The sequence below is a fragment of the Bradyrhizobium sp. 14AA genome, from assembly GCF_054185205.1.
Genome location: NZ_JAVAYM010000001.1, coordinates 1,013,697 through 1,071,367, shown reverse-complemented (window position 1 = coordinate 1,071,367; position 57,671 = coordinate 1,013,697). Strand labels below are relative to the sequence as shown.

Annotated in this window: 45 protein-coding genes, 2 tRNA genes and 2 pseudogenes (2 of these 49 cut by a window edge); 10 read left to right on the top strand and 39 right to left on the bottom strand. The window is 63.2% G+C overall.

Annotated elements, in window-relative coordinates; all coding sequences use genetic code 11:
• On the bottom strand, window positions 1-1,947 hold part of the coding region annotated (locus RAD15_RS05080; protein WP_458174949.1) for a class I SAM-dependent methyltransferase (this coding region is incomplete at its 3' end). 401 nt of the annotated region lie to the left of the window's left edge; 1,947 of 2,348 annotated nt are visible.
• Window positions 1,948-2,058: 111 nt separating this feature from the next.
• On the opposite strand from RAD15_RS05080, the gene RAD15_RS05075 reads away from it, so the two are divergent.
• The 3 genes from RAD15_RS05075 to RAD15_RS05065 all read left to right on the top strand — a co-directional run bounded on the left by RAD15_RS05075 (window position 2,059) and on the right by RAD15_RS05065 (window position 5,231).
• Entirely contained in the window at window positions 2,059-3,249 is a 1,191-nt protein-coding gene (locus RAD15_RS05075; protein WP_458174947.1) for a glycosyltransferase, read from the top strand.
• Between the two features lie 22 nt (window positions 3,250-3,271).
• Window positions 3,272-4,483, top strand: coding sequence for a glycosyltransferase (locus tag RAD15_RS05070; RefSeq protein ID WP_458174945.1), 1,212 nt, complete (start codon window positions 3,272-3,274; stop codon window positions 4,481-4,483).
• Window positions 4,484-4,835: 352 nt separating this feature from the next.
• The gene (locus tag RAD15_RS05065) at window positions 4,836-5,231 is read left to right on the top strand and encodes a hypothetical protein (RefSeq protein WP_458174943.1); all 396 of its coding nucleotides are present in this window, start codon (window positions 4,836-4,838) and stop codon (window positions 5,229-5,231) included.
• Window positions 5,232-5,233: 2 nt separating this feature from the next.
• Here RAD15_RS05065 and RAD15_RS05060 read toward each other — a convergent pair whose 3' ends face one another.
• The gene (locus RAD15_RS05060) at window positions 5,234-5,836 is read right to left on the bottom strand and encodes a LamG-like jellyroll fold domain-containing protein (protein ID WP_458174941.1); all 603 of its coding nucleotides are present in this window, start codon (window positions 5,834-5,836) and stop codon (window positions 5,234-5,236) included.
• Window positions 5,837-6,088: 252 nt separating this feature from the next.
• The gene (locus RAD15_RS05055; RefSeq protein WP_458174939.1) at window positions 6,089-6,316 is read right to left on the bottom strand and encodes a hypothetical protein; all 228 of its coding nucleotides are present in this window, start codon (window positions 6,314-6,316) and stop codon (window positions 6,089-6,091) included.
• 143 nt (window positions 6,317-6,459) lie between these two features.
• Between RAD15_RS05055 and RAD15_RS05050 the strand changes: the two genes are divergently transcribed.
• Window positions 6,460-6,945 carry a DUF3024 domain-containing protein gene (locus RAD15_RS05050; RefSeq protein ID WP_458174937.1) on the top strand — a complete coding sequence of 162 codons (486 nt, stop codon included), beginning with the start codon at window positions 6,460-6,462 and terminating at the stop codon, window positions 6,943-6,945.
• 90 nt (window positions 6,946-7,035) lie between these two features.
• Here the strand turns inward: RAD15_RS05050 and RAD15_RS05045 are convergent, their stop codons facing one another.
• Window positions 7,036-8,643: a recombinase family protein gene (locus tag RAD15_RS05045; RefSeq protein WP_458174935.1), complete on the bottom strand. Its 1,608-nt coding sequence runs from the start codon at window positions 8,641-8,643 to the stop codon at window positions 7,036-7,038.
• A 220-nt stretch (window positions 8,644-8,863) separates the two neighbouring features.
• Here RAD15_RS05045 and RAD15_RS05040 point away from each other — a divergent pair.
• A pseudogene (locus RAD15_RS05040) lies at window positions 8,864-9,492 on the top strand (transposase); the annotation flags it as partial.
• Between the two features lie 148 nt (window positions 9,493-9,640).
• Here the strand turns inward: RAD15_RS05040 and RAD15_RS05035 are convergent.
• The 7 genes from RAD15_RS05035 to RAD15_RS05005 form a co-directional block, all read right to left on the bottom strand.
• On the bottom strand, window positions 9,641-10,462 hold the full coding sequence (locus tag RAD15_RS05035) for a DUF3102 domain-containing protein (protein ID WP_458174933.1): 822 nt from the start codon (window positions 10,460-10,462) through the stop codon (window positions 9,641-9,643).
• On the bottom strand, window positions 10,459-10,707 hold the full coding sequence (locus RAD15_RS05030; RefSeq protein WP_458174931.1) for a hypothetical protein: 249 nt from the start codon (window positions 10,705-10,707) through the stop codon (window positions 10,459-10,461). The genes RAD15_RS05035 and RAD15_RS05030 overlap by 4 nt, the downstream gene beginning before the upstream one ends.
• Window positions 10,704-10,964 (bottom strand): hypothetical protein, encoded by a 261-nt coding sequence (locus RAD15_RS05025; RefSeq protein WP_458174929.1) that lies wholly within the window; start codon window positions 10,962-10,964, stop codon window positions 10,704-10,706. The genes RAD15_RS05030 and RAD15_RS05025 overlap by 4 nt, the downstream gene beginning before the upstream one ends.
• A gap of 532 nt (window positions 10,965-11,496) precedes the next feature.
• On the bottom strand, window positions 11,497-11,892 hold the full coding sequence (locus RAD15_RS05020) for a hypothetical protein (protein WP_458174927.1): 396 nt from the start codon (window positions 11,890-11,892) through the stop codon (window positions 11,497-11,499).
• Window positions 11,882-12,241: a hypothetical protein gene (locus tag RAD15_RS05015; RefSeq protein ID WP_458174925.1), complete on the bottom strand. Its 360-nt coding sequence runs from the start codon at window positions 12,239-12,241 to the stop codon at window positions 11,882-11,884. The genes RAD15_RS05020 and RAD15_RS05015 overlap by 11 nt, the downstream gene beginning before the upstream one ends.
• 561 nt (window positions 12,242-12,802) lie before the next feature.
• Window positions 12,803-13,522: a hypothetical protein gene (locus RAD15_RS05010; RefSeq protein WP_458174923.1), complete on the bottom strand. Its 720-nt coding sequence runs from the start codon at window positions 13,520-13,522 to the stop codon at window positions 12,803-12,805.
• A 319-nt stretch (window positions 13,523-13,841) separates the two neighbouring features.
• Complete coding sequence (locus RAD15_RS05005) at window positions 13,842-14,150, bottom strand: hypothetical protein (RefSeq protein WP_458174921.1); 309 nt, start codon at window positions 14,148-14,150, stop codon at window positions 13,842-13,844.
• A gap of 312 nt (window positions 14,151-14,462) precedes the next feature.
• On the opposite strand from RAD15_RS05005, the gene RAD15_RS05000 reads away from it, so the two are divergent.
• Complete coding sequence (locus RAD15_RS05000; RefSeq protein ID WP_458174919.1) at window positions 14,463-14,723, top strand: hypothetical protein; 261 nt, start codon at window positions 14,463-14,465, stop codon at window positions 14,721-14,723.
• On the opposite strand, the gene RAD15_RS04995 is transcribed toward RAD15_RS05000, so the two are convergent.
• The 12 genes and pseudogenes from RAD15_RS04995 to RAD15_RS04940 all read right to left on the bottom strand — a co-directional run bounded on the left by RAD15_RS04995 (window position 14,710) and on the right by RAD15_RS04940 (window position 29,183).
• A complete protein-coding gene (locus tag RAD15_RS04995; protein WP_458175045.1) occupies window positions 14,710-15,984 on the bottom strand; it encodes a tyrosine-type recombinase/integrase in 1,275 nt (424 codons plus the stop codon). The two genes, RAD15_RS05000 and RAD15_RS04995, sit on opposite strands and share 14 nt — an antisense overlap.
• A 219-nt stretch (window positions 15,985-16,203) precedes the next feature.
• Window positions 16,204-16,278: transfer RNA gene (locus RAD15_RS04990), tRNA-Asn, on the bottom strand.
• Window positions 16,279-16,412: 134 nt separating this feature from the next.
• Complete coding sequence (locus tag RAD15_RS04985; RefSeq protein WP_458174917.1) at window positions 16,413-16,781, bottom strand: hypothetical protein; 369 nt, start codon at window positions 16,779-16,781, stop codon at window positions 16,413-16,415.
• Window positions 16,782-16,994: 213 nt separating this feature from the next.
• Window positions 16,995-18,695, bottom strand: coding sequence for a flotillin family protein (locus RAD15_RS04980; RefSeq protein ID WP_458174915.1), 1,701 nt, complete (start codon window positions 18,693-18,695; stop codon window positions 16,995-16,997).
• Window positions 18,696-18,714: 19 nt separating this feature from the next.
• Window positions 18,715-19,377, bottom strand: a complete 663-nt coding sequence (locus RAD15_RS04975) for an OB-fold-containig protein (RefSeq protein WP_458174913.1) — start codon at window positions 19,375-19,377, stop codon at window positions 18,715-18,717.
• 10 nt (window positions 19,378-19,387) lie between these two features.
• Window positions 19,388-20,549, bottom strand: a pseudogene (locus RAD15_RS04970) (PspA/IM30 family protein).
• 1,241 nt (window positions 20,550-21,790) lie between these two features.
• Window positions 21,791-22,174, bottom strand: a complete 384-nt coding sequence (locus RAD15_RS04965; RefSeq protein ID WP_458174911.1) for a RidA family protein — start codon at window positions 22,172-22,174, stop codon at window positions 21,791-21,793.
• A 14-nt stretch (window positions 22,175-22,188) separates the two neighbouring features.
• The gene (locus tag RAD15_RS04960) at window positions 22,189-24,519 is read right to left on the bottom strand and encodes an acetamidase/formamidase family protein (protein ID WP_458175043.1); all 2,331 of its coding nucleotides are present in this window, start codon (window positions 24,517-24,519) and stop codon (window positions 22,189-22,191) included.
• Between the two features lie 134 nt (window positions 24,520-24,653).
• Window positions 24,654-25,895, bottom strand: coding sequence for an acetamidase/formamidase family protein (locus tag RAD15_RS04955; protein ID WP_458174909.1), 1,242 nt, complete (start codon window positions 25,893-25,895; stop codon window positions 24,654-24,656).
• A gap of 49 nt (window positions 25,896-25,944) precedes the next feature.
• The gene (locus tag RAD15_RS04950) at window positions 25,945-27,567 is read right to left on the bottom strand and encodes an amino acid ABC transporter permease/ATP-binding protein (protein WP_458174907.1); all 1,623 of its coding nucleotides are present in this window, start codon (window positions 27,565-27,567) and stop codon (window positions 25,945-25,947) included.
• On the bottom strand, window positions 27,567-28,487 hold the full coding sequence (locus RAD15_RS04945) for an ABC transporter substrate-binding protein (RefSeq protein ID WP_458174905.1): 921 nt from the start codon (window positions 28,485-28,487) through the stop codon (window positions 27,567-27,569). The genes RAD15_RS04950 and RAD15_RS04945 overlap by 1 nt, the downstream gene beginning before the upstream one ends.
• A 432-nt stretch (window positions 28,488-28,919) precedes the next feature.
• Window positions 28,920-29,183, bottom strand: coding sequence for a hypothetical protein (locus RAD15_RS04940; RefSeq protein WP_458174903.1), 264 nt, complete (start codon window positions 29,181-29,183; stop codon window positions 28,920-28,922).
• A gap of 263 nt (window positions 29,184-29,446) precedes the next feature.
• Here RAD15_RS04940 and RAD15_RS04935 point away from each other — a divergent pair, with 263 nt between their 5' ends.
• Window positions 29,447-29,641: a hypothetical protein gene (locus RAD15_RS04935; RefSeq protein ID WP_458174901.1), complete on the top strand. Its 195-nt coding sequence runs from the start codon at window positions 29,447-29,449 to the stop codon at window positions 29,639-29,641.
• 87 nt (window positions 29,642-29,728) lie between these two features.
• On the opposite strand, the gene RAD15_RS04930 is transcribed toward RAD15_RS04935, so the two are convergent.
• The 7 genes from RAD15_RS04930 to RAD15_RS04900 all read right to left on the bottom strand — a co-directional run bounded on the left by RAD15_RS04930 (window position 29,729) and on the right by RAD15_RS04900 (window position 40,175).
• Entirely contained in the window at window positions 29,729-29,875 is a 147-nt protein-coding gene (locus tag RAD15_RS04930; RefSeq protein WP_212025596.1) for a hypothetical protein, read from the bottom strand.
• A 201-nt stretch (window positions 29,876-30,076) separates the two neighbouring features.
• Window positions 30,077-30,150 (bottom strand) — tRNA-Cys (locus RAD15_RS04925).
• A gap of 94 nt (window positions 30,151-30,244) precedes the next feature.
• Window positions 30,245-30,985 carry a tRNA-uridine aminocarboxypropyltransferase gene (locus RAD15_RS04920; protein WP_458174898.1) on the bottom strand — a complete coding sequence of 247 codons (741 nt, stop codon included), beginning with the start codon at window positions 30,983-30,985 and terminating at the stop codon, window positions 30,245-30,247.
• Between the two features lie 37 nt (window positions 30,986-31,022).
• Window positions 31,023-34,130: an efflux RND transporter permease subunit gene (locus tag RAD15_RS04915; protein WP_458174896.1), complete on the bottom strand. Its 3,108-nt coding sequence runs from the start codon at window positions 34,128-34,130 to the stop codon at window positions 31,023-31,025.
• A complete protein-coding gene (locus tag RAD15_RS04910) occupies window positions 34,130-37,279 on the bottom strand; it encodes an efflux RND transporter permease subunit (RefSeq protein WP_458174894.1) in 3,150 nt (1,049 codons plus the stop codon). Before RAD15_RS04910 ends, RAD15_RS04915 begins: the two co-directional genes overlap by 1 nt.
• 36 nt (window positions 37,280-37,315) lie before the next feature.
• Window positions 37,316-38,701, bottom strand: coding sequence for an efflux RND transporter periplasmic adaptor subunit (locus RAD15_RS04905; protein ID WP_458174892.1), 1,386 nt, complete (start codon window positions 38,699-38,701; stop codon window positions 37,316-37,318).
• Window positions 38,691-40,175, bottom strand: coding sequence for an efflux transporter outer membrane subunit (locus RAD15_RS04900; RefSeq protein WP_458174890.1), 1,485 nt, complete (start codon window positions 40,173-40,175; stop codon window positions 38,691-38,693). Before RAD15_RS04900 ends, RAD15_RS04905 begins: the two co-directional genes overlap by 11 nt.
• Window positions 40,176-40,896: 721 nt before the next feature.
• Between RAD15_RS04900 and RAD15_RS04895 the strand changes: the two genes are divergently transcribed.
• Window positions 40,897-41,931 carry a cysteine synthase A gene (locus RAD15_RS04895; RefSeq protein ID WP_458174888.1) on the top strand — a complete coding sequence of 345 codons (1,035 nt, stop codon included), beginning with the start codon at window positions 40,897-40,899 and terminating at the stop codon, window positions 41,929-41,931.
• A 61-nt stretch (window positions 41,932-41,992) separates the two neighbouring features.
• Here RAD15_RS04895 and RAD15_RS04890 read toward each other — a convergent pair whose 3' ends face one another.
• From RAD15_RS04890 to RAD15_RS04860, 7 genes are all read right to left on the bottom strand, one after another.
• Window positions 41,993-44,230 (bottom strand): O-linked N-acetylglucosamine transferase, SPINDLY family protein, encoded by a 2,238-nt coding sequence (locus tag RAD15_RS04890; protein ID WP_458174886.1) that lies wholly within the window; start codon window positions 44,228-44,230, stop codon window positions 41,993-41,995.
• A gap of 134 nt (window positions 44,231-44,364) precedes the next feature.
• A complete protein-coding gene (locus tag RAD15_RS04885) occupies window positions 44,365-46,548 on the bottom strand; it encodes a tetratricopeptide repeat protein (RefSeq protein ID WP_458174884.1) in 2,184 nt (727 codons plus the stop codon).
• Window positions 46,549-46,792: 244 nt separating this feature from the next.
• The gene (locus RAD15_RS04880; RefSeq protein ID WP_458174882.1) at window positions 46,793-49,033 is read right to left on the bottom strand and encodes an O-linked N-acetylglucosamine transferase, SPINDLY family protein; all 2,241 of its coding nucleotides are present in this window, start codon (window positions 49,031-49,033) and stop codon (window positions 46,793-46,795) included.
• A gap of 100 nt (window positions 49,034-49,133) precedes the next feature.
• The gene (locus tag RAD15_RS04875) at window positions 49,134-49,871 is read right to left on the bottom strand and encodes an amino acid ABC transporter ATP-binding protein (protein WP_458174880.1); all 738 of its coding nucleotides are present in this window, start codon (window positions 49,869-49,871) and stop codon (window positions 49,134-49,136) included.
• Between the two features lie 11 nt (window positions 49,872-49,882).
• Window positions 49,883-51,403, bottom strand: coding sequence for an amino acid ABC transporter permease (locus tag RAD15_RS04870; protein ID WP_458174878.1), 1,521 nt, complete (start codon window positions 51,401-51,403; stop codon window positions 49,883-49,885).
• Entirely contained in the window at window positions 51,400-52,605 is a 1,206-nt protein-coding gene (locus RAD15_RS04865) for an amino acid ABC transporter permease (protein ID WP_458174876.1), read from the bottom strand. Before RAD15_RS04865 ends, RAD15_RS04870 begins: the two co-directional genes overlap by 4 nt.
• A gap of 25 nt (window positions 52,606-52,630) precedes the next feature.
• Window positions 52,631-53,647, bottom strand: a complete 1,017-nt coding sequence (locus RAD15_RS04860; RefSeq protein WP_458174874.1) for an amino acid ABC transporter substrate-binding protein — start codon at window positions 53,645-53,647, stop codon at window positions 52,631-52,633.
• 397 nt (window positions 53,648-54,044) lie between these two features.
• On the opposite strand from RAD15_RS04860, the gene metC reads away from it, so the two are divergent.
• Together metC and RAD15_RS04850 are read left to right on the top strand one after the other, a co-directional pair.
• Window positions 54,045-55,229: a cystathionine beta-lyase gene (metC, locus tag RAD15_RS04855; RefSeq protein ID WP_458174872.1), complete on the top strand. Its 1,185-nt coding sequence runs from the start codon at window positions 54,045-54,047 to the stop codon at window positions 55,227-55,229.
• Window positions 55,230-55,361: 132 nt separating this feature from the next.
• Entirely contained in the window at window positions 55,362-57,053 is a 1,692-nt protein-coding gene (locus tag RAD15_RS04850) for a Na/Pi cotransporter family protein (protein WP_458174870.1), read from the top strand.
• Here the strand turns inward: RAD15_RS04850 and RAD15_RS04845 are convergent.
• Both RAD15_RS04845 and RAD15_RS04840 read right to left on the bottom strand, forming a co-directional pair.
• Window positions 57,024-57,464 (bottom strand): DUF3592 domain-containing protein, encoded by a 441-nt coding sequence (locus RAD15_RS04845; RefSeq protein ID WP_458174868.1) that lies wholly within the window; start codon window positions 57,462-57,464, stop codon window positions 57,024-57,026. The two genes, RAD15_RS04850 and RAD15_RS04845, sit on opposite strands and share 30 nt — an antisense overlap.
• 32 nt (window positions 57,465-57,496) lie before the next feature.
• Window positions 57,497-57,671, bottom strand: the 3' portion of a protein-coding gene (locus tag RAD15_RS04840) for a lipid-A-disaccharide synthase N-terminal domain-containing protein (RefSeq protein WP_458174866.1). 164 nt of this gene lie beyond the right edge of the window; the window shows 175 of its 339 coding nt (coding positions 165-339); its start codon lies off the right edge, out of view; it ends in the stop codon at window positions 57,497-57,499.

The following is a 57,671-nucleotide window of genomic DNA, read 5'->3' as shown; positions in this document are numbered from 1 at the left end:
CGCTGTCCGCACGGACGCCGCTTCGGCGATCACGACATAGCGTCGGCCATTGTGGCGCGGGTCCTGGCCATCCGAGCTCGAGAACAGCAGATCGCGGGCCCAATGCGAGAAACGGCCGGCTCCGAGGCGGGCCACGTCAGCATGAGCAGAATGTGCCGGTCCCAGTTCCCTGCCATCCTCAAACAGTCTCAGCATCGACCTGTCGGAGCACTCCTCGTCGTCTCCCGGCGCGAAACGGGGAGACAGTTGGAGCCGGAAGGAATTTAGTTCGACGTGTTTCGCGTCGTTGGCGGGAAGCTCAATCGTTTCGTAGAAGCGCTTGCCCGACATTCGCATCGCAGAAGCTGAAGATCGGGCGACGTGATCCGGTGTCGCTATCCGACGCTCAAAATCCGATAGCACACGCGGCGGAACGATCGTGTCGCCGGCTCGGCGAGCAACCGCGATGAGATTGGGCGCACCGGGTTGCGCGTAGCTTTGCGACGAGCCGAGAATCGCTTCAAGTTCGGTGGAGCGCCGATGCTGAGCGCCGGCAAGATCCACCTCATAGAAGACGATCACCTCAAAGCCGTGCTTGCGCAGCAGCGCATCAAGTCCCGACGACGACAAGCGGCGCATGTGCTGCCAGCGATGAAAGAGCACGCCTCCAAACGGAGAGTAGATTATCGCGCGATCGAGGTCCTCGGAATTGGGGACCGACAGGATGACCCGCCCTCCCGGCTTCAGGGCTGCGGCCAGAGAGGCGAAGAACCCTGCCAACCGCTCCTCAAGCACATGCTCGATCACCTCACAGGCGATTACCGCATCGAAGCTGCCCTGATGGGTGTGATCCAACCGATCTATATGGCCGACAAAGGCCGGGAAATGCGCGAGTTTCGCTTCGATTTTTCGAGCGCGCTCTTCCGCGGGTTCCAGGGTGGCAACTGCGTAGTTCGATGTGGCCAGGATCTCGGCCATATTACCATCACCAGCTCCGACATCGAGGTGATGCCCGCCAGGTACGAGCCAAGGCTCAATCCCGCGCAGGAGTGCCTGCCCCAAAACCTTGCCAAAACTCAAATCGTCAAGAGGCGTACCGGCGATTCGCGACCAGAAGTTCGCTACGCTTGAATCATCCCACCGCCAATTGTCCATTGCCGGCCCGGGTACAGCGGCCCGACCGCGTCGCGCTTCGAGCCATTCATTCACCTTAATGAGAACAGCCTTGTTCGAATGAGGAATGGATGGGGATTGTGCGATCCCGAACAGGGTTGTGCCAGCGCCGACATGGATATAAGCGGCGTTAGCAAAGTCAGGATCAACTGCCGCGCGATCGGCCAGCACGCGTTCGTCGAGTTCCATCTCGAACTTCGCAACCAGCTTAAGATCTGCGCTGGCAAGGAAATCACCGAGCGATGCCTGCGTAAACGATCGGATGCGCTGACCACAATGAAAGATGATGCCTGTCTTCGGACACGGGACCTCGTTTTGCTCGAGCCGCTCATCGTTTGGCACCGCAACCACGATGTGACCGCCGGGGATGACGACCAGACGCAGCATCTCCAGAAATGGCTGGACTTCCTCCTCGAGAAGACATTCGGCGAGGCCAACGGAGACGACGATATCAAACGTTGCTTCGGCAACGGCCGGAATCGAGCCTAACCACTCCTGCGGGAGCCTGGGTTCGGCGGTAGGTATCAACCAATCGCCAATGTCAGCTCGCGCAACCGAATATCCGGCTTTCAACAGCGCTTCCGCAAGACCGGGATCGCGATCGCCAACTAGGAAAACCCGCGCTCCTGTCGGGAAGCGGCGAGCCAGCAGTTCGGCGATAAGACCAGCCGCCCGAGAAGGCCAGCGACAAGCTTCCAAGTCACGGGCGTAACAGGCTTTCCAGAACGTCTCGACGCTTTCAGCTGTCCAAACCGATCTGTCAGCCTCCCAAAATTTCGAATTCACACGATCCATGGTTGCAATTCACCCCACCGCCAGTTATTCCATTATACTTTGAGGGGCAAGAGCAACTCCACGCTTCAGCGAGGAACTAAGGGGGCTCCAGTCGCCAGGCTGGAGGGTTCAGTGCAAGTTGTACATGCCATTACTGGCCTTGGCTTTGGTGGAGCCGAAGCCAGTCTTTGTTCATTTATTGAGGAAAGCCAGAGCAAGAACGAGAAGCTCCGGCATACGGTCATATCAGTTCTGTCAGAGGGGCCACTTAGGCCGAGGCTGGAAAAGGCGGGAGCGACGGTTATCGAACTTTCCGGCGCTCGAGGGGCCGCCGGGTTTCTTGCGCTGCACCGGCTCGGCTCAACGATAGCTCAGGCTGATCCCGATATCGTTCATGCCTGGATGTACCACGCGAACGTCGCCGCAGCGATCTTGCGACGCCTGAATTACTTCAAATGCCCGCTCATCTGGTCGGTTCGACAATCCATCGACGACCTGGCTCTCGACCGTCGGTTGACCCGAGCGATTATCAAGCTCGGGGCGCGGATCTCAAGCTACCCCGATTTCACCCTCTATAATTCGCTTGCCTCCGCAATGACCCACAAATCCCTCGGGTATTCGTCCGAACGATACGCGATTATCCATAACGGTGTGAACTGCGATCGCTTCAGACCTCGACCTGACGCGCGAGCCGTACTTCGCGCAAAACTCGGTTTGGCGTCCGACGCTTTTCTCATTGGTCGCATCGCCCGCTATGCGCCGATGAAGGATTTCGAAACCCTTATTTCAGCGTTCGGTAAGGTGCGGGACTCGCTGCCGCAGGCACGGCTTCTCCTCGTTGGAGACGAGATCGAAGGCAACAGTGAACTTCTGTCACTTTGCAGTCACGTGGGCGTCCTCGATTATGTTTCCTTTATGGGCCCTCGAGTCGACATTGAGATGGTCTATCCAGCCTTCGATGTCATGGTGTCGTCATCTCGCTCCAACGAAGGCTTCCCCAATGTTGTTGCCGAGGCTCTGGCCAGCGGCAACCTCGTCACCGCCAGTGCATCGGGTGACGAAGCGTTGATACAGGGTGCGCACGAAGTCGTTGCGCCCCAAGACAGCACGGCCCTGAGTGCAGCCATCATCAGGCTCGGACGACTTGATTCGCCTGAAAGATCGTTGCGCGCCAGCAAAGGGCGCAAGTTCGTTCTGGATAATTTTTCACTCCAGCAATGCTACGAAAGACATCGCGACCTGTATTTCCGCCTTACCACGAAGCGTCATGCCGATGATGGTCGCAAGCCCGAGCCACAGATCCGCTCGACTGTATCACCATAGAAAATTGAGTGGGATTTGGACCGTGAAACCGAGAGCGCGTCTCGACGAATCTCTGTCAGGTCAGACCAAGCGCATCGCATTTCTCGCGAATGATACCGCATTCTTTTTCCGCCACTTTACCCCGGCCATAGAGGCAGCCGCAGCAAGCCGGGCCAAGATATTTGCGCTGCTTCCGAGAACGCCCGACGATCAGGTCCTCGAGCGCTTCAACGGCGCGGTAGAAGTTCTTGAGACACAGCACATGCGCAGGAACAATCCGTCCTGGGCGTTCGTAAGCAAGATCTCCAGCATTGTTTCGATCTTGCGTCGGGTCAGACCCGACATCATAGTCGGTTACTCCATCCGTTCAATTATCGCGCTTACCATTGCATTCCCGCTGCTGAGTGCCGAACGGTATGTCTTCGTTGTGACTGGGCTTGGAACAATCGATATCTCAACCAATCGAAAGGCTCGCTTGTTTCGGACCATTTTCTACCTGCTTATGAGGTTGGCCAACCGCTCATCGAAAGTTTGGTTCATTTTCGAGAATCAATCGGACGCGACCAGAATTGGTATTCCTTTTACCAGAAGAGTTCGCCACCTCATCCTCATGGGAGCCGGGGTCGATCCGGATGAGTTTCACCCGGAATCAAAGCCGCAACTTCAACCATTGCGGCTCGCGACGGTCGGCCGTCTTGTTTGGTCGAAAGGAACTGACCTTGCGGCAGAAGCCGTCTCCTCTCTGGTCAAGGAAGGCTACAAGATTCTCCTGGACATTTACGGAGGCCCGGATTCGGCAAACCCCCTCCCCGTCAAGGAAGCCACAATCACCGATTGGATCAACAACCATCCGGGCGTCCGCTATCACGGCCATGTCGAGGATGTACCCCGGGTCTGGCGTGAGCATCACATCGGCATCTTTCCAACCCGCGGCGGCGAAGGGCTTCCCCGTGCGCTGCTCGAGGCGGCCGCGAGCGGTGTGCCGACAATCGTCACGCGCGTTCCCGGCTGCCAGGATTTCGTCCGGGATGGACTGGAGGGCTTTGTTGTCCAGCCCGGCTCGGTCGACGAGCTCAGGTCTGCGATCAAGAGGTTCATTCACGATCCTCAATTGATCACCACGTTGGGGCGAGCAAGTCGGGAGCGCGTCTTGCAGACCGCGACGAGCGAGATCGTGAAGCGGCAATATTTGTCCATTTTCAACCTCGGCGCTGATAAAGACACTAAGGTGATACATTCCTCGACTGGAGACTAAAAGCTCTGCCCAGGGCACCCTGGTGAAGGTCCCTCCTCCATGACCACCAAGGCCATGACGCAGTCAGATCCTTCCGAACGACTGCAATCGCGCAGTCGGTTACAATCCGGTCGCGTTTTCCGCATCTTCTCCGTCCTTGCCGTCTCATCGTGATGATCGCGGCCCGCTCTGCCGTGGTCGACGACCGCGCCTGCAATCTTTGTCGGACTATGGTTGCTCGTGGTGACGCCAACCATCAACTGGCGTGACTATGCCCGTTGCCTCGGAAAGCCGACCTTGTTCACTCCCCTTTGCGTTTCTCTTCCTCGCCCTCCTCGGCACCTTGTGGTCTGACGCAGAGTGGCCAGACCGGTTGCACGCGATCAAACCGATAGCAAAGTTGATAATCATGCCGCCGGTTTTGTATCACGACTCGCGATCGGAACAGGCGTCATGGGTCGGTTGTGCATTCCTTATCTCCTGCGCGCTGCTCGCGGTGCTGTCGTGGATCGTACTCTTCGAGCCGAGTTGGAAGATCACCGCCGCAACGTCGGAAGGCGTTCCGGTCAAGAACTACATCGACCAGAGCCAAGAATTCACGCTGTGCGCGTTTGCACTTCCCGCACTAAACTTCTGGCGCGCCCGCCGCGTCGCAGCCACTGCTGGTTGTCTATCGCTGATCCTATTCTTTATTACCAACATGATCTTCGTTGCCACAGCCCGCACAGCACTTTTCTGTATTCCCGTGCTATTAGGCCCATTTGCCTGAGGTCATTTGAGCTGGCGAGCATCCCTACTTCTGCTTGTGAGCGCTGTTGCTGAGTGATGCCAGTCGATCGACGGCGCCGCGACGCCGCCGGTGCCGCCGGCGGTCGCTGCGCCGGCCGCGGGCTTGTTCGCCTGTGCGGTCGCTTTCGGCGCCTGCGCGTTCATGGTCGCCTTGACGTCGGCTGGCTGCAGCGCCGCATCGATCGCGGCCACCGCTGTCGCGTCGCTATAGTCGGTCGATATGCCGATCTCGGAGATCTTGCCATCCCAATAGGACGCATCTCCCGAGTTCTTTCCTCGACCCAGGCACAGGCCGCCCGCATCGCTCCAATTGCCTGACGCGGTCGACGTCTGCTTCTGGGTTCCGTTGACGTAGGCGAGCGTTCCATCTGACTTGACGGTGGCAATCAGACGGAACGGCGCACCATTGGTCAGATCGTTTGGCGGGAAGCCCATGAAGACGCTGTTGCGGTTGAACGTAATGCGGTCGTTCCCGCCCTTTCGCTCGATGTCGAACGAACCGGCGTTGTTGTAGTCGTGCGTCTGGCTTGGCGCTGTGTAGGAAACAAGACGCCCACCGCCATCGGTGGCTGTCGTGAAGATCACAGCCGTGTTGCAGCAGCAGCGACATCAGGACGGCCCCATCCGATGCGAAGACATCGACCGGCGAGTTGACCTTCTGCGCGTTGAGGAAGATCTTCGCGATCGGACTGACGCGCGGCTCGGCACCGCAGCTGCCGTTGCAGAGCATCTCCCGCCCGAGGCCGACCTTGTAGCGCTGGCCCTCGTGCTCGATCGCGATGGTTTCGCGGAGCCGGCGGGTGGCGAGGCGGGGACGTGTGGTCAGATGACTTGGGGTCAATTGTCGAGCCCCTTCTTTTCGCCGCCCATGACGATCCGGTCGCGCACGGTGCGCAGGTCGGCGATCACGTCTTCGACGTTCTCGCAGCCGATCGTGAGCTGTGCGTGCGGACAATCGTCCGGTCGAGCAGATGGATGTGGATCGCTCGGCAAGCCGGGTCCGGGCAGGTTCCGATCGAGATGCTGTGCGCGTTGAAGAATGGCCGCCGTGATGTCATGCTGCACCTTCCAACGCGCGCTCTTCCAGCCTCGCGACCCGCAGGCTTGGCTTGCGGCACGCATCGACGATCATGCTTTCAAGAGAGCTTCTGCCATGGAACTGGCGTAAACTCGTGCCGATCGATGTCGAGGCGGCGTGAGGAGGGTACATGAGAGCGGGCGGTCTATCCGCGGCAGACAAATCGGCGGTGACGGCCGCCTGCCAGCAGCTGATCGAAGGCTTCCTGAAGCCCCGCTTCCTGCCCACTATCCGGCCGACGCAGTTCAACTACCCGGTCGATATCCTGGGAAAGTGCCACGGCGCCAAATATCGCCTCATTCAACGCTACCGCTCCGGCTTCCCGGAGAATCTCGGTGAAGAGTTCGACGCTCCGTTCGCTCGCCTCGACTGGATTAGACATAATCGCTTCGACATACGGTGGCACCGTCACACCGGAGAATGGTTCTGCCTCCATCGCGGCCTCACCCTCGCCGAAGCGATTGAAACGTTAAAGATTGGACGGATTGCTCCATCCATCTTAAACACCGCAACTCCGCAAGCTCAGGAGCCCGGGTCCTCGCCGGACGGATACCCACTATTGCAAGGCGGACAATTGTTCACGCGCTCGTCGAAATGTCAGCGAACGTTGCACTGACAGTGCGCGCTATGAACCGGTCCTGTAGTGCTTTTGTACTGGGGAGCCACTTTGCCGGCGCCTTTTGTCCTTAATCTGATGGGCGACTGATCAGATGGGCTGAAGTCGACGTCTCTTGCCACGTGTTCCTTCGTGCAGAACACGTTCGACAAGAACTCGAGACACGTCTCCAAAAGACCCGAATTGTTCAATCATGCGAGATGCACGGGATGCCTCAGAGAACCAGAACAATGGGCCCTGGAATGACAACGAAGTTGATGGCATCAGGACGTAATCCAGAATAGCTTCATTATTCTCTGCGAGCCGCAGCGCCACAACCCATCCTGCGGGCCACCCCACGCGGTGAACCAGCTTCCATTTTGGCGGAATGCTGACATATTTTCGGCAAGTGGCTATTCGAAAACAGATATTCACGGCATCATCGACTCGTAGACATTCAGTCGATGAGTCAAAAGTGGCGTTTCGGCCAGATTGCTCAAAGGTGTTTTGGAGCAGCCCTGCATTTTCTCGCTGAAGCTTTACCAACCGTTTATGCGTATCAAGTCTGGCCCAGTAACTCTTATTACCGGCATAACCGATCATGCGGTAGAGATTCCGCAGGGTCCCGAAGTGTTTTAGATAGGTTGCTACAGACGGAAGACCCGGGGCAGCGTCAATGATTGGCGCACTTAACTTCCCTTTCTTCATGAGAAGTTTTCGAAGGCGCACGAGCATTTCTTCTTCCGATATTTTGACACAACGCTGCTCTAGAGCTTTGCTTACGCTTCTAAAGACGTCATAATCGATGATCGCTTCGATTGCGCCCTCGCTCCTAACCCAGAGCTCTTTTGGATTCGTGGTTCTCGTAGCGCCGAGCTTCTGCGTCTGCCTATTATACACCACGTTGCCAATATAGGCTTCACGCCGCAAAAGCGCGCTGATCGAGCTTTGGGTCCAAGGTCCTTCCCTATTGGTCAAGACGCCCCGCTCGTTAAGCTCACGCGCGATTTCTTCTTGGAACGCCCCGCGTAGATATTCATTGAAGATCCATCGGACGACCTCGACCTTTGCTTCTGGTCCAGGAGCCAACCTCACCCGATCTGTCGAGAGAAATTTGTGCTCACCCGCTTGTAATGTTCCTTTCCGACGGCATTCGCCGTCCACAACCTGTCGTTCTAATCCAAAGGGTTCTCGGCCGCCGACTTTGAAGCCTTTGCTGGATAGACGAACAGACGCCGCGTGGACTTTCGCAGAAAGCTCCCGGCTGAACTCGGCCGCCATAACTCTTTTGATATTCTTCATGATGCTGGAAAGTAGACTGCCGTCATTGTCAAACTGCTCCGCGCAATATGTGACTCTTACTCCTGCCTTCCGACAGATGAACTCATAGTGTGCGCTCTCGTCGACGTCTTGAAAGCGGCCCCAACGACTAACGTCAAAGATCAGCAAATGACCAAAATCTGCCTGATGAGAGCTAATATCATCAATTAGTTTGGTTATTCCTCGCCTATTGTCGATTTTTAGTCCGCTCTCGCCCGCGTCGCGATAAGTGCGGACAATTGTCAAATTGTGAAGCTCGGCGTACGTGGCGATAACCGCCGCCTGATTCTCAATTGAATATTGCTGATGGTCTGTGGACATCCGGACGTATTGCGCCGCGCGATACTGGTCTTGCGCGCGGAGCGAACGATCCTTGTGTACAATGAGAGCTTTTGACATCGGCGTGACCGCGCCTTCCGCATCAGTTGCTCATGGCTTCAATTGCAAGATGTAGATGGAGCGTGCTGAAATACAATCAGCACTTCTGGCTTACTCCGCAGTCAATCAGCTTGAACTGCCAGTCGGATGTCTGATTCTGGGCGATTTTGTTGAAAAAGGCTGCAGTTGCGAGTCAGTGATAGCAGTGATTCAGTCTGTCAAATTGGCGGGACTGAAGATCATGATGGGACATCGGCAAGTCGAGCAGGCTGCTTTGTTCTATGAGTTCTCGCTCGAGAGGCACGTCCTTTCCGACCACTTGCTTCGCTCGATCGATAGATTTGTCGATCTTGAACAGATTAGACAGGACCTGGCCCCTTCTACAGTAAGATCGGCCGGCCTTCGATCGATCCCGAGCTGATCGGCTATTGCTTCGGCATCCGATCGGAGCGGCGTCTGTGCGATGAGGTTCACCTCAATTTGGCCTACCGGTGGTTCTGCCGGCTCGGCCTGGACGGTGCGGTGCCGGATCACTCGACGTTCTCCAAGAACAGACATGGTCGCTTTCGAGAAAGCGATCTCTTCCGTCGCGTGTTCGAGAACGTCTTGCAACGTTGTATCGTGGAGCGGCTGGTCGGCGTCGACGCGTGCCTGATCAAGGCCGACGCTAATCGGCAAAAGGGGACTGAAGGCGACAAGGGGACACCCGCCGGAGGCGGCACGCCGGCGGTTAATGAGTACCTAACTGTCCTCGATGATGCCGCTTTCGGTGCAGCGACGGAGGTCACGCCGAAGTTCGTATCGCCTGCCGATCCAGCGGCACGCTGGGCGGGCGCGCACGGCGGCCAAGCCTTCTTCGCCCACTCGACAAGGCTTGTGCGCAAGGGTTGCCTGACATTGCGATGGCCGACACCGAGGTCCGCTTTGGAGTCACAAGCTGCGGTGACGAACGGCACGGTGACCTGCCTATGTCGGGTTGGCTCTTAGCACCAGAGCGGACTGCTGGTCCGAGGCGTGATCAGGCAGCCTCTGATCTTGTACAGGCAGCGACGGCCCCCAAAAAATTGGCTGCCTCCAGCAACTCGGCTGCCGACCAACTGCCCACGAACCTTTCGACTGACTGCTCTCTAAGTCTTAGCAGCACTCCAACGGCATCGGCGAAGGACCCTGCATCGGGCCACGGCCGTTCCGTGCCGAATTTCTGCTTCCCACATGGGGGGATCGTCGGCGGTAGGTCCGGAGGATCACCATCGAGGATCCCCTCGGCTTCTCGCTCTGCCTCCCGATCCGCCTCGGCGAGATCTGCAACGTACTCTCGCTTTGCCTCATCAATGATTGCCTCCGCCTCCTCGTCAGTCTCCGGCTTACGTTCTTTGAGCGCGTTCGTAGCCGGCTCGGCCCAAGGGCGCCCAGCGAGTCGGACGAGCCCGGCGAGCGTTGCGTCCGGATAGTCGCCAAAGGTACGCCGACCGATTCCGACCTGGAAGACGCGCTCGGCGTCTCGCCTAGTTAAATGCCTTGTGGCGGCATGTTTGCACAGTTCAGCGACGACCGAGGGGAGTTTATCTTCGTCAAGGTCGAGAAGATCGTAAAGAACTGTCGCGGGGACCTTCAAATTCCGCAAATTGCGGAATCTCGACGCCAACTCCGCGACACCGGCGTATCGATCAGCAGTGTCCCAGCTCCAACCGAATTGTTCCAGCCACGCCATCCACTCGCCATATTCGCATCGGGCGCGCGCTTCGAGAAGTAAATCGCCGATCTCGAAAATCTTCTTTCTCTCCAGCTTGTGAATCTCGTGCGCGATAGTAGCGAGGGCGCGGAGGTTGGCCGCAGTCATGTGATCAAGCTCCTCTTTAGCGCCAGCTCAAACAGCACGATGGCCTTAGGATTCAGCCGGCCCGCGATCCTGAGCGGCATACTCGTCGGCGCGATGTGTCCAAATAAGCGGCCTCGTTCGTATTCCCAACTTCCGTTTCGCCAGTCGAACGGCCCTCCGTTGCGCGCCTCCTCAAGACCTATCGCAAATTCGGGGCTCTTCATGATCCACGCCACCGAAACAGGGACAGTGTGAACCTGCGTCATGGCCTTCCATCGGGGGGTAGTGGTTGACCGCCAATCACCTTCTCGAAAGCATGCACGACGCCGAGCTCGCGACCGTAGGTCTCGGGGTCGATGTGGCTGCCTAAAATGGCGTTGCGGTTGAGATCGACGACGTAGAAGTTGCCGAGGTCGCCCCACCATCGGCTACTGCGGCGACAGGATCGCATGCGCTGTTGCTCCAGCTTGAGCTTGCGGTTGATGCGCAAGATCAGCGCGCGTGTAATTGGCACTTTGTGCATCTGTGTTCATCTCCACTTGACGGGACAAACGTGAGCGCAAGCGCAGCGAGACGCAATACGCCGGAGCGCATCTGGTGGTTTGCGAACTTGAAGATATGGTTTGTTTGCGCCGATGAGTCCGGGCGACCGCGAGCGGAGCCCGTCCAGCGCGATGGACGGCGGGGCGTGCCAGACGGCGGCGAGATCAGGCGGGCGCACCATCGGGCTCGCGGCACGATCTGGCGGGGCATGCGGGAGGTGAGCGAGGGACGTTCGGGGATTTTTTTAAAAATTATAGGCGGAGGCAGAGAGGCGCAGGATGAGATTTATTCAAGGCGTCGCCGGGAACTGCGGGGGTGGGGGTAGTACTGGCTCCCCCTGGGGGTGGGCATGATCGATGCTCCGAGACTGTCACGACGGCGAACGCGCGAGGAGATCGGGTGGCGCGCTCGTTCACTTGCGCCAGATGGCGCACCTGCAAAGCCGTTGGCCGCGACGGCAAGCAATCTCGCTCCTCTACGTGGAGCGCTGTTATTGCTGAAACCACCTATTTTCATAGTGTTTTTGGTTCGGTGACATCAGCCCTACCCCCAAACTGTCCCCGCTTCCGGGCCTTCGCCTGCATCCGTTCCTTGAAGCTCAAGCTGCGCGGCGCCGTCCGCTCCAGCCGCTTGAGTATGGCGGCGATCTCGACGTAGCCGAGCGCGGCCATGACGCGCCGGGCCTCGTTCAGCGTCTCGCGGGTGAATTCGCACGACTTCAGCACGATCTCGGCATGAAGGCCCTCGTCAACGCCTGCGAGGCGCGCCTCTGCTGCGAGCAGTGCGAGGCCTTCGGCCAGCGTCTCGACGCGCACACCATCATCTGGCGCGTTTGGATCGTCGAGGTGCTGCCGCAGATGGGCGACGCCTTCCCGCACGATCTGCTGGCGCTGAAGATCAGCCGGCATCGATCACCTTCACCTTCGGCAGCCTGGTCGGCGCCTCGTTGCCCAACAGCGACACGGCGGATCGGAAGGCGTCGAGCACGTTCTGCGCATCAACGCCAACCGTCTGGTTGATGTTGTAGTCCCTCGGCATCAGGCTGGCGATCACCTTCAACAGCGCGGCAGGATCATCACGAGCGACGCGGGCGATGACGTCGGGGCCGTGTTCCTCCCAAGCGTCACGCAGATCGGCGACGAAGGCCTCGCCGAGTTTGTTGCGGGCGCCAACCTTGCGTCCGGGGCCTCCGGAATTGCCCGACACAAATCGGCCTGTCTTGCCGTCGCGATCTGCTTTGTCGGTCAGTTGGCTCATGACGTCGTCGACCAGGACATGCGGACCATCCGATCTCCATATCGCTTGATTCCGCGTTCCAGCGTATCGCAGGTGCGATACGTGCCGATCACCCGTTTCTTGCCGTAGCGCTCCATCAATTTGAACGCGCCGGTATTGCCTCGCACCGTAAGAGCCAGATGATTTGCATAGGCCCGAACTCTTCGTTCTCGTGTCATGCTCTATTCGTCGCGCTCGATGATGTCCGCGTCGCTCATGGCGTTACGTTACCGCGTCATGCCCTCGTTATGGAAGTAGCTGCCGCGAGGTTGGTGGTTCGTCGATCTCGTTTTGCAACCGCTGGGTTGATCTCGCCGCATGCGTTTCATCTTAGGGATGCGGCGAGATCATGTGAGGCACCTCTCACCTTCATCGAGAGCGAACCGCCTGCGCTCTCACCATCGCGGTGTGACGGCCTCCGGACGCCTTGAGGGCGCCGGCTGCCATCACGCCGCTGCCACCGAGCAAGCCGATGATAAGGAAGAAAGGTTTTGGTGGTGGTGGTAGAGCCTCGCTGCGCTCGGACCTCGCTACGCTCGGTCATTAAGACGAGGCAGATGTGATTGCTGCCCTAGGTACTGGAGATATAGAGGTAGTGTGGGTTTTCCCCACTAGGACAGTAGTGGGGGTTTCCCCCACTGGAGATTTGGGTTTCCAGTGTGGGTTTCCCCCACTGGAACTGGGAAAAACCCCCACTGGCTTTCTGTTTTTGCGGATGCTCCAAGCATTGCCAGAAGCAATGCTTGGAGCATCCGCCGCAATGGCCTCCGATAGAGACATCAGGCGGTTTGGGTCTGGCTTGGTGACCGGCCGCGCTCTCGGCTTCTTGGGCTTCGCAACCGGCAGGCGCGCGGCCTGGGCGACTTGTTGGGCAGCAAACAGGTCCGGGAACCTCCTCCATTCATGGGTTGGGGGGCATTTTGCGTCCGTATACGTGAAGGTCAGCCGGAACTCGCTGGCCTCGTTGAACCCTCCTGCGCTGACCCGACCTTGTTTGGTCTTCTCGACAAAGCCGAGCGCGCAGACCTCTCGGATCGCGGGCGCGACGGCGTGCCGATCCATGCCGTGCTCGACAAACTGATCGATAGTGACGGGCAGCTTGCCGTTGTCTTTGCCGCCGTGGTTCGCCAGCTCGATGCAGATACGATCGATGACGCGGCGCGCTGACAGACTCAAAGTCTTCCATGCAGGGCTATTGATCATCTCGATTTGCAGCGCGACGAATTGCCCCTCGATGGTTTTGGCGCGAGTCCTCCTGCTCATCGGCCGATCCTCCGCAATGCCCATGAGCGAGACGCATCGCGGCCTGCCACGACACAGTTGCGCGATCCGCAGCGCGAGCAACGGAGCTTCGAGGTTTGATCAAGGAAGATGCGCGCGACGCCTGCATGGCCGCAGGCGCCACATGAGACATTCAGTCGAGTCGGCAATCGCCTGATTGCGGAGCTGGCGATCGTGATCTCGATTGACGCGGAATTGTTATCTTGCGCGGGCTGCGCCTGCGGCGCTATATCGGCAACTGCTTGTGATGCCGAAGAAGACCCGCGCGCTGCCGAGTTTGCCCTCGGCGGCGCGCATTTTTTCACGCGGTACTCTCCAAGGCTAGGAAGGAAGGATTGTGTCGCTCGGTCGAAATTGCCGCGCGACCACTCAGTGTGAGTGTGTAAATCACCGTGCGCCTGCAACCGGCGCCGATCTTGCGCCTCCGGACCATCCCGGCACGGACCAGGATGTTGGCGCTCCATGTCAGCGATGCCCGGTGCGGGATGCCGAGCGCGCCACGGACCTCCATCGCGGAGGCATGCCCACCGACGCGAGCGAGGTGATGCAGCACCGCGCGCCGCAGCGGGTTGATCAGGACTTCAGAAGCAGGAATCTGGTGACGGCCCATACGCAACTCCGGCCCGATTTGGGGACCGCGAATGGCACCTCGCCATAGGCGATCAATCGCCCTCTATCCGGAGATTCGATTTCTGGAAAGAGAAATCTTGGGCCACGAATCTCCAAAAACCCCTTAAATAGCAAGGTTTCCTGACGGTTCGCGATACGCCGTTACATTGTCGTTGCATCGCGTTGCGTAACATTGCGAGCAATGGCGATGATTCAAACTCGTGGTTTGCCTAAACCACTAAGCGCGGCCAGCAGAGTTCACTTGCGAACAGTTGGGGATATGATCGGAGGTGCCATATAGGGAGCATGTGTCATGGAAACGGACAAGCCCACGCCGGAACGTCTCGCCACGGTCAAAGAGGCGATGGTCTACGGTAAGCTCGGGCGCACAAGGCTTTATCAAAAGCTGAACGCCAACATCCTCCGCGCCTTCACGCGGGAGGGCCGCACGTTCGTCGATCTCGACAGTATCGATGAAATGAATCGGGCGCTGACGAAGCCGTGGACTCCGCGCTCGCAACAGCAGGCGGCCCTAGAGAAGGGCCGCCGTGGTCGTTCCGTTACGCGGCCTTGATGGCCACGACGTTGCTCGCCCGCAACTGGTCGATCTTGTCGGCCCAGAACTGCATCAGCTCCGCCCTCTCCTGCCAAAGATTGTCGCGGTCATAGATCGCGCGGGTGCTGTCGTCGACATGGTCAAGCTGCACTTCAATCAGCTCACGCTCGAAACGGCGGCGGCCGTCGATGCGTTCCTTATTCAGCAGGGTCGAGGCGGACGAGCGGAAGCCGTGAGCGCAGTGGATGCCAGCGTAGCCAAGGGCCATCAAACCCGTATTGAGTGTGTTCTCGCTGATCGTGCGCGACTTGCCGCGCCCCGGGAACAGGAAGCGACCATGGCCGGTGATCTTGTGCAGCTCCCGCAGCAGGGCGACGGCCTGCCGCGATAGCGGCACCTCGAAAGGCTCATCAACGCGCTTGTCGTTCTTCTTGCGCTCGGTGCGCTGTTTCAGCTCGACGAACGGGACGCTCCACTTGGCGCCGTCGAGATCGAAATGAGCCCATTGCGCTTCGCCCAGCTCGCCCGGACGCGGGAACATCAGCGCCAGCAGGCGCAAGGCGAAGCCGACGATGTTGTCATTGCGGCCTTCATAAAACTCAATCTTCCGCAGCAAGGTCCCGAAGGCCGTGGGATCGACGATCGCAGGCCGTTTCTCCCGGGTCTCGTTCGGGCTGGTGAAGGCGGCGGTGAAGTTGACGCCGACGAAAGGATTGATCTCGACGTAACTCCGCCCGACCGCAAAGCCCATGATCTCGACAGCGGTGCCTTGCAGACGGACCCGGGTCTCGTATTTGCCGGCCGTCTCGTACTTGGCGAGGAGTTCGGACAGGTGCCTGACGCGGAGATCACCGACCTGTTCATTCCCGAAGCCGATCTTCAGATACCGGACCATCCGCTCGCGGCGGTCGGCGGTCTTGTCGGCCGGGCTGGTCTTCTCCTTGAAGGTCCGCCACTCGTCCGCGACCTCTCCGAACGGCTTGGCCGCCCGCTGGACAGCCTCCTCAGCCCGCCGCATCGCGACCGGGTCTTGACCTTGCTGAACGAGCCCCATGGCCTCGATATGGAGTTCTCGTGCCCTCTGGAGGCTGATGGCCGGATAGCTGCCGAACGACATCAGCCGCTCTGCCCCATTCAGCCGGAACTTGTACCGCCAGAGCTTGGCCCCCTTGGTCGTGACCAGGAGAAACAGGCCGCCACCATCGGCCAGCTTCATGTCCTTCGATTCGGCCTTGGCGTTTAGGATGCCCCGATCGGAAAGCGCTTTCCGGAACTTCATTGAAACCCCCTTCGTTGGAATTGGGGGTATTCTGAGGGGTGATTTTGAGGGGGGCAAGGTCCCTACCCCCGCCGCTACCCCCAACGTTGCCGGACTGCGACGGACATCGCTGGAAGCCATAGGACAGAACAGAACAGCGAAAACCCCTGATTTTTCGAGGGTTTATCAACAGGGTTTGTTGGATTCTGGTGTGTTCTGAGAGGCTTGAAAACAGCCTGATGGCTCCCCGGGCTGGATTCGAACCAGCGACCATCCGATTAACAGTCGGATGCTCTACCGCTGAGCTACCGAGGAAAAGGGCGAACCAGTCGTTCGCGCGGGGCTGCGTATAACAAAGCCGCTTGCGCTTGCAAAGGACGAATTCGCGATCTTGCACAGTGGGTGGAGGAAGGGCCCGCGGGCCCTCCTCGGACTTAGGTCAGGTCGCGTTACTCGGCGACGAACGAGGTGGTCTTGCTGCCGGGGTCGTAGCGCAGCCGCAGCGCGGTCATCTTGCAGAGGTTGACGTTCTTCCAGAGCACGGCCTCGTCATAGTTCTGCCAGTCGACGCGGATGTTCCAGACGCATCCCTCGTCGTCCTCGTCGAACTCGACATAGGTGCTCGCCTGGTTCTGCAAAACCTTCTCGAGCTCGTTCTCCCATTCGTCCAGGCCATCGTCCGGCGCGTTGAAGCCCAGGAATTTGATGGCATAGCCGGTCTCGTTGACGACGGTCACGTTGCGGGCGTCAGCCGCGAACGACGGCGCGGCGGCGATCGAAAGGCCGATCGCGATCAGTCCGGACAGAAAATACTTCATGTGAAAATCCCTTCGATCGAAACAGGCTTGAAGCGCCTGACGTCGATCGGCGCAGGCGCCGCGGCAACAAATGGCGTTGCCTCAAGGAATCGCCCGGAGCGCGACCGACAGGTTCAACACGCCTCGATCAATGCGCCGGCTCGTTGCGCGACGCGAGACACGCAACGAGCCTGTTCTTATCGATTCGAATTCTCCGCAGCAATGAACGGGCATTCATAGATCGGCGGTGTTTGTTTTCTCCGGCGCGGGCGCCGGCACTGCGGCGCCGTTGCTCTTGCCCGTCACGGCGCCGACCAGGGCCTTCACGGGATCGTCGCCGGGAGCAAAGCCGCTCTGGCGCAGGATCTCGTCGATCATCGGACGCAGCGCGTGCACTTTCAGCAGCTCGCCGGCGAGCCCTTCGCCGAAGCCGACGCCGCCGCCCGCAGCCCCACTCCCGTTGCCGCCGAATGCGCCGCCGGTATGGAGAATACGGACGTCCTTCAAATTGGCGATCGGCTTCACCATCTCGGCCAGCGCCGAGGGCATGATTTCGATCCGCTTCTTGGCGATCTCGAAATCGATCACGTTGCTGCCGAGCTTGTTCTGCGCCTCGTTCTTCATGGTGATGACGGCAGCTTCCGCCTCACCGATGTTCCTGACGCCGACCGCCTTGATCTTGTTGGACTCGGCCTCAGCCGTGGCCAGCGTCTTGACGGCCTCGGCGCGGTCGAGCGACGCCTTCTTCTCGGCTTCGGCCGCGACGATGAGCTCGGTCGATTTGCGCTCGGCCTCGGTGCGCGCGGCAAGCACCTGGGTGAGACGGGCACGGTCGGCGATCTCGACGGCGCGCGCCGTCACGACCTTTTCCTCCGCGGAGACGGCGACCGCCTCGGCGGTCTTGGCCTCGGCGACGGCTTCCGAGGTCTGCTTGCTCTTGGACGCGATCTGGATCTCGTTCTCTTGCGTGGCGATCTGGATTTCGCGCTGGGCGTCGGTCTTGCGCTTGTTGATCGCCAGATCCGACTCGATGACCGCAGTTTCCTTGACCTGCTTGGCGCCCGCCTCCTTCTCGGCGACCGCCCTGTCGGTGTCGATGCGCGCGTTCTCCTCGGTCAGGCGTGCAGTCTGCGTCGCGGTCGCGACCTCGGCCCGGGTGCTCGCGGTCTTGTTGGCAATGTCGCGCTCCTGCGAGAGTTCGGCTTCCTTCTTGGTCCGCTCGATGGTCAGGGTCTGCTGGCGGGCCTCGAGGTCCTTCTGCGCGATAGCCACCTCGTTGTCGCGCACGATCGAATTGCGGTCCCGCCGGCGGGTCTCGGTGACGGTCTTGAGCTGGGTCAGGCCTTCCGCGTCGAAGAAGTTCTCCGGGTTGAAGAACTTGACGTCGGTCTGGTCGAGCTTGGTCAACGAGACCGATTCAAGCTCGAGTCCGTTTGATTTGACGTCGGACTCAACGGTAGCCTGCACGTGCTTGACGAAGTCCGAGCGCTTCTCCTGAAGCTCGAGGATACTCATGGTCGCCGCCACTGAACGCAGACCGTCGACGAATTTCGCCTCGACCTGGTTTCGCAGCGCTTCGGCATCGTTGGTCAATGCGCCCAGGGTCTGGCTCGCGAGCGCAATGCTCTCATCGTCGGGGCGGACGCGCACGTAGAATTCGGCGACGATGTCGACGCGCAGGCGGTCCTTGGTGATCAGGGATTCCCGCTCCTTGCGCTCGACGGTGAGCCGTAGCGTCTTCAGATTGACGCTGGCGTAGGAGTGGAAGATCGGCAGGATCATGGCGCCGCCGTCGAGCACGACCTTCTTGCCGCCGAGGCCGGTGCGGACGAAGGCCTCGTCGCGGGTGGCACGTTTATAGAGGATGGTGAAGACGATCCCGAGGACGACGATCAGCGCGACGCCGATCATGGCCGGGACTGCGATGTCGAACATGACTTTCTCCGATAATGACTTAGCTGCTGCTTAGAGTGGGCTTGGAGGGTTTGAGTTCATCGTCGGCCCTGACCGCCACGAAACGGGTGCCGTCGCGGTCGACCAGCAGGACCATAGTTCCCTGCGGCAGGGGCGATGATGACGGTGCGGCGACCGCCCAGACGAAATGGCGGTTGCCATGGATGTCGGCGACGCTGACGCGGCCCGGTGGCCCCTGATCGAGCGGACCGATCACGACCTCACCGACGCGGCCGACGAGATCGCCGAGGCCGACCGCGTAGCTTTCGTCCTTTGGAATGACCCGCGCGATGGCCCTGCTGGCGGTGCGGACCAACGGAACGGACACCGCGACCGCCCCGATCGAGGCGGCCGTCGCCGGCAAGGGACCGGCCACCATCCGCGCAATGTCCTGGATCAGGAAACCGGTGATGGAGAAGGCCCCGAGCAGCAGCAGCAGGAAGATCAGCAGCGGCACGCCGCCGACATTGATCCAGGAGATCGCGTTGATCACCCCATTGTCGCTGGGATGGCCGAAATCGATGTTGGTGCCGAGCATTTCGCTGAGGGAAGCCCCGACCAGCATCGAGACGATCTCGACGGAGCCCACGATGAGGATCATGGCCGCCGCGATCGCGAACGGCCTGACCTCCGGTGACATGACGTGTTCGAGCAGAGCGCTCATGGCACGGCACTCAGGAGCGCGACTTCAACCGCGCGAGCCTCGCCGCAATTTCCTTGTCGCGATGCAACGCGCTGAGTTCGTCGATGTCGCTTGAATACGGGATGCCCTGCGGTACGCCGGTGGCGCGCGCCACCGCCCTGCCCGCACGCAGCGCCTTCGCCGCCGCCGAGCTGCCGCCCTGTTTCCGGGGCGACGTGGAAGCCTGATGGCTCGCCGCCGCCTCGCTCTTGGCGAGATCGGCGCGGCGCTGCTCGGCATCCTGGAGTGCCGACAGCACCGCGCGCAGCGACGTCACGCATTGCTCGATCTTGTCGTTGTTCTCGTCGATGGCGCGGGAGAGCACCTCGAACTGTGCCTCCAGATCCATCTGCCGTGCGATGCCGGCGCGCGCGAGATCGTCGCGGCTATCTGCGATCGCACCTTCGATCTTCGGCGCGAGATCGGTCATCTCGCGTTCAATCTCGGTGCGGCGCGCGTTGAGGCGGTACTCCTCGGCACGTGCCGAGGCGAGCGCATCGCGCGCCTCGCTCTCGGCGCGCTCGATCTCGCGGATGGCCTGGCCGACCACCTTCAGCTTGTTCTTGCCCTCCGCCTGCTCGATCGCGTCATAGGCGATCCCGGCGATCAGGCGCCCGACCCGGGACAGGAAATTGTCGGGGGCGGCAGCGATGGTCCATGGCGTTCTCCTCCTCTGGCAGACTGTTCGGCGTGACGCCGTAGTGAACTTCGAAGCCGTCGTCGGTGCGGATGAGGTGCGCGGGCGCGCTTTGCCCCCAGCCCTCGGCATAGCCGGCGTAGTCGAAGGGCACGCTGAAGCGCCCTTGCACGGTCGCAATCGAAATGGTGGCCGGTCCCTTGATCTTGGCGAGCTTGTCGTCGAGCGGCAGCCGGCGCCCGGACGCTGCGCGATAATCAGCGCGGTCGCGCAGGCCCAGCGTCACCAGGCGCGAAGGCAGCGCGGTTGCCTTGCGGATCGGCTCATAGGCATGCGCATGCAGCAGGACCACGTTGGAACCGACGTTATGGCTCCGCGCGACCTCGTCGAGGATCTCCATCATGCGGTCATAGGCCTGGAATGTCGCCTCCAGCGCGGCCTTGGCGGCCGGGTCAGGGGCAAGCCTGTAACGCAGCGCAGATGGCGCGTTTCGGGGCGACGGGCTCATGGAAAGCACTAAAGCACCATTTTGGTGCTTTAGGAAGAGGAGGAGCGATCACGTTCCACTGATCCTTGTGCACGATACTGGTTAGTCGCTGTCGCCCGGGGCCGCGTTCAAGGCGGGCCATCACCTCTAGATCACCGCCGATCAAGTCTTCTTGCACGCGCGGGTTGCGGGTTGCATCGAAGCCAGAGCTGATGTCCCGGACGCGCTGCAGCGTTCTTACGCTGCTGCGCAGAGCCGGGACCCAGGAAGCCGCGTGGCTTGCTGCCGCATGGGCCCCGGCTCTGCAGCGCACCGCTGAATTGGACGATGCTGCGCATCGCCAGGGGAGCGCTGCGCTGCGTCCGGGGCACGAGAGGAGTGTGACGCGCGATTCTCTCCACACCGTCACTGCGAAGAGCTCTTGCGACGAAGCAATCCAGACTCTCCCCGTTGAGGGATTCTGGATTGCTTCGCTTCCGCCTTCGCTCTTCGAGCTTCGGCGGACGAGCCGCTCGCAATGACGGAGTGCGGGGCGCTCGATGCTCTTCACCAACTCTCACCTCGCGCCGTAGACACACCTCCGCATCCTCGCGGCTTGCTTCGCCCGAGCTTTGCATCGTCCCACCCTCCTTTGTCAGAGGGCGCAGGGAAGACCAGGTGCCGGCCGGGCACCCACGGTCCACTGTGCGAAAGTTGCGCTACAAAAAGCTGCACAGCGGCATACAGGTGAAGCCTAACATCCGGCCTTCCCTGCGCGGTGGTTTTACGGCTTATGCCGAGCTCTCCCCGGGGAGCGATGCACTATTGCCCCCGTCGCCCTGCGGATGGCTGATGCACGTGCCCGGTCGGGCCGCCGCATCACCGCAAGACTTGACGCACAGACCCCGGGCGTCAGGACGACACGGTTTTACCGTACGCAGACCTCACCGGTCGTGTGCGCGCGGCTGCCGCTCACGGTTTCCCGCCCTGCGATGCCCGTCGCGCCGATGTGGCCTGCGTCCACCACGGCTCACCCCGCGTTCGTGACGATCGCGATACGCCCCTCTGACTGGGATGAGGTGGCGGCAGAATGCGACAAAGCCGAATTTCTGTAAAGGCGAATATTTTGTTTGAACGGGATTGCCCCGCCGCTTGTGTGTTTTGCCCGACCGGCAACACAAGAACTCGTAACCCGGATGAGCGAACCGACATCCGGGGACTGTTCGATCCGGGGATTGTTCGTTCGCAAGGTCCCGGATGTCGCTTCGCTCATCCGGGCTACGAAACGGAACTCACGGCCGTCGGCAGACCAGATCGATCTCGATCAGCGCATCGTAAGCGAGTCCGGTGACACCGACGCAGGTGCGGGCCGGCAACCGGTCCGGTGCAAAGAACGTGCGATAGGTCTCGTTCATTGCCGCATAGTCTTCCTTGAAGCGCGTGAGATAGATCCGCATCATCACGACGTGCTCGAGGCCGAGATCGAGACCCGCCAGAACCAATTTCAGATTCTCCATCACCGCACGGGTCTGCGCGACGATGCCGTCGGGAAGTATTCCTGGTGCTTGCGGCGTATCCGGCATCTGGCCGGTGACGAAGACAAAGCCGTCGGTCTCGACGGCGTGACTGAAGGGCGCGACCGGCTTCGGTCCGCCACTGATCATGTGGAATTTCACCTGAGATGTCCTTGTTAGGTCGCGTCCTGAAACAGGCGCTTGCTGAGGATGGCGTGCACGCCCCAATTGCCGTCGACCACCTGCGTGACGCCGAAATCGACGGCGGCCGACATCAGCGCGATGGCCTCGTCCTCGCTGAGTCCTCTGGTGTTCATCAGGAAGCGCCGCATCTTGCGGAACGCATCCTTCATGGCGAGGTCGAGCGACGACTTTGCATAGACCTCGCTCTGCCCCTGCGCACCGAACTCCGCGAGATAGTTGGGATGGCTGAAGCCAGTCAGCACCCAGTCGGTCTCGGTCTCGATCAGGGGATACGAGAGATCGGCAAAGGGACGTCCGGCGAGATCGGCCTTCTTGTGCAGGATCACCTCGAACGTCCCGGTCATCGAACACTCGATCGCGGTGCCGCTCAATTCACCGTCGCCTTGTGTGGCATGGGAATCGCCGACCGACAGCAGCGCACCGGGCACCGAGACCGGAAGATAGATGGTTGCCCCCTTCCCCAGCCGCCAATTGTCGAGATTGCCGCCGAAATAGGACGGCGGCACGGAGTCGACGAAATCGACCTCGCGCGGCGCCACGGCGATCACGCCGAAATGCGGTCGCAGCGGAATGCGGATACCATCGAGCACGGCATGGCGTCGCTTGATCGTTGCAGGCGCGACGGGAACGCCGGGATAGTCGTAGGTGGTGTGCACGACGCCGAACGGATCGGTCTGCGGCTCCCAGCGGTAGGAATAGAGCGCGCGGGCATGCGGCGCGGCGGCATCGTCAAAGATCTCGTAGATGGTGACCACCTCGCGCGGCTTGGGGCCGCCGAGAAACTCGTTGTAGTGATAACCCCACCACGCCGCGACCGATGAGCCGAACACACGGCCCGCGTGGGCAGGATTGCGACTCGCGCGCGGCACGATGTCGAGGATACGCACCTCCAGCACGTCGCCGGGCTGGGCATCCTTCACCGCCACGGGGCCCGTGCAGATGTGGACGCCAAATCCCTCGCCGGCTCCGCGGCCGAACACGCTGGCATCCATCGGACCGGCGCCACGGCGGTCGACATTCTTCTTGTCCCGCGTCCAGCCGAACACGCTCTCGGCGCCGGCATCGCCTGCGATCATCATCTCTGGGGCGTCGGAGGCGTGCTGCGTCAGCGTCTCGATGGTGATGGTGTCGCCCGAGGCGATCTCGATCTGCGGCGGCAGCGACCGGCTGAAATAGCCCCAATGGATACGGCTCGCCTCGACCGGGAGATGATGATGCCTGCGCTCCGTCGTCGTCCGCTCTTCGGCGCCGGCACGAGCGACGCGGCTGCGTGCCTCCACGCTCGGATGCGCGCGAAGCTGCGCCAGGGCCTCCTGCGGCCAGCCGCGCTGGCCGGCGACGCCGTGCTGCAAGGTCGCCCGCTCCGCCTCCTGCTGGCGAAACTCGCGCGGCGGCAGGCCGAAGCGGTGACGGAAGGCGCGGCTGAAATGCGCGGAATCGCCAAAGCCATAGGCGTAGGCGATCTCCGAGATCGAACGATGCGCTTCAGTCGGGTTGGACAGGTCGGCCCAAGCGCGCTGCAACCTGCGCTCGCGTACGTAATGGGTAAAGTTGTCGCCGACCGTCTCGAACAGCTTTTGCAAGTACCGTTCGGAAATCCCCTCGGTCTGCGCGACGCGCGCCGGCACCAGATCGGGATCGTCGAGCCGGCGCTCGATGGTCTGGCAGATCCGGTGCAGGAGCGCAGCCTGCGTCGCACTCGATCCGGCATCCGATGTCGAGGCCGCCAGTCGATGCGCGAGTGTCAGGAGGAGATCGACGAGAGACTGCGCCACCGCATTCCATTCGGCGTCGCTCAACGTGTCGAACGTGCGCGCCGTCGCATCGAGCAGGCGCGAGAACACGTCGGCAAAACCGCTGGGTGTCACGACGCAGGGCTCGCCGAGCCGCGGCCGGCCCGAGAGGCGTCCGTGCAACGCCTCCGACGTGACCGAGAGCACGATCGCGCGCATATCGCGCTGGAACACGATGCTCCAGTCGCCGCTGCGCGGCAGCAGCACGAGATGGCCGACGGGAACGATGCGGTGGCCGCCGGCGCTTTTCAGCACCATGCCGTCCTCGACCGGCATCAGCGCGATCGGAAGGTCTTCGTTCGCCTGCGCGAGCGGCCCGACACTCTGCGCGCCGGCGGCCATGCGCGTCAGTGCGACACCTGCGGCATGGCGATGCGACGCCGTTGCGTGGCCGTCGAAGAAGCTGTGGCCACCCGCCGGTCGCAGGCCGACCGCAGCCAGCACATCCCGCCAGGCTTCGGGGCGGTCGTCTTGCGCGTAGGACTCGCTCGTGAACGGACGGAAGCTCATCGGATCGACCCAGATTGCGCTCGATCGAAGCAACCTCTGTGCCAGACGTACGCGATCGTCCGTCGCCGTGACGGGCCGCAAATGCCGTTCGTCCTTCACGCGCTCATCCCGAATATGAGATGCACTTCAATGCATTAGTCGCAGCGGAAGATGTTCTTGCGGATCGTGCCGTGGACGCCCCAATTGGCGTCGACCACCTGGGTGACGCCGAAATCGGCACCGACCGACAGCAGCGAGATCGCCTCGTCCTCGCTGAGGCCGTGCACCGTCATCAGGAACCGGCGGAGTTTTCGGAACGCATCGCGCATCGCACGGTCGAGACTGCTGTGATTGGCAATCTCGGTTTGTGCATCGGCGCCGAGCGCGGCGAGATAGTTCGGATAGGTGAAGCCGTAGAACGACCAGGCCTGGTCGGTCTCCAGCATGGGATGGTCGAGACCTTCGAGATTGGTGCCGGCGAGGTCAGCCTTCTTGTGCAGGATGAATTCGAAATCGCCGGTGAGCGAGGTCTCGATCGCGGTGCCACCGAGCTCGCTGTCGCCCTGGGCTGCATGGGGATCGCCGACCGAGAAATAGGCGCCGGGGACCGCGACCGGATAGAACATGCGTGCGCCCCTGCCGATGCGCCAGTCGTCGATATTGCCGCCGGTGTAGCTCGGCGGAATCGAGCTGACGAAGTCGGCTTCCGACGGCGCGAGGCCCATGGTGCCAAAATGCAGCCGCGCCGGCACCTTCACGCTGGAAAGGATATTCTCGCGCTTCCTGATGGTGGCGTGATCGACGCGGACACCGGGGTAGTCGATGGTCGGATGCACGATGCCGTCAGGATCGGTCTGCGGCGTCCAGACGTAATTGTAGACGGCCTTCGCATAGGGCTCGCCCGAGGTGTCGAGCTCGAAGATGGTGACGACCTCACGCGGCTTCGGCTCCTCGATCAGATCATGATAGTGAAAGCCCCAGTTGGCGGCGACGTTCGAGCCGAAGCAACGGCCGGCGTGGCAGGCGCTGCAACTCGGCCGCGGCCGGACGTCGAGGATGCGCACCTCCAGGATATCGCCGGGCTCGGCGCCTTCGATCGCGACCGGACCTGTGAGGAGATGCACGCCGATCCCCTCGCCTGCGCCGCGGATGAACGGGCCTTCGACCGGGCCTGAGCCGCGCCGCGCCACCGCCTTGTGCTCGCGCGTCCACTGGAACACGCTCTCCGCGCCGGGATCGCCCTGGATCATGCGCTCGTAATCGTCGTTGGCGTGATGGGTCAGCGTCTCGATGGTGGCGCGATCCCCGGAGCGCAGCGTCAGGGCCGGCGTGACGGTCTTGGAGAAATAGCCCCAGTGGACGGTCTTCGGCGAAACCGGCAGCGTAAAATGCTTCATGAGGTGGCCTCTTCAGGGAACGCGGTCGTGAACCTTGTGGGAGCAGCGCTCATCGCACCGCCTCCGGAGTCTTGTCGGCTTCCATCACGCTGAGGAAACGCGCCGTCAGCGGATTGCGGGGATTGGAGAGCACCTCGTGCGCGGGCCCCTCCTCGATGATCGCGCCGCCGCTCAGGAAAGCGACGCGGTCGGCGACCTCGTCAGCGAAGCGGATCTGGTGCGTCGAGATGATCATGGTGAGGCCGTCGTCGATGGCGAGGCGGCGGATGACCTCCAGCACCTCGTTGACGAGCTCGGGATCGAGCGCCGAGGTCGGCTCGTCCAGCAGCAGCACGCTCGGGTTCGGCGCCAACGCGCGGGCGATGGCGACGCGCTGCTGCTGACCGCCGGACAGATGCCGCGGCAGCGCATCAGCGCGATGCGAGAGACCGACGCGGTCGAGCAGCTCGGCCGCGCGACGGTCGGCGTCGATACGTGTCATGCCGTGGACCCAGCGCAAGGGGCCGGCGATGTTCTCCTTCGCCGACAGATGGGCGAACAGATTGAACTGCTGGAACACCATGCCGACGCCGACCGTCGCCCGCTCGTTGGCGATCGCCCGCGGTGACAGCAATTTGCCGTCGTCGTCGAAGCCGAGACGGCGGCCGCCGACGCGCACGGTGCCAGCATCCCAGCTTTCGAGATGGTTGATGCAGCGGAGCAACGTGCTCTTGCCGGAGCCGCTGGGACCCAGCAGCGCCACCACCTCGCCGACGCGCACCGTGAGATCGAGGCCGCCGAGCACTTTTTGCGCGCCGTAACTCTTGGTGAGGTCCTTGGTCTCGACCGCGATGTTGTTGCGCGCAATCGTCGCCGCACGGCGGACGCGCTCCTCGCGGGTCAGTGCCAGTGGCGGCGTGTCCGCGGGCTCGGCCTGCACGGGCTCGGGATCGGCGGCCGACGTGTCCGCCAATTCGAGCTTGGTCGTGAGGTCGACGCGGCGCCACGGCAGGTAATCGGCGAGCTTGCACTGGCGTCCTTTCGCGCGGTCGAGATCGAGCAGCCACTCGACGAACAGCTGGATGACGCTGATCGTCGCGGTCAGCACGAGATAGAGCAGGCCCGAGGCAAAGAAGATCGAGAAGAAGTCGAAGGTCGAGGACGCCAACTGGGTCGAACGCAAGGTCAGTTCCTGGACCGCGACGACGGAGGCGAGCGAGGAGTTCTTCAGCGCGCTGACGGCCTCGTTGCCAAACGCCGGGATCATGGTGCGGATCGCCTGCGGCGCAATCACCCGCCACATCAGGATCCGGGGCGTCATGCCGAGGGCCTGGCCTGCGGTCACCTGCCCGCGATCGACGCCGAGCACGCCGGCGCGCAGCATCTCGGCGATGAACGGCGCCTCGTTGCAGGCGAGCGCGAGACCGGCCGCCAGCACCGCCGGCAGCTTGATGCCGATATGCGGCAGCGCGTCGTAGGCGAACACCATCTGAAGGATCAGCGGCGTGCCGCGGAAGATCACGGTATAGGCCCTGGCGATCGCCGCCAGGAGCCAGAAGCGCGAGAGCTGCATGCCGGCGAGGATCAATCCGAGGATCAATCCGCCGCCGAGCCCGAGGGCAGTCACCTCGAGGGTGAGCTCGATGCCCTCGAGCAGATACGGCATGCTCAGGTAATGGAGGAACAGCGACATCAGTCAGCCGTCAGAATGTCCGGTTCCTTGAAGTTGTTCACATCGAGCCCATGCTTTTTCAGAAGCTCCATGTGCGTGCCGGCCTTCTGCACCTCGATCAGCGCGGCGAGCACGGCGTCGCGGAATTTCGGCTTGTCCTTGGGGACGGCGATGCCGACCGAATACGGGATCGTCACCGCGATCGCCTTCTCCAGCTTGTCCGGATAGGCCTTCACCGCACTGTCGACCGTGTTGACGTCGTTGACATAGGTGTCGGCGCGTCCGGCGAGGATCGCCTGGATGCAGTTGGCGTTGTTGTCATAGAGCTGGATGGTCGGCTCGGCCTTGCCGGCCTTCTTGCATTCCGGGATCAGGGCCTGGATCAGGGGCACCTCGACATAGCCGGTGTTCTCGGCGGCAGCCGCGCCGCACATCGAGATGTTGATGCCGTTGATGCCCTTCGGATTGCCCTTGGCCACCAGCACGCCGTCGAACACCTTCGAATAGGTGATGAAGTCTGCCGCCTTGGCGCGCTCCTTGGTGGCGTAGATATCGGAGATGACAATGTCGGCTTGTCCCGCCGCGAGCGTGGTCAGGAGGGCTGCGAACGTCACCGGCTTGTAGGTCAGCTTGAAGCCGAGGCATTCGCCGATGGCTTCGCCGAGGTCGATGTCGAAGCCGATATATTTGCTGGGATCCTTAGGGTCGATCGTCTCATAGCCCGGCGTGTGCGGGTTGATGGCGTTGACGAGGGTCTTGCCCTTCCAGTCCGGATATTTCTCCTGGAGCGCGGCACAGGCCGCGGGCGCGGCTGCCCGTGCGCCCACCGGCGCGGCGGCGACGAGGCCGAATGCAACGGCGGCGCCGAGCGCGGCCTTGCGCCACGGTGACGATGCGCGCGCCGTTCCCCGCCGCGCTTGGGGCAATACCCATCTGTCCATGTGCTGCTCCTTCGAATTGGCATGGCCATGGCCATGTTGCTGAACTCGAAGGTCAGCCTAGGTGCAGAGCGCACGGGAAAGCTTGTCCGCGGGCGTACAAAAAATTGGATGGAGGCGGCCCGCGATTTGGGCAAGCGGCTGCACAAAAACTGTTCGCACGCATGAAAGCGCTACCAGTGCGGGATTCCGAATTCGGGACAACCAAATCGTCCTGAAGGACGCAGCAATCAGTGCGATTTCAGAATCATCTAGTCAGGCTGTTTGACGGAGATATGACGCCTGCTGACGGAGATACGGCGCCGGGCGAACGGATCTGAGGTCGATATCCACAGCACTCCACAGGCTGTCCGCAGCATATCCACAGGCTGACTATGCCGGATTCGCGAGACCGCACGAGCCACTTGCTGCGCACAAACTCACAGAGCTGGCATGTCAGCCGCCGGCCTGATCGAACACGGTGCGGCAAGCCTCGCTCAAGCTTGAGCGGTTGCGGCGCAGGCATGCGGTGATGGCGCGGACGTTGGGGATTTCGCCGGCGCAGAGCCGGTAGACGTCGGGGGTGCAGGCCCGCCGCTGCTCCGGCGTTCCCTGCTGGGCGTGGGCGGCGGAAGCAAACAACGTCAGGAACAATCCGAGCGTCGAGGCGCGACACGCCCGGCTTTTCACGCCCGCAAACCGCAAGAACCTCGTCTTCATGACCAGTCTCCCGTTCTGCCCTGCCCGCCCCCGGCCTTCGCTGGCCGGTGTCGTACGAGGGGTTACGAGAAATAAACCGCCGAGAATGTGATCTCCTTCACACTGGGGACGGCCGGGCGGACCATAGGGTTTCGCGGGGATTTTTTACAAATCGCTAACCACTCGGGACCTGATCGCCGGATCGTTAAAATGCGAACGATCGGCTCAATCGGGTAACAAACCGGCTTTGCGACATTGCGCCATCCGCGTTCTGCGAGGGTGTGATGAGCGAAGCCGAATTCAACTTGCTGCTGGATGCCGTCCGGGACGCCATGATCAACGAAGATTTTGCGCCTGCGCCGGAGGAGGAATTCGTGCCCCGCTCGTGGTCGTACGCCGCAACGCCCAAAGCCGCCAATGACAATGAGGGCGCCTGGCCCCTCCTGCCGTTCCCGGACGGCTGGTACGCGGCCTGCTGAGAGGCTTCTCCCACCCGCGAACCCAAGCGCCCGCGCCTCGCGGGCGTTTTGCTGAAGGCCTTGTGCCGAAAGTCGGCGCGGCCGCGATCAGGTCTTGACGCGATCCTCGCCGTCCTGCGGCGCCCGGTCGGGCGCGGCCGGCGGAAAGATGCTGTCATAGATCGCGCGGGCCTCACGGATGAGGCGAGCCCGCTCCAGCTCGGATTTCGGAACAAATCGGACGATGTCGCCCACGTGCTCTCCAGCGCTCGGGTGATGGGAAATGCATGACTTCGCAGATGCGAACTCTATGCCAGCGGGCTGAATCGCAGGTTTCCGAAGGCCCCCGGGCAAACCCCGTGACAGCGCCCCGCCGCGACGTGGCAGCGGCGCGCGCGCAGCATCGGCGGAAGCTGCGGAGATGTCGATTTTTGCTGAAGGATCAGGGGTTTATGATGGAGGCCACGACCAGAATTGAACTGGTGTACACGGTTTTGCAGACCGTTGCGTAACCACTCCGCCACGTGGCCCCATGAGGGCGGACCAATATAGGGGATCAATGGCTTAGGCAACCGCCTTCGTCCGACTTTGGCGGCGCCGGCCTCGTCCCGATGCGGGCCGAAGTCAGGCTTGCTTGCGCCGCCGGAAATCGCGGCGGCGGCCCTTCGGCGCGGGCTTGGGCGCCAGTTCCGGCATCTCGGCCTGGACCTCGCGGTAGCGCGCCAGCATCCGCTCGAAGCTCGCATTCAGCGCCTCGGCGATGTCGGGACGCTTCTCGAGGCCGGCCAGGATCGCCGCGGCCGCCTCGAGAGTCGACAGCCCGTCCTTGCGCGGCTCCTTGCGCAGGCGGCCATAGCGGGAGGGGTGCGCGGGGTTGAGGATGACGCGCTGGCATTTCAGCATCCAGGGATTGCGCCACCACAGCGCCTTGGCCTGGCTCCAGGTGCCGTCGAGCAGCACCACGCCTTCGAGCTTGCCGAGGCGCGTGCGCTGGTTGTCCGCGACCTCGCCCTTGCGGTTGAGCGCCACGATCTCGCCCTCGGCCTCGAGATCGGCGGCGCGGGCCGAGCCGAGATAGAGCACGGCCCAGTGCGAGGCGTTCTCGACGTGATGGCCCAGCGCCTTGGACAGGCTCGGCCAGGACAGGCCGACCCGCAGCGTGGCGTCTTCGAAATGCTTCGCCAGCAGCCGCGCGGTGCCGAGCGCCCTGTCCTGCTCCTGCGGATGCTGGAGGATCAGCAGCGAGAGCCGGTTTTCAATAGGCGTGACGCTGTCGCAGATGCACAGCGGCATCGGCTTCTGGCAATGCGGGCACTCGGGGATCGGATCGGCCGGCGCGGCGGCCGTATCTGGCGGGTTCGACATGGGCGCCGCTATACCCTCGAAGCGGCGCCTCAACAACCTATTCCGCCGGGGCGGCCAGCGGGCGCGGCTCGGAGCGGCGGCGCAGGCGGTCGATCAGCAGGTAGATCACGGGCGTGGTGTAGAGCGTCAGGATCTGCGAGACGAACAGGCCGCCGATGATGGTGATGCCGAGCGGACGGCGAAGCTCCGTGCCGGGGCCTGTTGCGATAACGAGCGGAATACCCGCGAACAGCGCCGCCATGGTGGTCATCAGGATGGGACGGAAGCGCGCCTGGCAGGCCTCGAAGATCGCCTCCGCCGAGGACAGCCCGCGCTGGCGTTCGGCATCGAGCGCGAAGTCCACCATCATGATGCCGTTCTTCTTGACGATGCCGATCAACAGGATGATGCCGACGAAGGCGATCACCGTCAGCGGCGTATTGGTGACCTGTAGAGCAAGCAGCGCGCCGAGGCCGGCCGAGGGCAGTGTCGAGATGATCGTGAGCGGATGGGCGAGGCTCTCATAGAGCACCCCTAACACGATATACATCGCCACCAGCGCGCCGAGGATCAAGAGCGGCTGGCGGCCGCTGGTCCTGGCGAAATCGCCGGCATTGCCGTCGAAGCTGCCGCGGATGCCTTCGGGCATGTGCAGCTCCTCGACCGCGCGCTGGATGTTCTGCGTCGCGGCCTGGAGCGGCACATCGGGCAAGAGGTTGAACGACACCGTGGTCGAGGGGAACGACTGCGAGTGATAGACCGCGAGCGCGGCAAGGCCGCGCGTCGCGCGCACCACGGCCGACAGCGGCACCTGCACGTCGCCCGCGCCGGCGACATAGATGCGATCGAGGTTGGACGGATCGACCTGGAATTTCGGGTCGATCTCCAGCACGGTCATGTACTGGTTGCGCTGGGTGTAGATGATCGAGATCTGCCGCTGCGAGAACGCGTTGTTCAGCGCGTTGTCGATGTCCTGGACATTGACGCCGAGCGCCGAGGCCTTCCGGCGATCGATGCTGAGTGTCAGCTGGAGCCCGCCGGGATCGCGGTCGCTGGAGATGTCGGTGATGCCCTCGACGCTCTCCATGCGCTTGGCCACGATCGGCGCCCATTGCTGCAGCAGGCCGAGATCGGTCGCGGAGAGCGTGTACTGGTAATCGGAATCGCTCTGCCGTCCGCCGGCACGCACGTCCTGCGCGGCGAACATGAAGAGGCGAATGCCGGGCACGGGGTACAGAGCGCGCCTGAGGCGGTCGATGACGAGTTGCGTCGAGACGTGGTCGCGCTCCTCCGGCGGCTTCAGGCTGATGAACATGGTGCCGCGGTTCGAGGTCGCTGCCCCCGGGCCCCCGCCTCCACTGCCGACGGTCGACCCGATGCCGGCCACGGCAGGATCCTGCATCACGATGTCGGCGAGCCGCTGCTGGAGGCCGAGCATGGACTGGAACGAGATGTCGGCCGAGGCGCGCGTCGCCCCGATGACGAAGCCGGAATCGTCGGTCGGGAAATAGCCCTTGGGGACCTTGATGTAGAGCGTCACCGTCAGCGCGATGGTGGCGAAGAACACCATCAGCGTCAGTAGCGGATATTCCAGAACGGTCCGTAAGGTCCGGGCGTAGAAGGCGACGATGCGCGACAGCGAGCCTTCGATCATGCGATCGAACAGCGTCGCGGTGCCGGAGGTGGTCTGCCGGATGTAGTGGGCGCAGATCATCGGCGTCACCGTGAGCGACACCAGCGTCGAAACCAGGATCGCGAAGGTCAGCGTCAGCGAGAATTCGCGGAGCAGCCGGCCGACGATGCCGTCCATGAAGATCAGCGGCGTGAAGGCGGCGATCAGCGACAGGCTGATCGAAACGACCGTGAATCCGATCTGCCTCGCGCCCTCCAGCGCCGCCTGCATCGGCCGCATGCCGTGCTCGAGATTGCGGTACATGTTCTCGATCATGACGATGGCGTCGTCGACCACGAAGCCTACGGAGATCGCGAGCGCCATCAGCGACAGATTGTCGATGGAGAAGCCCGCGACCCACATCCCGGCACAGGTGCCGGCGAGCGCCAGCGGCACCGAGATGCCCGCGGCAATCGTCGGCGTGAGGCGGCGCAGGAACACGAACACGACGACCATCACCAGGATGGCGGTCGCCAGCAGCGTCCACTGCATGTCCAGCACACTGGCGCGGATGGTGCTGGTGCGATCGACCAGGGTGGAGATATCGACGCCCGCGGGGATCCACTGCTTCAGGTCGGGGATCAGCGCCTTGACCCTGTCCACGGTGTCGATGACGTTGGCGTCGCCCTGCTTGGTGATCTGGATCAGCACCGCCGGCTGCTTGTTGAACCAGGCAATCGAGCGGGCATTGCGGACGGAGTCCTCGATATCGGCGACGTCGGACAGCCGCACGAAATTGCCGTTGGAACTCTTGATGACGATGTCGCGGAACTCTTTCGCGGTCCGCATCTGCTTGTTCAGCGACAGCGTCTCGCTCTGGCGCTCGCCGTTGAAGATGCCGACCGGACCGAGCGGATTGGCGTTGATGATCGCGGTCCTGACGTCGTCGGTGGCGATGCCGGCGTTCGAGAGTGCGACGGGGTTGAGCTGGATCCGCACCGCCGGCTGGTCGGCGCCGCTCACGGTCACATCGCCGACACCGGGCACCTGCGAGATGCGCTGTGCCAGAACGGTATCGGCCACGTCGTAGATGGCGCTCGCGGACAATGTCTTCGAGGTCAGCGCCAGCACGAAGACGGGCGCACCGGCCGAGTTGGCCTTGCGGAATTTCGGCAGCGTCGGCAGGTCGCTTGGCAGGTCGACCAGCGATGCGTTGATCGCCGCCTGGACGTCGCGCGCGGCCTTGTCGATGTTGCGGCCGATGTCGAACTGAAGCTGGATGTTGGTCGTGCCGAGCGAACTCGTCGAGGTGATCTGGTTGATGCCGGATATCTCGCCGAGCCGCCGCTCCAGCGGCGAGGCCACCGTCGCCGCCATCACGGACGGGTCGGCGCCGGGCCGGCTGGCCGAGACGAAAATGGCGGGAAAGTCGACGTTCGGGACCGAGGCCACGGGCAGGAACTCGTAGGCCACGACGCCCAGCAGGAACAGTCCGATCGACAGCAGCGTGGTCGCAACCGGACGCCGAATGAAGGGCTCCGAGATCGACACCATCACTGCATCCCCTCGGTCGCGCCGGCGACGGGCGGGCCGCCGGACTCGGCCGGCGGCAGCGCCTGCTCGAGGCGGCGATTGATGCGATCCAGCGCGAGGTAGATCACAGGCGTGGTGTAGAGCGTGAGCAGCTGGCTCAGCAGCAGGCCGCCGATGATGGAGATGCCGAGCGGGAAGCGCAGCTCGGCGCCCGTGCCGCTCTCGATCGCCAGCGGCAGCGCGCCGAACAGCGCCGCCAGCGTCGTCATCATGATGGGACGGAAGCGCAGGAGACACGCCTGCACGATCGCCTCGTTCGGCGACATCCCCTGCCCGCGCTCGGCCTCGAGCGCGAAGTCGATCATCATGATCGCGTTCTTCTTGACGATGCCCATCAGCAGAATGATGCCGATCAGGCCGATCACCGAGAGGTCCTGCCCGCACAGCAGCAGTGCCAGGATTGCGCCGACGCCGGCCGAAGGCAGCGTCGAGAGGATGGTGATCGGGTGGATGTAGCTCTCGTAGAGCACGCCGAGCACGATGTAGATCGTGATCACGGCGGCGAGCAGCAGCCATGGCTGTCCCGCGAGCGCCTTGGCGAATTCGGCGGCGTCACCCGCATAGACGCCGACGATGCTGTTGGGCATCTCGATGCGGGTCTCGATCGCTTTCACGGCTTCGACGGCGTCGCCGAGGGCCGCACCCGGCGCGAGGTTGAAGCTGAGCGACACGGAGGGGAATTGCGCCTGGTGCGAGATCGCGAGCGGTGCCGTGGTGCGTTTCAAGGTCGCCACCGCCGACAACGGCACCTGGGCGTTGGGCGCTCCCGCGACGCTGCTCGCAGCGCCCGGCAGGTAGAGCTTCGACAGGATCGAGGGATCGCGCTGGTACATCGGCAGCGCCTCCAGCACGACGCGGTACTGGTTGGCCTGGCCGTAGATGGTCGAGATCTGGCGCTGCGCGAAGGCGTCGTTCAACGTGTCGGTAATGCCCTGGAGGCTGACGCCGAGCTGGCCGGCCCGCGTGCGATCCACATCAAGCTGTGCCCGCAGGCCACCTTCCTGCGCCTCCGAGGAGACGTCGCGGAACAGCGGATCGCGCCGCATCTCCGCAACCAGCTTGCGCGCCCATTCCGACACCAGCGCCGCATCGGTGCCGGTCAGCGTGTACTGGTATTGCGAGCGGCTCGACTGGGTCGAGATCTGCACGTCCTGCACCGGCTGGAAATAGACGGTCATGCCGGGGATGCCCGACACCCTCTCCTTCAGCCGCGTCACGACCACGCTGACATCGTCACGCCGCTCGCCGCGCGGCTTCAGCGTCATGACGAGGCGCCCGACATTGGTGGTCGGGTTGACCGAGCCTGCGCCGATCACCGAGACCACCCCGACCACGTCAGGATCGGCCTTGATGGCGTCGGCCGCCTCGGCCTGCCGCTTCTGCATCTCCGCGAACGAGACGTCGGGCCCGGCTTCGGTCACCGCCGTGATCGAGGCAGTGTCCTGGAGCGGCAGGAAGCCTTTCGGCGCGACGACGTAGAGAACGAGCGTCGCGACCAGCGTCGCGAAAGTCACGACCAGCGTGGCGCGCTGGCGTTCCAGCACCCACAGCAGCGTCCGGTGATAGGCCTCGACGGTGCGGTCGATGAAGCGGCTGATGGCCGCCAGGCCCGGCACCGCCAGCTCTTCATGGGCGTGCCTCAGAAGCCGCGAGCACATCATCGGCGTCAGCGTCAGCGAGACCACGGCCGAGGTCACGACCGCAATCGTCAGCGTCAGCGCGAATTCGCGGAACATGCGCCCGACGAGGCCCGACATGAACAGCAACGGGATGAAGACCGCGATCAGCGATACCGTCAGCGAGATCACGGTGAATCCGATTTCGCTGGCGCCCTTCAGCGAGGCCTCCATCGGCCCGTCGCCGTTCTCCATGTGACGGACGATGTTCTCGATCATGACGATGGCGTCGTCGACGACGAAGCCGGTGCCGATCGTCAGTGCCATCAGCGACAGATTGTCGAGGCTGAAGCCGGCGAAATACATGATGCCGAAGCTCGTGATCAGCGACAGCGGCAGCGCCACGCCAGCGATGAGCGTGGCCCGCAGCGAGCGCAGGAACAGCAGCACCACCAGCGTCACCAGCACGACGCTGAGGATCAGCGTGAACTGCACGTCGCGCACCGAGGCACGGATGGTGACGGTGCGGTCGGAGACGATGGTGAGGTTCACGCCGGCCGGAATGGCGCGCTGGACCTTCGGGATTTCGGCGCGGATCTGGCTGACGACGTCGATGACATTGGCGCCGGGCTGGCGCTGGATGTCGATGATGACGGCCGGTGTGCCCTGGTACCAGCCGCCGGTGCGGTCGTTCTCGAGGCCGTCGACGATCTGCGCGACGTCGGCGATGGTGACGGGCGAGCCGTTGCGGTAGGCGATGATAACAGGCTTGTAGGCGTCGGCCGCGGCGATCTGGTCGTTGGCGGCGATGATGTAGGATTGCTGCGCGCCATCGAGCGAACCCTTCGGTCCGGAGACGTTGGCATTGGCGATCGCGGTGCGCAAATCTTCCATGGCGATGCCATAGGCGGCGAGCCGCGCGAGATCGGCCTGGATGCGCACGGCCGGCTTCAGCCCTCCGAGCACGGAGACGCGCCCCACCCCGGATATCTGGCTCAACCGCTGCGCCAAAATGGTGTCGGCGATGTCGCTCATCGCGCGCATCGAGATGGTGTCGGAGCGCAGCGCCAGGGTCATCACCGGCGCGTCCGCCGGGTTCACCTTGGCGTAGGTCGGGGGATAAGGCAGCGTCTTGGGCAGCACGCCAGCCGCCGCGTTGATCGCGGCCTGCACGTCCTGGGTGGCGCCGTCGATGTCGCGGTTGAGATCGAACTGGAGCGAGATCTGGCTGACGCCGAACGAGCTCGTCGAGTTCATCGCCGACAGCGACGGGATCTGGCCGAGCTGCCGCTCCAGCGGCGCGGTGATCAGCGAGGCGATCACGTCGGGGCTCGCGCCGGGCAGCTGCGTCGTCACCTGCACGGTCGGGAAGTCGACCTGCGGCAGCGCCGAGACCGGCAGCGCGAAATAGCCCAGCAGTCCGCCGATCAGGAGCGCGATGCCGAGCAGCGAGGTCGCGATCGGCCGTCGGATGAAGGGTTCGGAGACACCCATGGAATCTGCCTGCCGCTCAGGCGGCTGTTGTCGGGATCATGGCTGCTTGGCTCCAGGTCCCGATGCCCCCGGCCCCGGTGCCGGTCCGGTCTGCCCCTTCTGGTCGCCTTCGGCGCTGTTCCGCTTGGCGCGGTGTTCGTCGTCCTTCTGGCCGTCCTTTGCCTGGCCATCCTTCTTCTGGGCATCCGGCCCGCGCGAGCGCTTGCGCGGGGCGAGATCGGCCGACGGGGTCTGGTCGTCGCGGCCGACAATCACCTTGGAGCCGTCGGACAGGTTGGCAAAGCCCGTGGTGACGACCTTGTCGTTCGCTGACAGACCGCTGGCGATGACGGCGTCATGCTCGTTCTGCTGCGTCACGGTCACGGGCTTGGCCGAGACGACATTGTCCTCGCCGATGACGTAGCTGAAGGTCCCGATCGGTCCGCGCTGCACGGCCGAGGTCGGCACCACCAGCGCCTGCGTCAAGGTCTCGACCTTGAGACGGACGTTGACGAACTGGCCGGGCCAGAGCTGGTAGTTGGCGTTGGGAAACTCGGCCTTGAGCTTGAGCGTGCCGGTGGTCTGGTCGACCTGGTTGTCGATGCCGGTCAGCTTGCCGGTGTCGATCACGGTGACGCCGTCATTGCCGAACACGTCGACGGCAAGCGTGCCCTTGGCGGCCGCCGCGTTGACGCGCATGATCTGCTGCTGCGGCAGGCTGAACCACACCGCGATCGGCTGCAATTGCGTGATCACCACGAGGCCCGTGGTGTCGGCGGCGTGGATGATGTTGCCCTGGTCGACCTGGCGCAGGCCGGCTCGGCCCGAGAGCGGCGCCACGATCTTGGTGTAGCTCAACGTTGCCGCGGCATTGTCGATCGCAGCCTGGTCGGCCTTCACCAGCGCCTCGGTCTGCGCGACCAGCGCACGCTGGGTGTCGGCCTGCTGCTTCGAGCCGGCGTTGGACGCCGCGAGCTGCTCGTAGCGCGTGAGATCGATGCGCTGGTTGGCGAGCTGGGCCTGATCCTGCGCCTTCTTGGCGACCGCCTGGTCATACGTCGCCTGATAGAGCGCGGGATCGATTTCGCCGAGCACGTCGCCCTTCTTGACGTCCTGACCTTCGGTGAAGTTGACGGCGATCAGCTTGCCGTCGACCTGTGAGCGTACGGTGACGGTGTTGAGCGCGCGAATCGCGCCGACGCCGTCGAGATAAACAGGCACGTCTTGGATGCGCGGCGTCGCCGCCAGCACCGGCACCGGCAGATCGGGCCGCTGGTTGCGGCCGTTGGCCTGCTGCGGCTGTTGATGCCAGACGGTCCATCCGAAATAGCCGAGCCCGCCGAGGATCGCGAGCGTGATCAGGGTCATGACGAAGCCGCGGCCGGGCGATGTCTTCGCCGTCCCCTCTTTCGCGCCTTGCTTGGTATCCGGCTTAAAGAGCATTGACCGGTTTCTCCATCCTCGGCTCCCAGCCGCCACCGAGCGCCTGATACAGGCTGACGATGGCCAGAAGCCGCGCGAGTTGGGCCTGCGACAGCGCGTCTTCCGCCTGGAACAGGGTCAGTTGGGTGTTGAGCACGGTCACGATGTCGGCTGTGCCGGCGCGCAATTGCTGCTCGGAGAGATCGAAGGCGCGGCGCGAGGCGGCAACGACGTCGCGCTGCAATTGCAGCTTGATCGTGGTCTGCTTGATCGAGAACAGCGCGTTGTCGACGTCGGTGAAGGCCTGAACGATGGTCTTGCGGTAGGTCTGCAGCAGCTCGTCCTGCCGAGCCTTGGCGAATTCGAAATTGCCGAGGATCTTGCCGCCGTCGAAGATCGGTTGCGTGGCGCTGCCGACGAGCTGGAAGAACGCGGCATGCGGCTGGAACAGCGACACCAGCGCCGAACTCTGGTAGCCGCCGTTGCCGGTGAGCTGAATGGTCGGAAAGAACTGCGCGCGGGCGTTGCCGATGTTCGCGGTCGCCGAGGCGAGCTGGGCCTCCTGCCGGCGGATGTCCGGCCGCTGCGTCAAAAGCTCCGACGGCAGGCCGGGCGTGACGCGCGGGATCGCGATCCGGTCCAGGGAGCCGCCGAGCACGCGCACGCTCTCGGGCGGGCGCGAGACCAGCACGGCGAGCGCGTTGACGTTCTGGTCGAGCGTCTGGCGCAGCGGCGGCACCAGCGCCTTCTGGTTGGCGAGCACGCTCTCCTGCTGGGCGACGTCGAGATCGGTGCCCGTCCCCGCCTTGCGCCGCTCCCTGACGGCATCGAGGATGCGCTGCGCGCTCGCAATATTGCGCTGTGATGTCCTGAGGCGGTCCTGCGAGGCCAGCACCTGGAAATAGGCATTGGCCACGCCGGCAAGCGTCGTCAGCGCGACCGTGTCGCGATCGAAGCGGTTGGCGTTCGCCGTCTCTTCCGCCGTCTGCAACGCATCGCGGTTCTGTCCCCAGAAGTCGAGCTGATAGCTCGCGCTCAGCGAGGCCTGGTAGTTGACGACCTCACGGCCGCCATTGGTGAGACCGGACGACGATGAGCCCGACGTGCGCGAATAGGTCTCCTGCCCGGTGCCGGACAAGCCCGGCAGCAGTGCCGCGCCTGCCTGCCGCGCCTGGGCGTCGGCCTGGACGATGCGCGCGACGGCGGCGGCGATGTCGAGGTTGACGGTCTGCGCCTCCTCCATCAGCTGCGTCAGCTCCGCGGAGCGGAAGCCGCGCCACCAATCCAGCGACGGCGGCGCATCCCCCTTGCCCGCGTATTTGTACTGCGTCGGCACGTCGAGCGCGGGATCCGGAAGATCCTGGGTCAGCACGCAGGCGCCAGAGCCGGCAGCGAGGCACGCGACCGCAAGCCAGCGCGCCGCACGCCGCGTCCGGGATCCAGAACCTGGAGACCGCCGCATCGCGATCGCAGGAACATCCTGTGTCACATCCACCCCCCGCCGGGCAGATCGAGCCGCCGCCGCGCAACCGGATTAACCGATTCGCGGCGGGACGGTCGGGGGGCTATGTGGAGCTCGTTCACAGCGATGATGCTTTCTGCGGAACCTTGAGCGTCATACTAGCCGGGCGCGGAACAGCGGGACAGTCCCGCAGGTGCGAAATGCCCACCCGAACGAGCCGATATCAAAATCGTGAAAATGCAAAATAGTCCTGTCTTGCAGCGACTTCTTGCATTCCGTCTCGATCCGGAGGCGTGCTCAAGCTTACCAAGATTTCATGTGATATCGCGGTCACGCCAGCGCGGCGCGATCCGGCCGCACCAGCCTGCAGCAGCAGCCAAGGCTCCAGCTCGGCCCGAAGCCTGGTCTCGCCATTCTCGCAGCTCGCCGAAAACGAACAGGCGTTCGTCTGCAAGGAGGCCTGTCTTCCGCCGTCCGCGCGCCATCTGGGCTCTTCGACAGTGAAGATTGGTCGTGCGGAGCACTGACGACGACCGCCATCTTCCATGTTTCGGCAGAGAGTCAGTATATCGTCCTACCGACGTCCTGCCTCGCGGCCTGGCATCATCGATGCCCGTCTCTCCTCCAAAATATCCTGGCCTGGCGGGCGTTTCGGCCGATCTCGCCGCAGCGCAAAAGCCTTCCCCTTTGGCCTCTCAAGCACTAGGTTCTGGCCTAACCTGCTCAACCCCTTTTGGTAGTGATTTCCCCCGACATGACCATTCGAAACGACGTTGTCGAAGCCATCGGCAACACCCCGCTGATCAAGCTCAAGCGCGCCTCGGAATTGACCGGCTGCACCATTCTGGGCAAGGCCGAGTTCATGAATCCCGGCCAGTCGGTGAAGGATCGCGCCGGCAAATGGATGATCCTGGAAGCCGAGAAGCGCGGCGAGCTCAAGCCCGGCGGTCTCGTCGTGGAAGCGACGGCCGGCAATACCGGCATCGGGCTTGCGGTCGTCGCCAGCGCGCGGGGCTACCGCACGTTGATCGTGATCCCGGAGACGCAGAGCCAGGAGAAGAAGGATTTCCTGAAGCTGTGCGGAGCCGAGCTGATCGAGGTGCCGGCCCTTCCTTACGCCAACCCCAACAGCTATCAGCATGTCGGCCGCCGGCTTGCCGACGAGTTGCGCAAGACCGAGCCCAATGGCGTGCTGTTCGCCGACCAGTGGAATAACCTCGACAATGCCAAGGCGCATTACGAGTCCACGGGCCCGGAGATCTGGGAACAGACCGGCGGCAAGGTCGACGGGTTCGTCTGCTCGGTCGGCAGCGGCGGCACGCTGGCCGGCATCAGCCGCTATCTGAAAGAGAAGAACAAGGACATTCGCATCGCCTGCGCCGATCCGCATGGCGCGGGCATGTATGAATACTTCAGGACCGGTGATCCCAAGGCGACGCCCGGCGGCTCGATCACCGAGGGCATAGGCCTCAACCGCGCCACCGCGATCGTCGAGACCGCGAAGGTCGACGACGCCTATCTCGTTCCCGACGCCGAAGCCGTGACGGTGATCTACGAACTGCTCCAGCACGAGGGCCTGTGCCTCGGCGGCTCCACCGGCATCAACATTGCCGGGGCGGTGCGGCTGGCAAAACAGCTCGGGCCCGGCAAGACCATCGTCACCGTGCTCTGCGATTCCGGCAGCCGCTATCAGTCAAAACTGTTCAACGCGGATTTCATGCGCGCCAAGAACTTGCCGGTGCCGGAGTGGCTGGAGAAGCGCAGCAACATCAAGCCGCCGTTCGTTTGATCGCCGCAGCACTGCTCACGTCGGGGACGCGCGTCCACAACGTCCCCGCGGTTCGGCCGGTTTAGGCCACCTCGCCGCGTTCCGAGGTTGCGGCACAATAGTCGCGCCAGAACCGGCGATAGGCCGCTTCGACCTCGCGCGTGTAGATCTCGACATTGCCGGCGCGCGAGGCTGCGATCCGGGCCGGCAATTCGGCGCGCAACTTCGCCAGATGCGCGGGCTGCGCCGCATATTTGCAGGCGATCGCGGCGTACCCCTCCTGGTCCTCGGCGACCCAGTCGTCGAGGCCGACGGCCGCCACGATCGAACCGCCGGCGCGTGACGAGGCACCCTTGCCGAGCTTGGCGACGACCGGAACGCCCGCATAGAGCGATTCCCAGGTGCTGATGCCGCCGTTCTGCGGGAATGGATCGAGCGAAATATCGACGTTCGCGAAGGCCCGCAGATGCTCCGCGCGCTCGGACGTGCCCAGGCAGGTGATGTTTTCTTCCGCAATCCCCTGCGCCACGAACCGTGCGAGGAGGCCGTCGCGCACCAAGGGATCGTCAAGCAGTGTATGCTTGATGATGATCTTCGATCCGGCCACCTCGCGCATCACCTTCGACCACACGCGGATGGCCTCGTCCGAGATCTTGTTGACGCGGTTGAACACACCGAAGGTTACATGGCCGTTGCGGAGCATGGGAAGCTCCGAAGGCGGCACGTCCAGGATCGGATCGATCGTGATCAGGCACGGCAGGTCATAGACTTTTTCAGCAAGCAGATGCCGCGCCGATTCCGGAATGAAGATGGGATCCGCGAGCACGTAGTCCATGGTTCGAAGGCCCGTGCCCGTCGCATGCCCGAAGCCCGTGACCTGGATGGGAGCCGGCTTCCGCGCGAAAACAGGGAGCCTGTTGCCCGACGAATGCCCGGACACATCGATCAGGATATCGACCCTGTCGGCCTGAATGCGATCGGCGAGCTCGTCGTCCGAAAGTTGCCAGGCGTCGACCCAGACGTCCGCCATCGACTTGAATTCGGCGGTCGTCTCATCTCGTCGCGGCGAGCACGAATAGCAAACGATCTCGAACCTGGCGTGATCGTGATGGCGCAGCACCGGCAGCAGGCCCAACGCCGCCGAGTGGTACCAGAACTCGGCCGCGACATAACCGATCACGATCCGCCTGTCGGAATCGAGCTGCCTGGGTGCGAGATTCCTTTGCGGCACCCTGGCGCCGACCGTTTCACCCCAATATTTCCGCGCGGCCTGCTGGACTGCGAAGTCGGCCTCGGGGAGAAAGTCGAGAAAGAAGATCTTCCGCGCGATCAAGTCCGGATCCGGCGCGATGGCCAGCGCGGCGTCGAGATGGTCGATCGCGGATGCGATCTCTCCCTGGTTCGCAAAACAGGCGCTCAATAGCGCGAGCGCGATCGCCGAGCGCGGATTCTCCTCGAGCAACGTCTTGCAGGCCAGGATCGCCTGCGCCGTATTCCCCATGCTCAGCGAGACTTCCGCCTTCCCCCGCAAGGCCACCTCGAGCTTCGGCGCAAGCGCAAGTGCTGCATCAAAATCTGCTGCCGCCCGTTCCGGCCGCGACAGCGCAAAGTTGAGCCGTCCGCGGTGCGCCAGGACCTTCGGCGAGCCGGGCCTGATCGCGAGCGCCGCTGCAAGCGCGGCTTCCGCCTCATCGTAGTGCTTGAGCTCGATACTGACCACGCCCTTGCCGACGAGCGCTTCGGCATGACGCGGCTGAAACAGCACCGCGCGCTCGAAACTTTGCCTGGCGCGATCGAACTGGCCCAGCGCCAGTTCCGCCAGGCCGCGATTGCAGAGCGCATCGGCATAGTCGGGCTTCAGCTTGATGGCGCGATCGTACATCTCGATGGCCTGCTCGGGCAGGTTCATCTGGAGCAAGGTATTGCCGAGGCCGGTCAGGGCCGGGGCAAAATTCGGCTTCAGCGCGATCGCCTTCTCCTGGCATGCACGAGCGGCCTCGAATTTCTGCAGGACGAAGTATACGGCTGCGAGATTGTTGTGGGCCTCGTGCGAACGCGGATCGATCGCGATCGCGCGCTCGAGCAGCTGTTGTGCCTCTTCCAGGCGCCCGCCCTGCTGCACGCTCAGGCCGAGCAGGTGCGTGGCGTCGAAATGATCCGGAATAGCCTGCAGGACCTGGCGGCAGAGCGCCTCGGTCTCCGCATATTTGCCCTGGCCGTAGGCGCTCGCCGCGGCGGGGATGACGGCATCCGCCTGCTTCTTCAATTTCTTCTGCAATCGCGCATTCTGGAATGCGCGCGCGCCGGCGCTGCTCTGCAAGGTGTCTCTCCGGAGATGGCCCGCGGAGAGTCTAGCTGATTCGCGTGCCTGGCCGGCTGATCGGCGGCACCGGCAACACCGCCGCAATCTCCCGGGCGATCGGGCGCAGGAACCGCCAGGTGCGTCCGGCCTGCCTACGCAGCGTCGCCGGCTTCCGACGCCGCGGCACAATACTCACGCCAGAACTGGCGATAACCCGCTTCCAGCTCACGCGTATAGATCTCGACATTGCCGGCGGGCGAGGCTGCGATCTGAGCCGGCAAGCCCGCGCGCAACTTCGCCAGATGCTCGGGCTGCGACGCAAACTTGCGGGCGATCTCGACATAGCCATCGTCGTCCTCGGCGACCCAGTCGCCGAGACCGACGGCGGCCACGATGGAGGCGCCGGCACGCGAAGAGGCCCCAATGCCGAGCTTGGCGACGACGGGAACGCCCTTGTAGAGCGATTCCCAGGTGCTGATGCCGCCATTCTGCGGGAACGTGTCGAGCGAAATATCGATTTTGTCAAAGGCCATCAGGTGGTCGTCGCGCGAGGTGCTGCCGAGGCACGTGATGTTCTGCTCGGCGATGCCCTGCACCACGAAGCGCGCGACGAGGCTATCGCGCAGCAGGGGATCATCGAGCAAGCCGTGCTTGAGAACGATTTTCGATCCCGGCACCTCCCGCATGATACGCGACCACACACGGATCGCATCATCCGAGATCTTGTAGATGCGGTTGAACACGCCGAAGGTGACGTAGCCGTTGCGGAGCATTGGCAGTTCGGAGGGCTGCAGATTTGTGACGGGCTCCATCGTGATCAGGCACGGTAGATCGTGGATTTTTTCGGCAAACAGGTGCCGGACCGCCGGGGGAATGAAAACGGGATCCGCGAGCACATAGTCCATGGTCTGCATGCCCGTGCCCGTCGCGTGTCCGAACCCAGTGGCCTGGATCGGGGCCGGCTTCCGCGCGAACATCTGCAGCCTATTACCGGTCGTGTGGCCCGAGACGTCGATCAGGATGTCGACATTGTCGGCCTCGACGCGATCGGCGAGTTCGTCATCCGAAAGCCCCCAGGCGTCGACCCAGACGTCCGCCAGTTCCTTGAAGATCGCGGTGTATTCGTCCGCTCCCGGCCAGGAGTAATAGCAGATGATCTTGAAGTTGGCGTGATCGTGATGGCGCAGCACTGGCAGCAAGGTGAGCCCCGCCGAGTGTTGCCGGAATTCGGCGGCGACATAGCCGACCACAATCTGCTTGTCCGGATCGAGCGGCCGCTTCGGCAGCGTCCGCCGCGGCACCTTGGAGCCGATCAGGTCCCACCAATCCCGTCGCACCGCCTGCTGGAGCGCGAAATCGGCTTCGGCGCGGTAGTCCTGCAAGAAGATCTTGCCCCGGATCGCATCCCCATAGTCCGGGCGAATCGCCAGCGCACGATCGAGATATTCGATCGCGACGTCCATATCGCCCTGGTTCGAATAGGAGAAGCCCATCAGGGCCAGGCCCATCTCGGAACGGGGATTTTGCTCGATCAAGGCCGTCGCGGCCGCCATCGCCTGCGCGGTCTTTCCCATCACGAGGCAGGCCTGCGCCTTGCCCCGCAGGGCCAGTTCGAGCTTGGGCGAGATCGCGAGCGCCGCGTCGAAATCCGCAAGCGCCTCGTGCAGACGCTGCAACTCGTAACTGAGCCGCCCACGCTGGGCCAGGATTCTCGGCGAGCCGGGCTTGATCGCGAGCGCCATGGCAAATTTGGCTGCCGCCTCCTCGTGATGCCGCAGCTCCATGCTGACCATGCCGTTACCGACGATGGCCTCGGCGTGACGCGGCTGAAACAGCAAGGCGCGATCGAAACTTTCCTTGGCGCGCTCGACCCGTCCAAGCAAGATCTCGACCATGCCGCGATTGCAGAACGCATCGGCATAATTCGGCCTGATCTTGATGGCGCGCTCGTGCAGCTCGAGCGCCTGTTCATACTGCCCCAGATGCATCAGCGTATTGCCGAGGTTGGTCAGTGCCACCGCGAAATTCGGCTTCAGCGAGATGGCCTTCTCCTGGCACCGCCGCGCCTCCTCGAAATTGCCGAGGTCGAAATACACGGTCGCAAGATTGTTGTGGGCGTCGTGCAGACGCGGATCGAGCGCGATCACGCGCTCGAGCAGCTCCTTCGCCTCCTCGAGGCGCCGGCCGTCATGCGCACACATCCCGAGCAGGTGCATGGCGTCGACATGTTCCGGAAGCGCTTTCAGGATCTCACGGCAGAGCGCCTCGGTCTCGGCGTATTTTCCCTGGCCATAGGCGGCGGCCGCGGCGGAGAGGATGGCGTCCGCCTGCTTCATCAATTTCTTCTGCAATCGCGCGTTCTGGAATGCGCGTGCGCCAGCGCCGCTGTTTTGCAAGGTTGCTCTCCGGAGAATGGCCCAGGATGAGTCTAACTGATTCGCAAGCCTGGCCAGCCGGTCGGCTCCTCCGGCAACGGCCCCGGGATTTTCCGGTGTTCAGCGTTCAGGAACAGTTGCCCGCGCGCCCGTCCAAAGCTGATGTCGATCAGCTCAGGCATCCCACCCGGCACAGCCGATCTGCCTACCCATCCTCGCCGCGCTCCGAGGCCGAGGCACAATAGTCGCGCCAGAACTGGCGATACCCCGCCTCGACCCTGCGCGTGTAGACCTCGACATTGCCGGCAGGCGAAGCGGCGATCTGGGCCGGCAATTCCGCGCGCAGCTTCGCCAGGTGAGCGGGCTGGGCGGCATATTTGCAGGCGATCGCGGCATAGCCCTCGTCGTCCGCGGCGACCCAGTCGTCAAGACCGACGGCCGCCACGATCGACCCGCCTGCGCGTGATGACGAGCCGTTGCCGAGCTTGGCGACAACAGGTACGCCCGCATAGAGAGATTCCCAGGTGCTGATGCCGCCGTTTTGCGGGAAGGTATCGAGCGAAATGTCGACATCGGCAAACGCCCGCAAGTGCTCGTTGCGCGGCGTCGAGCCCATGCAGATGACGTTCTCCTCGGCAATGCCCTGTGCCACGAACCGCGCGACCAGGCGGTCGCGCAGCAAGGGATCATCGAGCAGACCGTTCTTGATGATGATCTTCGATCCCGTCACCTCGCGCATCACTTTCGACCACACCCGGATCGCTTCGTCCGAGATCTTGAAGATGCGGTTGAACACGCCGAAGGTCACATAACCGTTGCGGAGCATGGGAGGCTCCGAAGGTGGCACGTTCAGAATGGGATCGATCGTGATCAGGCACGGCAGGTCATAGACCTTTTCGGCCAGCAGATGGCGCGCCGATTGCGGAATGAAGATCGGGTCCCCGAGCACGTAGTTCATGGTCTGCAGGCCCGTGCCGGTGGCGTGCCCGAAACCCGTGACCTGGATGGGGGCCGGCTTCCGTGAGAACACATGGAGTCTGCTGCCGGTCGTATGCCCGGACACATCGATCAGAATATCGATTCCGTCAGCCTGGATACGATCGGCCAGTTCGTCGTCCGACAACTGCGCGACATCGACCCAGACGTCTGCGCAAGGCTTGAACCTCTCGGTCATCCCATCCTGCAACGGCCAGCAGGAATAGCAGACGATCTTGAACTTGGCGTGGTCATGATGGCGCAGCACCGGCAACAGGGTGTATGCCGCCGAATGCTGCCTGAATTCGGAAGCGACATATCCGATCACGATCCGCCTGTCCGGATCGAGATCGCGCGGCGACAGCGTCCTTTGCGGAAGCTTGGCGCCGATCTGATCCCACCAGTATTTTCGCGCCGCCTGCTGGACCACGAAATCGGCCTCCGGCAGGTAATCCAGCACGAAAATCTTGTATCCGATGGCCTCGGGAAAGTCCGGCGCGATCGCCAGTGCCGCGTCGAGATGTTCGAGCGCCGTCGCGATGTCTCCCTGGTTCGCATAGCAAGAGGCCAGGAGCGACATGCCCGCCTCGGATTGCGGATTGACCTCGAGCAGGGTCTTGATGCCCGCCATCGCCCCCGCCGTGTTCCTCACGAAAAGGTCGACCTGCGCCCTCCAGCACAGCGCGAGTTCGTTCCGGGGCGATTGCGCCAGCGCGGCGTCGAAATCCGCGCCCGCCTGCTCCAGCCGGTACAGGGTCATATGGAGCCGTCCGCGCTGCACCAGAATTCTCGGCGAGCCCGGCTTGAGCGCGAGCGCAGCGTCGAAAGCGGCTTCCGCCGCCTCGAAATGCCTGAGCTCGAGGCTCACCATGCCCTTGCCGGCGATCGCTTCCGCATGCCCCGGCTGAAACGACAGGGCGCGATCGAAGTGCTCCCCGGCGCGCTCGAACTGGCCGATCATCAGTTCCGCCATGCCACGATTGCAAAATGCGTCGGCATAGTCCGGCTTCAGCCTGATGGCGCGCGCGTGCAGTCCGATCGCCTCTTTGGGGAGGCCCAGGTGCAGCATCGTATTGCCGAGATTGGTCAGGGTGACCGGACAATTCGGCTTCAGCGCAATGGCCTTCTCCTGGCATGCGCGGGCGTCCTTGAATTTATCGAGCGCGAAATACACGGCGCCGAGATTGCCATGCGCATCGGGCGAACGCGGATCGAGCATGGTCGCACGCTCGAGCAGGAACTGCGCGTCCTCGAGCCACCCGCCGTCGAATGCGCGCAGGCCGAGCAGGTGCGTGGCGTGGAAATGATCCGGAACCTCTTTCAGAATCTCGCGGCAGAGTGTCTCGGCCTCGTCAAGCCTGCCCTGCCCGAGCGCCTCGATGGCGAAGGACATGACGGCGTCCGCCTGCTTCCTCAACTTCTTGTGCAATCGCGCGTTCTGGTAGGCGCGCGCGCCGAGACTGCTCTGCAAGGTTTCTCTCCGGAGGATGGTCCGGAAAGAGCCAAGCCGATTCGCATGGTGCCAGGCTTGCGTGTCGGTCCGGCCGGCAAGGCCGCCGGACTGCGGGGGCTCAGCGCAAAATCTGGCTCAGGAACAGCTTCGTGCGGGCGTGCTGCGGGCTGGCGAAGAACTCGTTCGGGGTGTTGGCCTCGATGATCTGGCCGGCGTCCATGAAGACCACGCGGTTGGCGACCTCGCGGGCAAAGCCCATTTCGTGGGTGACGACCAGCATGGTCATGCCCTCCTCGGCGAGGTCGACCATGGTGTCGAGCACCTCCTTGACCATCTCGGGATCGAGCGCCGAGGTCGGCTCGTCGAACAGCATGACCTTCGGGTTCATGGTCAGCGCGCGGGCGATCGCGACGCGCTGCTGCTGGCCGCCGGACATCTGGCCCGGAAACTTGTTGGCCTGGTGCGGGATCTTGACCCGCTCCAGGAATTTCATCGCGGTCGCCTCGGCATCCCGCTTGGGAATGTTGCGCACCCAGATCGGCGCCAGCGTGCAGTTGTCGAGCACAGTGAGGTGCGGGAACAGATTAAAGCTCTGGAACACCATGCCGACTTCGCGGCGCACGGCGTCGACGTGCTTGAGGTTCGGCCCGAGCTCGATGCCGTCGACGACGATCTCGCCCTCCTGGAATTCCTCCAGCGCGTTGATGCAGCGGATCAGCGTCGACTTGCCGGAGCCCGAGGGCCCGCAGATCACGATGCGCTCGCCCTTGCGAACCTCGAGGTCGATGTCGCGCAGGACGTGAAACTCGCCGTACCATTTGTTCAGGCCGGAAATCTTGACGATGGGGTCGGACATGATGACCTCGATCAGTTGCGACGGTGGGCGTTGAGGCGGTGCTCGACGAACAGCGAGTAGCGCGACATTCCAAAGCAGAAGATGAAGTAGATGATCCCGGCGAAGGCGAAGCCGGTGAACGCGGTCGACGGCGTCGACCATTTCGGGTCCGAGAACGAGGCCCGGAGCGAGCCCAACAGGTCGAATAGCGCCACGATCGAGACCAGTGACGTGTCCTTGAACAGCGAGATGAAGCTGTTGACGAGGTTCGGGATCACGTGGCGCAGCGCCTGCGGCAGGACGATCAACGAGGTCGTCTTCCACCAGGACAGTCCCAGCGCCGCCGCGGCCTCGCCCTGCCCGCGCGGGATCGCGGCAAGCCCGCCGCGGACGTTCTCGGCCTGATAGGCGCCCGTGAACAGCGCGATGCCGATCAGCGCGCGCACCAGGCCGTCGACGGTGAAATTGCCCGGCAGGAACAGCGGCAGCATGTAGGTGGCGAAGAACAGCACGGTGATGAGCGGCACGCCGCGCCAGAACTCGATGAAGGCGATCGAGAAGATCCGGATCAGTGGAATGGTGGAGCGGCGGCCGAGCGCGAGCGCAATGCCGATCGGCAACGAGGTGACGATGCCGGTGACGGAAACCACCAGCGTCACCAGAAGCCCACCCCACAGGCTCGTCTGCACAATGGGAAGGCCGCCGTGATCGAGCCCCATCAGCTTGATCACGATTGCGATGGCGACGAAGGTGGCGATGCTCGATGTCAGAGCGCGCCATCCGGTACGCAAGCCGCCGCCGAGGATGAACACGATCGAGGAGACGACGACGGTCGTGATGGCGACATCGCCCCAGACCGACTGTCCTGTCCCCTGGATCTGATCACGCAGCCAGATCAGCGGAAAGATCAGCCAATAGATCGCTGTGCCGATGAGCACGACAAAGTTGCCGATCACCCACAGCAGCGGCGCGAAAGTGGACGTCTTGCCGAGATTGAGCAGCACCTGCCCTGCGCTGATGATGCTGTCGTCGAACAATTGCAGGAGGCTCGCCGTCCAGCTCAGGCCAAAGCCGGTGATGCCGCCGCCATGCAGAAGGAAGAAGGCGACCACCGGGAAGGCGAAAAAGAACAGCCCGGCATTGAGCCCCTTGGCCGGTAGGCGCGGAACGAGCATTGGCACCAGCAGGACCGCTGCCAGGACGAACGTGAGGTTGACCCGCCAGCGCTCGGCCTCGGGATAGAAGCCGTAGATCAGCTGCGGCAGCTTGGCCTGGATGTAGGGCCAGCAGGCGCCGACCGTGAAGCCGGCGTTCTCGGCGAGGCATGCCGTGCGGTCCTTGCCGGTCCAGACCGCATCGACCATCAGGAACCTGACCGAGGGAACGATGGTGACCCAGAGCAGCAAGGCGCCGAGGATCGTGAGCAGGATGTTGGTCGGCGAGTTGAACAGCCGGGTGCGTACCCAGCCGACGAGGCCCGTGGTCTTCACCGGCGCGGGACGCTCGTTGACGAGGTCGTGGCGAACGAAGGAGGACGAGGTGATATCGCTCATGCGCCAAGGCTCCGGCTGACGCGCCAACCGTAGACGCTCATGACGGCGCTGGTGACGAGCGAGATCAGCAGATAGACGCCCATCGTCATGGCGATGATCTCGATCGCCTGCCCGGTCTGGCTCAGCGACGTGCCGGCGAACACCGACACCAGATCAGGATAGCCGATCGCGACCGCGAGCGAGGAATTCTTGGTGAGGTTGAGATACTGGTTGGTCAGCGGGGGCACGATGACGCGCATCGCCTGCGGCACGACGATCAGCCGAAGCGTGGTGCCGCGGCTGAGGCCGAGTGACGACCCCGCCTCCATCTGTCCCTTATGGACGGACAGGATGCCGGCGCGCACGATCTCGGCGATGAAGGCGGCGGTATAGGTCGACAGCGCGAGCGTCAGCGCCACGAACTCCGGGATGATGCGTGAGCCGCCGGCGAAATTGAAGCCCTTGAGCTGCGGCAGCTCGAAGGTGAAAGGCAGACCGAACACCAGCGTGGTGAGGAGCGGCAGCCCGAACAACAGGCCCAGCACAGTGGGCCAGATGCGGATCATCCGCCCTTCCTGAAACAGCGCCCGCCGGGCATAGAAGCGGAGCGCCAGCGAGGCGACGATGCCGAGCGACAGCACCGCCATGAACGGCTCGAACCCGCTCTCGCCGATCGGGCGCGGAATGACGAGACCGCGATTGCTGACGAAGGCAAGGCCCAGCAGCGAGATGCTCTGCCGCGGATTGGGGAGTGCCGCGAGCACCGCCAGGTACCAGAACAGAATCTGGAACAGCAGCGGCAAATTGCGGATGATCTCGACATAGATCTCGCCGACGCGCGAGAGCAGCCAGTTCGGCGATAGCCGGCACAGCGCGACGACGAAGCCGATCAATGTGGCGAAGACGATGCCCACCACCGAGACCACGAGCGTGTTGAGGAGCCCGACCACGAACACGCGCAGGAACGTGTCCGAGCCGGTGTAGGGGATCAGCGTCTGGTTGACGTCGAAGCCGGCATTGTTGCGGAGGAAGCCGAAGCCGGCGGCGATGTGCTGGTTCTCGAGGTTGGCGCGGGTGTTGGAGATGATTTCATAAGCAATCCACCCCAGGACCGCCGCGAAGGCAAACTGGACGGCGACGCCGTTCCAGCCAGTCTTGCCGCCCAGAACGCGCCTGATCTTCAGCGCGATCTGGGCCGGCGGTTTTCGAGCCTCGGTGCTCATCGCCGCTTCAGCCGTTCAGGCGAGATCAGCGGATCGGTGGCGCGTACTGGAGACCGCCCTTGTTCCAGAGATTGTTGAGACCGCGATTGATGGCGAGGGGCGAGCCCGCGCCGACGTTGCGGTCGAACACCTCGCCGTAATTGCCGACCGCCTTCACGATCCGTACCACCCAGTCCTTGGTCAGGCCGAGCTGTTCGCCGAAATTGCCGTCGGAGCCGAGGACGCGCTTCAGCTCCGGATTTTCCAACTTCGCCTTCTCGTCGACATTCTTCGAGGTCACGCCGAGCTCTTCGGTGGTAACGAGGGCGAACAGCGTCCATTTCACGATGTCGAACCATTGGTCGTCGCCGTGGCGCACCATCGGCCCGAGCGGCTCCTTCGAGATGATTTCGGGGAGCACCATGTGGTCGTTGGGATTGGCAAGCTTGAGACGGTTCGCGTAAAGGCCCGACTGGTCGGTGGTGAAGACATCGCAGCGCCCGGCCTCATAGGCCTTGACGGTTTCGTCGTTGGTGCCGAACGCGATCACCTCGTACTTCATGTTGTTGGCCTTGAAGTAGTCGGCGAGATTCTGTTCGGTGGTGGTGCCGGTCTGGACGCAGACCGAGGCGCTGTTGAGTTCGAGCGCCGAATTCACCTTGAGCGACTTCTTCACCATGAAGCCTTGCCCGTCATAGTAGGTCACGCCGGTGAAGTTGGCGCCGAGCGAGGTATCGCGCGAGATGGTCCAGGTGGTGTTGCGCGAGAGCACGTCGACCTCGCCGGATTGCAGCGCCGTGAAACGATCCTTGGCGGACAGCGGTACGAATTTGACCTTGGTCGGATCGTTGAAGATCGCCCCGGCGATGGCGCGGCAGACGTCAACGTCGAGGCCGGTCCAGTTGCCCTTGTCGTCGGGCGAGGAGAAACCCGGCAGGCCCTGGCTGACGCCGCAGGACAGCGTGCCCCGGTCCTTGATGGTCTTGAGCGTTTGCGCATCGGCGGCTTGGGCAGTCAGGCCGGCGGCGAGAGCGAGAGTGAGAGCCAGGGTTACGCGTTTCATGGGCTTGGGGCCTTTCAAAGTCGTCTCAAGGTCAGGAACGTTGTCTTTGGGGATCATCTCTGCCAGGGCTAATCGTACCAGGGCTAACCTTGCAAGAGTCATGCTGGAAAACCTTGCCGAACACTCGCCCATCCCGAGAGGCCATACCCTAATCCCCGCCGCAGGCGCCCGCCGTTTTGGCCGTGGCGCAAGGTCCGGTCAGACGATGGATCGAAGGTCGCGGCTGCCCCTCAACATGCGGCGACTGAATAGCACCTACGCATTGGAGGGCGGCCGGCGAGCCGGGTCAAGGGGTTGACGGGACTCTTCTGTGTTCTGTTATTAACGACAGCGGCCTCCGGCCAGCCCGTAAGGCGCCAAGCGCGCCCGGCGGAAACGCGGTTTTGAAAGCAGACGCATGGATTCCTCGCACCCCTCCGAGCAGCACGCCGAGACCCGGCTGGTCACCTCCGGCCGCGACACCAAGGCGCAGAAGGGGTTCGTCAATCCGCCGGTGTTCCACGGCTCGACCGTGCTCTATCCGACCGCCGAGGACCTGCACGCCCATCGCGGCGAGTTCACCTATGGCCGCCACGGCACCCCGACGACCAGGGCGTTCCAGGACACGCTGATGGCGCTGGAGGGGCCGCAATGCGCCGGCGTCGGCATCGTGCCGTCGGGGCTGTCCGCGATCTCGACCACCCTGCTCTCGGTGCTCAAGGCCGGCGACCACATTCTGGTCGTCGACAACGTCTATCGGCCCTCGCGCAATTTCTGCAACGGCATGCTGACCCGCTTCGGCGTCGAGACCACGTACTTCGACCCGCTGATCGGCGCCGGCATCGAAAAACTGTTCAAGCCGAACACTCGCGCGGTGCTGGTGGAGGCGCCGGGCTCGCAATCCTTCGAGATGCCCGACATTCGCGCCATCGCCGAGGTCGCGCATGCGAAGGGCGCGCTCGTCATCGACGACAACACCTGGGCAACGCCGCTCTATCACCGCTCGCTCGAGCAGGGCGTCGACATCAGCATGCAGGCAGCCACCAAATATATCGGCGGTCATTCCGACATCATGTTCGGCACCATCTCGGCCAACGCCAAGGCCTGGCCGCAGATCGCCGAAGGCATCCGCCTGCTCGGCGTCTGCGCCGGTCCTGACGACGTCTTCCTCGCGCTGCGCGGCCTGCGCACGCTGTCGGTGCGATTGGCGCAGCATCATCGTTCCGGGCTCGACATGGCGCGCTGGCTCGCCGCCCGTCCCGAAGTCGCGCGCGTGCTGCATCCGGCGCTCGAGAGCGATCCGGGCCACGCGATCTGGAAGCGCGACTTCACCGGCGCCTCAGGCCTGTTCAGCATCGTGCTGAAGCCGGCGCCGCAGAAGGCCGTCGACACCATGCTCAACACGCTCAAGCTGTTCGGCATGGGCTTTTCCTGGGGCGGCTTCGAGAGCCTCGCGATTCCCTTCGACTGCGACGACTATCGCACCGCGACCAAGTGGTCGCCGGGTGGCCCGACGCTGCGTCTGCACATCGGGCTCGAGAACGTCGACGATCTCAAGACCGATCTCGACCGCGGCTTCGCTGCCCTCAAGGCGGCAATGTGAGCCTGCTCACAAGGCATTGCGCCACGGGAACGAGCAACCGACGCAAACGTTAACGCCGCACGCCAACAAAGGGTTTGATCCTCAGACGTTTGGCGCTAGCCTCACCAATCGACTCCAATCCGGACACGGAGCATGGGAACGTTGGTTCTGCTCGATCTGATGGGCGGCGTGGCGCTGTTGCTGTGGGGCCTGCACATGGTCCACAGCGGAATTCTGCGCGCGTTCGGTCCCGATCTGCGGCGACTGCTCGGAAAGGCGCTTGGTAATCGCTTTAATGCGTTCGCCGCCGGCCTCGGGCTCACCGCGCTGCTCCAGAGCAGCACGGCGACCGCCCTGATCACCAGCTCGTTCGCGGCCGAGGGCCTCGTCAGCCTCGCCGCGGCGCTCGCCATCATGTTGGGCGCCAATGTCGGCACGACACTGATCGTGCAGGTGCTGTCGTTCAATATCGCGGCCGTTGCCCCCGTGCTGTTCGTGCTCGGCCTCGTCGCCTTCCGTTCCGGCCCGCGCTCGCGGATCAAGGACGTCGGCCGCGTCTGCATCGGCCTCGGATTGATGCTGCTGTCGCTGCACATCCTGCTCGACACGCTGGCCCCGGCGGAGAACGCGCCGGGCGTTCGCGTCATGATGTCGGCGATCACGGGCGATCCCATCCTGTGCATCGTCATCGCGGCGCTCGTCACCTGGGCGGTGCATTCGAGCGTCGCCAGCGTGCTGCTGATCATGTCGCTGGCCTATTCGCAGTTCATCTCGCCCGAGGCGGCGCTGGCCCTGGTGCTGGGCGCCAATCTCGGCAGCGCCATCAATCCCGTGTTCGAAGGCGCCAGGCGCGACGATCCCGCGAGCTATCGTCTGCCGGTCGGCAATCTCGTCAACCGCGTGGTCGGGATCGTCCTCGTCCTACCGTTCCTGAACGTCATCGCCGGGCACATGCATGCCTGGCAGCCGGATCTCGCGAAGATGACGGCGGCTTTCCACATCGCCTTCAACGTCGGCACGGCCGTCATCTTCATCGGACTGCTCGACACCATGTCGCACCTGTTGACGCGGCTGCTGCCCGATCGGGTGCAGGAGACCGACCCGGCCCGTCCGCGCTATCTCGACGAGAGCGCGCTGGAAACGCCGTCACTGGCGCTTGCCGACGCCGCCCGCGAGGTGCTGCGCATGGGCGACCTCGTCGAGGTCATGCTGCGCAAGGTGATGACCGCGATGATGACGGGCGACCGCGCGCTGGTCGATCAGGTCTCGAAGATGGACAATGTCGTCGACAGTCTCGACGAGGCCATCAAGCTCTATGTGACCAAGCTCATGCGCGGCAGCCTCGACGAGAGCGAGGGGCAGCGCGCCATGGAGATCGTCTCCTTCGCCATCAACCTCGAGCATATCGGCGACATCATCGACAAGAGCCTGAGCGAGCTTGCGACCAAGAAGATCAAGCGCCGCTTCCAGTTCTCGGCCGAGGGCGCCGAGGAACTCGCCGCCTTCCACAAGCGCACGATGGAATCGCTGCGGATCGCCTTCGGCGTGTTCATGTCGGGCGATGCCAATGAAGCGCGCAAGCTGCTGGCGGAGAAGACCACGCTCAAGAACACCGAGCTCGCCGCCGTCGAGCGCCATCTCGACCGCCTGCGCGAGGGCCGCCCCGAGACCATCGAGACCACCTCGCTGCATCTCGACGTGCTGCGCGACCTGCGCCGCATCCACTCGCATATCTGCTCGGTCGCCTATCCCGTGCTGGATGCGGCCGGCGAGCCCTATCGCAGGAACGAGACGGAGACCGCTACCCTGCCCGCGTCAGGCACGGCGTCGGCGCTGCCGCGTTAATCCAGCGCGAACGAGAACCGCACCTCCCGTCAGAAGCAGGCCGGCGCCGCAAAGCAGGCTAGGCACGATCCACAGCGTCAGGAACGACAGCAGTCGCGCATCTTCGGGCCGCCGGGGATCGTAGGCGATCCCGACCCGCTCGCCGTCCGCATAGGGTTGCCCGGTCGACCCCGACGAGGACGCGAAGGTCATCGCGCGGCCGTCCTGCGTCACGAATTCAAATGTCGGATAGAGAAAGGTCCCGCCATGGTTTCCGCCGCTTCGCGCGCCGGCGCCGGCGAAGCGCGCCTCCGTCCGCTCGGACCTTGCGAGAAATGCGATGGTGCTGCCGAACTCGAAAAGGCCGAGGCCAAGCGAGACCAGGCCGACCAGAACAACCGATGCGAACAGAACGATCGCTGACTTGCTCATTCCGATCGCGAAATCCGGATGCCGGCCCTTGTTCACCGCTCCAGCGTCTTCGAGCTGCGGCCGCGGTTCTTGATGATCAGCATGATGTTGCGGACATAGATGATGGTCGCCAGCGCCTGTCCGAGAATGATGACCGGCTCGCGCTTCACGACGCCGTAGACCAGCGTCATCAGCCCGCCGCCCATCGAGCAGAACCAGAACGCCATC

Bases quoted from the DNA above. Each gene is read 5' to 3' on its own strand.
- RAD15_RS05050 (WP_458174937.1), top strand. From the start codon at position 6,460: ATGAGAGCGGGCGGTCTATCCGCGGCAGACAAATCGGCGGTGACGGCC.
- RAD15_RS05045 (WP_458174935.1), bottom strand. From the start codon at position 8,643: ATGTCAAAAGCTCTCATTGTACACAAGGATCGTTCGCTCCGCGCGCAA.
- RAD15_RS05035 (WP_458174933.1), bottom strand. From the start codon at position 10,462: ATGACTGCGGCCAACCTCCGCGCCCTCGCTACTATCGCGCACGAGATT.
- RAD15_RS05030 (WP_458174931.1), bottom strand. From the start codon at position 10,707: ATGACGCAGGTTCACACTGTCCCTGTTTCGGTGGCGTGGATCATGAAG.
- RAD15_RS05025 (WP_458174929.1), bottom strand. From the start codon at position 10,964: ATGCACAAAGTGCCAATTACACGCGCGCTGATCTTGCGCATCAACCGC.
- RAD15_RS05020 (WP_458174927.1), bottom strand. From the start codon at position 11,892: ATGCCGGCTGATCTTCAGCGCCAGCAGATCGTGCGGGAAGGCGTCGCC.
- RAD15_RS05015 (WP_458174925.1), bottom strand. From the start codon at position 12,241: ATGAGCCAACTGACCGACAAAGCAGATCGCGACGGCAAGACAGGCCGA.
- RAD15_RS05010 (WP_458174923.1), bottom strand. From the start codon at position 13,522: ATGAGCAGGAGGACTCGCGCCAAAACCATCGAGGGGCAATTCGTCGCG.
- RAD15_RS05005 (WP_458174921.1), bottom strand. From the start codon at position 14,150: ATGGGCCGTCACCAGATTCCTGCTTCTGAAGTCCTGATCAACCCGCTG.
- RAD15_RS05000 (WP_458174919.1), top strand. From the start codon at position 14,463: ATGGAAACGGACAAGCCCACGCCGGAACGTCTCGCCACGGTCAAAGAG.
- RAD15_RS04995 (WP_458175045.1), bottom strand. From the start codon at position 15,984: ATGAAGTTCCGGAAAGCGCTTTCCGATCGGGGCATCCTAAACGCCAAG.
- RAD15_RS04985 (WP_458174917.1), bottom strand. From the start codon at position 16,781: ATGAAGTATTTTCTGTCCGGACTGATCGCGATCGGCCTTTCGATCGCC.
- RAD15_RS04980 (WP_458174915.1), bottom strand. From the start codon at position 18,695: ATGTTCGACATCGCAGTCCCGGCCATGATCGGCGTCGCGCTGATCGTC.
- RAD15_RS04975 (WP_458174913.1), bottom strand. From the start codon at position 19,377: ATGAGCGCTCTGCTCGAACACGTCATGTCACCGGAGGTCAGGCCGTTC.
- RAD15_RS04960 (WP_458175043.1), bottom strand. From the start codon at position 24,519: ATGAGCTTCCGTCCGTTCACGAGCGAGTCCTACGCGCAAGACGACCGC.
- RAD15_RS04955 (WP_458174909.1), bottom strand. From the start codon at position 25,895: ATGAAGCATTTTACGCTGCCGGTTTCGCCGAAGACCGTCCACTGGGGC.
- RAD15_RS04950 (WP_458174907.1), bottom strand. From the start codon at position 27,567: ATGTCGCTGTTCCTCCATTACCTGAGCATGCCGTATCTGCTCGAGGGC.
- RAD15_RS04945 (WP_458174905.1), bottom strand. From the start codon at position 28,487: ATGGACAGATGGGTATTGCCCCAAGCGCGGCGGGGAACGGCGCGCGCA.
- RAD15_RS04940 (WP_458174903.1), bottom strand. From the start codon at position 29,183: ATGAAGACGAGGTTCTTGCGGTTTGCGGGCGTGAAAAGCCGGGCGTGT.
- RAD15_RS04935 (WP_458174901.1), top strand. From the start codon at position 29,447: ATGAGCGAAGCCGAATTCAACTTGCTGCTGGATGCCGTCCGGGACGCC.
- RAD15_RS04920 (WP_458174898.1), bottom strand. From the start codon at position 30,985: ATGTCGAACCCGCCAGATACGGCCGCCGCGCCGGCCGATCCGATCCCC.
- RAD15_RS04915 (WP_458174896.1), bottom strand. From the start codon at position 34,130: ATGGTGTCGATCTCGGAGCCCTTCATTCGGCGTCCGGTTGCGACCACG.
- RAD15_RS04910 (WP_458174894.1), bottom strand. From the start codon at position 37,279: ATGGGTGTCTCCGAACCCTTCATCCGACGGCCGATCGCGACCTCGCTG.
- RAD15_RS04905 (WP_458174892.1), bottom strand. From the start codon at position 38,701: ATGCTCTTTAAGCCGGATACCAAGCAAGGCGCGAAAGAGGGGACGGCG.
- RAD15_RS04895 (WP_458174888.1), top strand. From the start codon at position 40,897: ATGACCATTCGAAACGACGTTGTCGAAGCCATCGGCAACACCCCGCTG.
- RAD15_RS04885 (WP_458174884.1), bottom strand. From the start codon at position 46,548: ATGAAGCAGGCGGACGCCATCCTCTCCGCCGCGGCCGCCGCCTATGGC.
- RAD15_RS04875 (WP_458174880.1), bottom strand. From the start codon at position 49,871: ATGTCCGACCCCATCGTCAAGATTTCCGGCCTGAACAAATGGTACGGC.
- RAD15_RS04870 (WP_458174878.1), bottom strand. From the start codon at position 51,403: ATGAGCGATATCACCTCGTCCTCCTTCGTTCGCCACGACCTCGTCAAC.
- RAD15_RS04865 (WP_458174876.1), bottom strand. From the start codon at position 52,605: ATGAGCACCGAGGCTCGAAAACCGCCGGCCCAGATCGCGCTGAAGATC.
- RAD15_RS04860 (WP_458174874.1), bottom strand. From the start codon at position 53,647: ATGAAACGCGTAACCCTGGCTCTCACTCTCGCTCTCGCCGCCGGCCTG.
- metC (WP_458174872.1), top strand. From the start codon at position 54,045: ATGGATTCCTCGCACCCCTCCGAGCAGCACGCCGAGACCCGGCTGGTC.
- RAD15_RS04850 (WP_458174870.1), top strand. From the start codon at position 55,362: ATGGGAACGTTGGTTCTGCTCGATCTGATGGGCGGCGTGGCGCTGTTG.
- RAD15_RS04845 (WP_458174868.1), bottom strand. From the start codon at position 57,464: ATGAGCAAGTCAGCGATCGTTCTGTTCGCATCGGTTGTTCTGGTCGGC.